The organism is Variovorax sp. GW821-FHT10C12, assembly GCF_059415405.1.
On sequence record NZ_JBWKNE010000001.1, the window covers coordinates 1,212,272 to 1,269,942 of the forward strand.

General features: G+C 71.2%; 45 protein-coding genes and 1 pseudogene (2 of these 46 running past the window's edge). 32 read left to right on the forward strand and 14 right to left on the reverse strand.

All coding sequences use genetic code 11. The annotated features are described in order from the left end of the window. Positions 1–1,488: the 3' portion of a dipeptide ABC transporter ATP-binding protein gene (locus AC07OH_RS05840; protein WP_495299909.1), read on the forward strand. The gene continues 273 nt to the left of window position 1, outside the view; the window shows 1,488 of its 1,761 coding nt (coding positions 274–1,761); its start codon lies off the left edge, out of view; its stop codon occupies positions 1,486–1,488. Positions 1,489–1,495: 7 nt separating this feature from the next. Here the strand turns inward: AC07OH_RS05840 and AC07OH_RS05845 are convergent, their stop codons facing one another. The 3 genes from AC07OH_RS05845 to AC07OH_RS05855 are packed head-to-tail and all read right to left on the reverse strand — an operon-like array spanning position 1,496 to position 7,158. Then, positions 1,496–3,394: an esterase/lipase family protein gene (locus AC07OH_RS05845; RefSeq protein WP_495299910.1), complete on the reverse strand. Its 1,899-nt coding sequence runs from the start codon at positions 3,392–3,394 to the stop codon at positions 1,496–1,498. Next, positions 3,391–4,404 (reverse strand): Lnb N-terminal periplasmic domain-containing protein, encoded by a 1,014-nt coding sequence (locus AC07OH_RS05850; protein ID WP_495299911.1) that lies wholly within the window; start codon positions 4,402–4,404, stop codon positions 3,391–3,393. The genes AC07OH_RS05845 and AC07OH_RS05850 overlap by 4 nt, the downstream gene beginning before the upstream one ends. 60 nt (positions 4,405–4,464) lie before the next feature. Next, entirely contained in the window at positions 4,465–7,158 is a 2,694-nt protein-coding gene (locus AC07OH_RS05855) for a bifunctional acetate--CoA ligase family protein/GNAT family N-acetyltransferase (RefSeq protein WP_495299912.1), read from the reverse strand. Between the two features lie 319 nt (positions 7,159–7,477). Here AC07OH_RS05855 and AC07OH_RS05860 point away from each other — a divergent pair, with 319 nt between their 5' ends. The 16 genes from AC07OH_RS05860 (at position 7,478) to AC07OH_RS05935 (ending at position 36,094) form a co-directional block, all read left to right on the forward strand. Further along, on the forward strand, positions 7,478–8,839 hold the full coding sequence (locus AC07OH_RS05860; RefSeq protein WP_495299913.1) for a homoserine dehydrogenase: 1,362 nt from the start codon (positions 7,478–7,480) through the stop codon (positions 8,837–8,839). A gap of 115 nt (positions 8,840–8,954) precedes the next feature. Then, entirely contained in the window at positions 8,955–9,386 is a 432-nt protein-coding gene (gene gspG / locus AC07OH_RS05865; RefSeq protein ID WP_489056829.1) for a type II secretion system major pseudopilin GspG, read from the forward strand. 69 nt (positions 9,387–9,455) lie between these two features. After that, entirely contained in the window at positions 9,456–10,406 is a 951-nt protein-coding gene (gene gspK, locus AC07OH_RS05870) for a type II secretion system minor pseudopilin GspK (RefSeq protein ID WP_493192368.1), read from the forward strand. After that, positions 10,403–11,599 carry a type II secretion system protein GspL gene (gspL, locus tag AC07OH_RS05875; protein ID WP_495299914.1) on the forward strand — a complete coding sequence of 399 codons (1,197 nt, stop codon included), beginning with the start codon at positions 10,403–10,405 and terminating at the stop codon, positions 11,597–11,599. Before gspK ends, gspL begins: the two co-directional genes overlap by 4 nt. Positions 11,600–11,643: 44 nt before the next feature. Continuing rightward, the gene (locus AC07OH_RS05880; protein ID WP_495299915.1) at positions 11,644–12,201 is read left to right on the forward strand and encodes a type II secretion system protein M; all 558 of its coding nucleotides are present in this window, start codon (positions 11,644–11,646) and stop codon (positions 12,199–12,201) included. Next, positions 12,198–14,795 carry a type II secretion system secretin GspD gene (gspD, locus tag AC07OH_RS05885; protein ID WP_495299916.1) on the forward strand — a complete coding sequence of 866 codons (2,598 nt, stop codon included), beginning with the start codon at positions 12,198–12,200 and terminating at the stop codon, positions 14,793–14,795. The genes AC07OH_RS05880 and gspD overlap by 4 nt, the downstream gene beginning before the upstream one ends. Beyond that, on the forward strand, positions 14,792–16,234 hold the full coding sequence (gene gspE / locus AC07OH_RS05890) for a type II secretion system ATPase GspE (protein WP_495299917.1): 1,443 nt from the start codon (positions 14,792–14,794) through the stop codon (positions 16,232–16,234). The genes gspD and gspE overlap by 4 nt, the downstream gene beginning before the upstream one ends. 6 nt (positions 16,235–16,240) lie before the next feature. Beyond that, positions 16,241–17,446, forward strand: coding sequence for a type II secretion system inner membrane protein GspF (gspF, locus tag AC07OH_RS05895; RefSeq protein ID WP_495299918.1), 1,206 nt, complete (start codon positions 16,241–16,243; stop codon positions 17,444–17,446). A gap of 164 nt (positions 17,447–17,610) precedes the next feature. Continuing rightward, a complete protein-coding gene (locus tag AC07OH_RS05900) occupies positions 17,611–18,822 on the forward strand; it encodes a substrate-binding domain-containing protein (protein ID WP_495299919.1) in 1,212 nt (403 codons plus the stop codon). Positions 18,823–19,055: 233 nt separating this feature from the next. Next, positions 19,056–19,781: a hypothetical protein gene (locus tag AC07OH_RS05905; RefSeq protein WP_495299920.1), complete on the forward strand. Its 726-nt coding sequence runs from the start codon at positions 19,056–19,058 to the stop codon at positions 19,779–19,781. After that, positions 19,778–20,326, forward strand: coding sequence for an RNA polymerase sigma factor (locus tag AC07OH_RS05910; RefSeq protein WP_495299921.1), 549 nt, complete (start codon positions 19,778–19,780; stop codon positions 20,324–20,326). Before AC07OH_RS05905 ends, AC07OH_RS05910 begins: the two co-directional genes overlap by 4 nt. A gap of 11 nt (positions 20,327–20,337) precedes the next feature. After that, entirely contained in the window at positions 20,338–21,330 is a 993-nt protein-coding gene (locus AC07OH_RS05915) for a FecR family protein (protein ID WP_495299922.1), read from the forward strand. 73 nt (positions 21,331–21,403) lie between these two features. Continuing rightward, a complete protein-coding gene (locus AC07OH_RS05920) occupies positions 21,404–21,745 on the forward strand; it encodes a FecR/PupR family sigma factor regulator (RefSeq protein WP_495299923.1) in 342 nt (113 codons plus the stop codon). Further along, entirely contained in the window at positions 21,736–34,701 is a 12,966-nt protein-coding gene (locus AC07OH_RS05925) for a filamentous hemagglutinin family protein (RefSeq protein ID WP_495299924.1), read from the forward strand. The genes AC07OH_RS05920 and AC07OH_RS05925 overlap by 10 nt, the downstream gene beginning before the upstream one ends. Before the next feature lie 125 nt (positions 34,702–34,826). Beyond that, positions 34,827–35,462: an RNA polymerase sigma factor gene (locus AC07OH_RS05930; protein ID WP_495299925.1), complete on the forward strand. Its 636-nt coding sequence runs from the start codon at positions 34,827–34,829 to the stop codon at positions 35,460–35,462. Positions 35,463–35,476: 14 nt separating this feature from the next. Beyond that, positions 35,477–36,094 carry a transposase gene (locus AC07OH_RS05935; protein WP_492683310.1) on the forward strand — a complete coding sequence of 206 codons (618 nt, stop codon included), beginning with the start codon at positions 35,477–35,479 and terminating at the stop codon, positions 36,092–36,094. A 13-nt stretch (positions 36,095–36,107) separates the two neighbouring features. On the opposite strand, the gene AC07OH_RS05940 is transcribed toward AC07OH_RS05935, so the two are convergent. Further along, positions 36,108–36,539 (reverse strand): type II secretion system protein N, encoded by a 432-nt coding sequence (locus tag AC07OH_RS05940; RefSeq protein WP_492683311.1) that lies wholly within the window; start codon positions 36,537–36,539, stop codon positions 36,108–36,110. A 159-nt stretch (positions 36,540–36,698) separates the two neighbouring features. Between AC07OH_RS05940 and AC07OH_RS05945 the strand changes: the two genes are divergently transcribed. The 3 genes from AC07OH_RS05945 to AC07OH_RS05955 are packed head-to-tail and all read left to right on the forward strand — an operon-like array spanning position 36,699 to position 38,168. Continuing rightward, positions 36,699–37,187, forward strand: a complete 489-nt coding sequence (locus AC07OH_RS05945; RefSeq protein WP_492683312.1) for a prepilin-type N-terminal cleavage/methylation domain-containing protein — start codon at positions 36,699–36,701, stop codon at positions 37,185–37,187. Beyond that, positions 37,177–37,542 (forward strand): type II secretion system minor pseudopilin GspI, encoded by a 366-nt coding sequence (gene gspI / locus AC07OH_RS05950; protein ID WP_495299926.1) that lies wholly within the window; start codon positions 37,177–37,179, stop codon positions 37,540–37,542. Before AC07OH_RS05945 ends, gspI begins: the two co-directional genes overlap by 11 nt. Continuing rightward, positions 37,539–38,168: a type II secretion system protein GspJ gene (locus tag AC07OH_RS05955; RefSeq protein ID WP_495299927.1), complete on the forward strand. Its 630-nt coding sequence runs from the start codon at positions 37,539–37,541 to the stop codon at positions 38,166–38,168. The genes gspI and AC07OH_RS05955 overlap by 4 nt, the downstream gene beginning before the upstream one ends. 6 nt (positions 38,169–38,174) lie before the next feature. On the opposite strand, the gene AC07OH_RS05960 is transcribed toward AC07OH_RS05955, so the two are convergent. The 4 genes and pseudogenes from AC07OH_RS05960 to AC07OH_RS05975 form a co-directional block, all read right to left on the reverse strand. Continuing rightward, positions 38,175–38,894: an MOSC domain-containing protein gene (locus AC07OH_RS05960; protein ID WP_495299928.1), complete on the reverse strand. Its 720-nt coding sequence runs from the start codon at positions 38,892–38,894 to the stop codon at positions 38,175–38,177. Further along, positions 38,873–39,566 (reverse strand): annotated as a pseudogene (locus tag AC07OH_RS05965) (glutamine amidotransferase). Before AC07OH_RS05965 ends, AC07OH_RS05960 begins: the two are co-directional and overlap by 22 nt. Positions 39,567–39,588: 22 nt before the next feature. Continuing rightward, positions 39,589–40,140, reverse strand: a complete 552-nt coding sequence (locus AC07OH_RS05970; RefSeq protein WP_495299929.1) for a redoxin domain-containing protein — start codon at positions 40,138–40,140, stop codon at positions 39,589–39,591. Between the two features lies 1 nt (position 40,141). Beyond that, the gene (locus AC07OH_RS05975; RefSeq protein WP_495299930.1) at positions 40,142–40,690 is read right to left on the reverse strand and encodes a carboxymuconolactone decarboxylase family protein; all 549 of its coding nucleotides are present in this window, start codon (positions 40,688–40,690) and stop codon (positions 40,142–40,144) included. A gap of 95 nt (positions 40,691–40,785) precedes the next feature. On the opposite strand from AC07OH_RS05975, the gene AC07OH_RS05980 reads away from it, so the two are divergent. Further along, a complete protein-coding gene (locus tag AC07OH_RS05980) occupies positions 40,786–41,667 on the forward strand; it encodes an AraC family transcriptional regulator (protein ID WP_495299931.1) in 882 nt (293 codons plus the stop codon). 4 nt (positions 41,668–41,671) lie between these two features. Here AC07OH_RS05980 and AC07OH_RS05985 read toward each other — a convergent pair whose 3' ends face one another. Both AC07OH_RS05985 and AC07OH_RS05990 read right to left on the reverse strand, forming a co-directional pair. Further along, a complete protein-coding gene (locus AC07OH_RS05985) occupies positions 41,672–42,859 on the reverse strand; it encodes a M20 aminoacylase family protein (RefSeq protein WP_495299932.1) in 1,188 nt (395 codons plus the stop codon). Beyond that, a complete protein-coding gene (locus tag AC07OH_RS05990) occupies positions 42,856–43,854 on the reverse strand; it encodes a tripartite tricarboxylate transporter substrate binding protein (RefSeq protein WP_495299933.1) in 999 nt (332 codons plus the stop codon). The genes AC07OH_RS05985 and AC07OH_RS05990 overlap by 4 nt, the downstream gene beginning before the upstream one ends. 131 nt (positions 43,855–43,985) lie before the next feature. Between AC07OH_RS05990 and AC07OH_RS05995 the strand changes: the two genes are divergently transcribed. Further along, on the forward strand, positions 43,986–44,873 hold the full coding sequence (locus tag AC07OH_RS05995) for a LysR family transcriptional regulator (RefSeq protein WP_493192348.1): 888 nt from the start codon (positions 43,986–43,988) through the stop codon (positions 44,871–44,873). 12 nt (positions 44,874–44,885) lie between these two features. Here AC07OH_RS05995 and AC07OH_RS06000 read toward each other — a convergent pair whose 3' ends face one another. Further along, positions 44,886–45,821: an ATP-binding response regulator gene (locus AC07OH_RS06000; protein ID WP_495300961.1), complete on the reverse strand. Its 936-nt coding sequence runs from the start codon at positions 45,819–45,821 to the stop codon at positions 44,886–44,888. Positions 45,822–45,979: 158 nt separating this feature from the next. On the opposite strand from AC07OH_RS06000, the gene AC07OH_RS06005 reads away from it, so the two are divergent. After that, positions 45,980–46,852 carry a winged helix-turn-helix transcriptional regulator gene (locus AC07OH_RS06005; protein WP_495299934.1) on the forward strand — a complete coding sequence of 291 codons (873 nt, stop codon included), beginning with the start codon at positions 45,980–45,982 and terminating at the stop codon, positions 46,850–46,852. On the opposite strand, the gene AC07OH_RS06010 is transcribed toward AC07OH_RS06005, so the two are convergent. After that, on the reverse strand, positions 46,849–47,811 hold the full coding sequence (locus AC07OH_RS06010) for a LysR family transcriptional regulator (RefSeq protein ID WP_095947651.1): 963 nt from the start codon (positions 47,809–47,811) through the stop codon (positions 46,849–46,851). The two genes, AC07OH_RS06005 and AC07OH_RS06010, sit on opposite strands and share 4 nt — an antisense overlap. Before the next feature lie 198 nt (positions 47,812–48,009). On the opposite strand from AC07OH_RS06010, the gene AC07OH_RS06015 reads away from it, so the two are divergent. From AC07OH_RS06015 to AC07OH_RS06050, 8 genes are all read left to right on the forward strand, one after another. Beyond that, positions 48,010–49,341: an MFS transporter gene (locus tag AC07OH_RS06015; RefSeq protein WP_495299935.1), complete on the forward strand. Its 1,332-nt coding sequence runs from the start codon at positions 48,010–48,012 to the stop codon at positions 49,339–49,341. Between the two features lie 50 nt (positions 49,342–49,391). Next, positions 49,392–49,946, forward strand: a complete 555-nt coding sequence (gene uraD / locus AC07OH_RS06020; RefSeq protein ID WP_495299936.1) for a 2-oxo-4-hydroxy-4-carboxy-5-ureidoimidazoline decarboxylase — start codon at positions 49,392–49,394, stop codon at positions 49,944–49,946. Next, positions 49,939–50,454 carry a hydroxyisourate hydrolase gene (locus AC07OH_RS06025; RefSeq protein WP_495299937.1) on the forward strand — a complete coding sequence of 172 codons (516 nt, stop codon included), beginning with the start codon at positions 49,939–49,941 and terminating at the stop codon, positions 50,452–50,454. Before uraD ends, AC07OH_RS06025 begins: the two co-directional genes overlap by 8 nt. Positions 50,455–50,498: 44 nt before the next feature. After that, on the forward strand, positions 50,499–50,834 hold the full coding sequence (uraH, locus tag AC07OH_RS06030; RefSeq protein WP_062472877.1) for a hydroxyisourate hydrolase: 336 nt from the start codon (positions 50,499–50,501) through the stop codon (positions 50,832–50,834). 19 nt (positions 50,835–50,853) lie between these two features. Further along, positions 50,854–51,345, forward strand: a complete 492-nt coding sequence (locus AC07OH_RS06035; RefSeq protein ID WP_492741077.1) for a nucleoside deaminase — start codon at positions 50,854–50,856, stop codon at positions 51,343–51,345. Between the two features lie 100 nt (positions 51,346–51,445). Beyond that, positions 51,446–52,057, forward strand: coding sequence for a TetR/AcrR family transcriptional regulator (locus AC07OH_RS06040; protein ID WP_495299938.1), 612 nt, complete (start codon positions 51,446–51,448; stop codon positions 52,055–52,057). 53 nt (positions 52,058–52,110) lie between these two features. Then, on the forward strand, positions 52,111–52,560 hold the full coding sequence (locus AC07OH_RS06045) for a nuclear transport factor 2 family protein (RefSeq protein WP_307638209.1): 450 nt from the start codon (positions 52,111–52,113) through the stop codon (positions 52,558–52,560). Between the two features lie 102 nt (positions 52,561–52,662). After that, entirely contained in the window at positions 52,663–54,360 is a 1,698-nt protein-coding gene (locus tag AC07OH_RS06050; RefSeq protein WP_495299939.1) for a long-chain fatty acid--CoA ligase, read from the forward strand. Here AC07OH_RS06050 and AC07OH_RS06055 read toward each other — a convergent pair. Further along, entirely contained in the window at positions 54,352–55,290 is a 939-nt protein-coding gene (locus tag AC07OH_RS06055; RefSeq protein ID WP_495299940.1) for a LysR family transcriptional regulator, read from the reverse strand. The two genes, AC07OH_RS06050 and AC07OH_RS06055, sit on opposite strands and share 9 nt — an antisense overlap. A 143-nt stretch (positions 55,291–55,433) precedes the next feature. Here AC07OH_RS06055 and AC07OH_RS06060 point away from each other — a divergent pair, with 143 nt between their 5' ends. Beyond that, positions 55,434–55,832: a RidA family protein gene (locus AC07OH_RS06060; protein ID WP_495299941.1), complete on the forward strand. Its 399-nt coding sequence runs from the start codon at positions 55,434–55,436 to the stop codon at positions 55,830–55,832. Positions 55,833–55,888: 56 nt separating this feature from the next. Here the strand turns inward: AC07OH_RS06060 and AC07OH_RS06065 are convergent, their stop codons facing one another. Beyond that, positions 55,889–57,671, reverse strand: partial view of an ATP-binding protein gene (locus tag AC07OH_RS06065; protein WP_495299942.1) — the 3' portion only. Its footprint extends 1,043 nt past the window's final position; the window shows 1,783 of its 2,826 coding nt (coding positions 1,044–2,826); its start codon lies beyond the right edge, outside the window; its stop codon occupies positions 55,889–55,891.

Below are 57,671 nucleotides of genomic sequence, written 5' to 3' on the forward strand. Positions count from 1 at the left end.
CGCGGCGAAGACATGCGCCGCGTGCGCGGGCGCCGCATCGGCAGCGTGTTCCAGGACCCGTTGACCAGCCTGAACCCGGTCTACCCGATCGGCCGCCACCTCATCGAAACCATCCGCACGCACCTGCCCGTGAGCGAGCAGGAGGCACGCCGGCGCGCGCTGGCACTGCTGGCCGATGTGGAGATTCCCGACCCCGAAAGCCGCATCGACCAGTACCCGCACCAGTTCTCGGGCGGCATGCGCCAGCGCGTGGCGATTGCGCTCGCGCTGTGCGCCGAGCCGCAACTGCTGATTGCCGACGAGCCCACCACCGCGCTCGACGTGTCGGTGCAGGCGCAGGTGATCCGGGTGTTCCGGCGCGTCTGCCGCGAGCGCGGCACGGCCGCGATGCTCATCACGCACGACATGGGCGTGATCGCCGAGGCGGCCGACCGCGTGATGGTGATGTACCAGGGCCGCGTGCTGGAGACCGGCCCGGTGCGCCAGGTGCTCGACCACCCGCGCGAGCCGTACACGCGGGCGCTGATGGCCGCGATTCCTTCGGTGCACGACAGGCTGCATCGGCTGCCTGTGCCGGAGATCGGCGCGGACATCGCCGTGGCCGCCGCGTTGCCGCCCGCGCAGGCCGAGACCGTGGCGCCGCCGGCCGACAGCCCGCCGCTGATCCGCGTGCAGGGCCTGTCGCGCGAATTCGATCTCTCGGCCGGCTGGCTCGTGCGCACGCTGGCACGCCAGCCGAAGAAGGTGCTGCACGCGGTCGACGGCGTGAACTTCGACATCGCACGCGGACGCACCTTCGGGCTGGTCGGCGAGTCGGGCTCGGGCAAGTCGACCGTGGCGCGCATGATCGCGGGCCTCACGCGGCCCACGGCCGGCACGGTGCATTTCGACGGCATCGACCGCTGGGGCGACGCCGCGCAGACGGCCGCGCTGCGCCGGCGCTTCCAGATGATCTTCCAGGACCCGCATGCCAGCCTCAACCCGCGCTGGCGCGTGGACCGGCTCATCGCCGAGCCGGTGGAGGTGCTGGGCCTGGCCGCCAGCGCCGACGAAACCGCCGAGCGCGTGGCCCAGGCGCTGCGCCGCGTGCGCATGTCGCCCGACGACGGGCGGCGTTACCCGCACCAGTTCTCCGGCGGCCAGCGCCAGCGCATCGCCATCGCACGGGCGCTGGCCAGCCAGCCCGAGTTCATCGTCTGCGACGAGCCGACCTCGTCGCTCGACGTGTCGGTGCAGGCCCAGGTGCTGAACCTCATGCGCGACCTGCAGGACGAGTTCGGCCTGACCTACCTGCTGATCAGCCACAACCTCGCGGTGATCCGCCACATGTGCGACGACGTGGGCGTGATGCAGCGCGGGCGGCTGGTGGAGCAGGGCAGCGCGGGCGAGGTGCTCGATGCGCCGAAGCACGCCTACACCCAGGCGTTGATGGCGGCGGTGCCGGACATGCGGCACGCACCGGCCGCGGCCGTGCTCGCCACGGCCTGAAGTGCCCTCAGGGCACGCGCTGCAGCTGCTCGCGCAGGATGCGCCGGATCTCCAGGATCGCCAGCGGGTTCTCCTGCACGCTGTGCGCCGAGGGAATCACCAGCTCCGACGCCGCGCCGTCGAGGTGCGCGCTGGTGTAGGGCACGATGCCGTCGCTCGACTCGGCCAGCGGCAGGCCCGGCGTGTCGTTGCCGATGATCGAGTGGTAGCGCACCTTCGAGCTCAGCGGCAGCCCCGACGACAGGCGCACGAACGCATCGCGGTCGCTGAGGTTGTCGATGCTGTTGGGAATGCGCAGCGGGCCCATGTCCTGCGAACTCGGCGCCACGCGCATCAGCTCGCGCGAGATGTCGTTGAGCTGGCCCAGCATGGCCACCGGCAGCGTGATGAGGTTGGCCACCCAGCGCGAGATGCGCTTGTTGGCGAACGAGGTGCCGCGGTGCGGCGACGCGATGAAGATGGCGTCGCTGACCTGGGGCAGCGGCTCGAAGCGCAGATAAGGCCCCAGCCCTTCCTCGATGCGACGGCGCTGGGCGGCCGGCATGGGGTAGCCCTCGCGCAGCGCGTCCCACAGCACGTCGCCCGACGACGACACCAGGAGGCGCGACAGCACGCCGCCCATGCTGTGGCCGATGAGCGTGAGGTTGCGCGAAGCCTCGGCCCGGCCCTGCGGATCGAAGTGCGCCAAGGTCTGCGTGATGGCTTCGCGGATGGCCAGGTTGTTCAGCGGCAGCGGCGCATTCGTGGGGTAGTACACCTGCCAGATCTGGTAGCGGCGGCGCAGCGTCTCGTCGCCGAGCACTTCGTTCGCCACGTTGATCCAGGCCTCGGGGCTGCTGGCCAGCCCGTGCAGCATGACGATGGTGCGGCGCTTCGGGTCGTAGGGCTGCATCAGGTAGATGTGCGGCCGGGTCAGGCCCTCGGCGCCGCCGAACAGGCTGCGCAGCGCCTGCAGCGCGAAGTCGGAGCGGGCCAGCCACAGGCCGTAGCCCGAGGTGAAGTTGGCGGCCAGCGGAATCTCTTCGCCGGCCAGCCGGATCGTGCTGGTGCGGTAGGGGTCGAACACGGCGATGCGCAGCGTGCGCGTGGCCAGCACGTCCTGCAGCGTGGCACCGTCGAACTGCAGCAGCGCGGTGAGGGCGGGGAAGGGCGTCTCACTGAAGGGCGGGGCGTCTTCGTCGGCCTGCGCCGCGGTCGGACGGTCGTCGCCCGCGGCCACCAGCTCGGCGCCGAAGCCGTCGCGGCGGTAGATGTTGCGCAGGCCCGAGAAGGTCAGCGAGGCGGCGGGAATCAGCTCTTTCGGCGGGGGCGCGTCGGGTGCGAGCTGCAGCGCCGACAGGTCGGCGTCGATGCGCCAGCCGCTCACCTGCGGAATGGCGGCCACCGATGTGTCACTCTTGCGGTAGCGGCTGAACAGGCCGGTGATGGCGCGTTGCACCGCGTAGTTGTAGTAGTCGCGCACCTGCGTCTGGCGGTCTTCGAAGGCGCGGTCGCGCGGCTTGCGCGCCGTGTGGAACAGGTAGGCGTAGGCATGGCGCGCGGTTTCCAGCCACGCCTCGATGGCCTCGGGCGCCATGGGCTGCGCAGCCGAGCCGCCGTCGCCGCCCGCCAGCGCGAGCTGCAGCCACACCTCGGACAGCGCCGACATGCGTTGCTCGTCGCTCAGGCCGGCGGAGGTGGCGAGGTTCTGGCGGCAGGCGCGGCCGTCCTGGCGGCACTGGTCGGCGTCGGAGCCGATGACACGCAGCACCTCTTGTGCGGAACTGCTGAGCTTGCCGGTGGTGAGCACGTCGCCGCGCCGCTGCGCCAGGTAGTCGGCCGGCGAGATGGTGCCGACGGTGACGCCCGCGCAGCCGGTGAGCAGCGACAGCGCCAGCAGCAGCGCTGGGAAGCCGATGCGCCTCATGGCGCCACGCCCGGCAGGCCCTGGCGGATCGCCTGCGAGAAGTTCACGCCGGGCTGCTGGTCGGTCGCGATGGCCCGGTCGGTGATGCGGCCGCCGGCGCGCAGCGCGTCCATGCTCAGGCCCGGCGTCAGGCCGCCCACGTCGTGCAGGTACTCGGGCAGGTAGCCCGAGGCCAGCAGGCGGTAGTCCATCGGCAGGCCGGGCACGACGTGCCGGGCGAGGCTGTAGACGATGGTCGTGCAGTTGGCGGTGAGCGTGTTGTAGAAGCTCGGCGCGCGCGCCAGCGCGTTGGCTTCGCCCACGTAGCCGAGGAACAGCGAACGCATCTCGGCCTGCGGCAGGCGCACGCGGTACATGTAGACGTCTTCGCCGCGCACGTTGGTGCGCACGCGCAGGATGTCGTGCTCGTCGGCGGCCACGAGGCTGTTCTCGAACTGCTTGAAGAAGCCGCCCACGGACGAAAAGCTTTCGCCGCGCTCCTTGCGGATCTCGATGGAGAAGGTCACGAACTGGCCGTCGTCGAAACCGAAGGACACCAGCGTGTGGGCGATGGCCGGGCCGGTCCAGTACGACAGCGACACGTCGACCGAGCGCAGGCGGTCCAGGTCGTAGCGGCGCGTGTCCCAGCGCACGGTGTAGTCGGTGTCGCTGCGCCAGTCGAAATTGCGCACGTTCTCCATCGTGACCACGCTGCCCTCGACGCGCGGCGTCAGGTAGCGCGCCACGTCGTCGGCCCATTCGCGGTTCTGCGAGGGCAGGATGGTGTTCCACCAGCCGAGCAGCATGGCGAAGCCGATGGCATACGACAGCAGCGGTCGGGTGGCCTTGCCGCGCCACACGAGCACGATCGCCGCCAGGCCGAAGAGGCCCCACAGCACCATCGCGCCGACCTTGAGCGGCGTCGCCACGGGCAGCTGGTACCAGAGGGCCGCGCAGGCCCAGGCGGCCGACAGCAGCAGGGCGAAGCTCACCAGCAGACGGCCGAGGGAGCGCAAGAGGATTCGGAGCATGAAAGAAGGCGCAGAGGGAAGGCGGCCGATTTTCGCCGAGTTGCGGCCTCCCTTTCTGGCCTACAGCGGGTAGGTCACGAGCTTGAAGTCCGGGTCCTCGGGGAAGGACTTCACCGTGAAGCCCAGCCGTCGCACCAGCTTGAGCATGTCGGGGTTGCCGGCCAGCACCAGCCCGTCCATTTCGGAAAGGCCGCGGTCGCGCGCCACGTCGATGATGCTTTCCATCAGGCGCGAGCCGATCCCCTTGCCGCTGAACTCGTCGGCCACCACGAGCGAGAACTCGCAGCTGGTCTGGTCGGGGTTGGTGATGTAGCGCGACACGCCCACGATGCGCTCGGTCTCGAGCACGCTGCCGTCGGGCGCGGTGCTGCGTTCCATGATGGTGGCGACCAGCGCCATCTCGCGGTCGTAGTCGATGAGCGTGAAGCGCGACAGCATCGACGGCGGCAGCTCATGGAAGCGGGAGACGAAGCGGAACCAGCGGCTCTCGGGCGACAGGCCCTGCACCAGCGCCTGCAGCATCTGCGCATCGTTCGGGTGCACCGGCCGCACGACGTACGCGCCGCCACCGGGCAGCGGCCATTCGCGCCGGTAGCGCGCGGGGTACGGCATGATGGCCAGGTGCTGGTAGCCGTTGCCCACCGGGCCCGCCACGGCCTGCGTGCTGCTGTCGACCACGATGCGCGCATCGACCGACACCGCGCCGTGCTCGTCCACGATGATGGGGTTGATGTCCATCTCGCGCAGCTCGGGCAGCTCGCACACCATTTCGGACACGCGCAGCAGCACGTCCTCGATGGCCTCCATGTTCACGGGGTTGGCACCGCGCCATTCGCCCAGCGTCTCGGCCACGCGCGAGCGCTCGATGAGGTGGCGCGCCAGGAACTGGTTCAGCGGCGGCAGCTCCATCGCGCGGTCGTTCATGAGCTCGATCATGGTGCCGCCCGCGCCGAAGACGATCACGGGGCCGAAGGGCTGGTCGGTGACCAGGCCCACGTAGATTTCGCGCCCGCGCCGCGCGCGCACCATCTTCTGCACGGTCACGCCGTTGATGCGGGCGTCGGGCGCCAGGCGCGCCACGCGCTCCATCATCTCCAGGTAGGTGTCGCGCGCGCTGGTGCCGTTCATCACGTTCAGCGCCACGCCCTCGACGTCGGACTTGTGCGAGATGTCGGGCGAGTCGATCTTCAGCGCCACCGGAAAGCCCAGCTGCGTGGCGATCATCATGGCCTCGTTGGCGCTGCGCGCGAGCAGGGTGCGCGTGATCGGGATGTGGAAGCACGACAGCAGCGACTTCGACTCCATCTCGGTCAGCACCTTGCGCCGCTCGGCCAGCACGCTCTCGATGAGCAGGCGCGCGCCGTCGATGTCGGGCTTGGCCAGCGCCGACAGCGGCGGCGGCGTCTGCTGCAGCAGCTGCTGATTCTGATAGAAGGCCGCGATGTTGCCGAAGGCGCCCACGGCCGCTTCGGGCGTGCGAAAGCTCGGGATGGTGGCCTCGGCCAGCACGGCCCGCGCATTGCCCACCGAGGCATCGCCCATCCAGCACGACAAGAGCGGCTTGGGCATCGGGCGCGGAATGTCGGCCAGCGCGCGCGCCGTGGCGGCCGCGTCGACGCCGGCCTTGGGCGAGAAGATGGCGAGCACGCCGTCGATCTGGCTGTCGGCCGAGGCGGTGTCGATGGCGGCGCGAAAGTGCGCGGGCGTGGCGTCTTCCGACAGGTCGATGAGGTCGGTGAGCGACGCGAGCGCCGGCAGCGAGGGCTGCAGCGAGCGCTGCGCGGGGGCCGAGAGGCGGCCCAGGTCCAGGCCGATCTCGTTGATCCAGTCGGCCGCGAGCACGCCGGGGCCGCCGCCATTGGTGACCACGGCCAGCCGCTTGCCCACCGGCCGGTAGCGCGAGGCCAGGCACTTGGCGGCCGAGAACAGCTCGACGAAGGAGCGCACCCGCACCGCGCCCGCGCGGCGCAGGGCGGCGTCGAACACGTCGTCGCTGCCCACGATGGCCGCGCTGTGCGTCTGCGCGGCCTCGTTGCCGGCCGGCTTGCGGCCCGCCTTGAGCACCACCACCGGCTTGGCGTGCGAGGCCGAGCGCAGCGCGCTCATGAAGCGGCGCGCATCGGCAATGCCCTCGAGGTACACGATGATGCTGTGCGTGCTCGAATCGTTGGCCAGGAAGTCGAGCACCTGCGGAATGTCGACCGAGGTGTGCGGCCCGAGCGACACCACGCTCGAGAAGCCCACGCCGTTCTGCCGCGCCCAGTCGAGCATCGACGCCGTGAGCGCGCCCGACTGCGACACCAGCGCCAGCGGCCCGGTGCGCGCGAGCGGGCCGGCCACGCTCGCGTTCAGGTGCAGCGGCGGGCGCTGGAAGCCCAGCGAATTCGGGCCCAGCAGGTGCACGCCTTCGCGGCGCGCGATCTTGCGCCACTGCGCGGCCTGCTCGGCGGCGATGCCCGTGGAGATGACCACCGCGGCCTTGCAGCCGATGCGGCCCGCGATCTCGAGGGCGGCCGCCACGTCGTGCGGCGCCAGCGCGATCAGCGCCAGGTCGGCATGCGTCTGCGCCAGCTCTTCGAGCGTGCCCTGGGTACGCACGTCGAGAAAGCGCAGCGTGCCGTCGAAGCGGTCGGCCCGGAAGGCTTCGCGCAGCGTGCGGCCCAGGGCGGTCTGGCCGCCCGGATCGCTGGGCTGGCCGACGAAGGCCACGATCGACGCCGGGGCGAACAGGGGGGTCAGGAAATGCTTGTCCATGCCCTAGTTTGCCCGGATCGGGGCGTGCCGCAAGCACCGCGTGTACACTCGCCGGCTCATGTCGTGCCTTTCACTTTCCCCCGTTGCAGCATCCAGCGCCGCCGTTGTCGGCCGCACGATGCCGTTCGCCGCCTGCGTGCGAACGAGCGACGCAGTGAATGCACGAATGATTACCACCATGACCGCCGCGGCCCCCTGAGCACGCGCAGGGTGGCCGCTCCGGCAGCCACCTGGTGTCTCTTCTCCCGAATGAACGAAACCCAGCTGGCAGCTGGGTTTTTTTGTTTTTGTCCTGTTCGTTCGTTGTTTGGAGAAGCCCATGTACCGCGATCCCGTCTCGTCCTTCCTGCCCCAGCCCAGCCATCCTGCGGCCATTCGCCCCCTGCGCGTCGGCATGATCGGCATCGGCACCGTGGGCGCGGGCACCTTCCGCGTGCTGGCCCGCAACCAGGACCTCATCGCCGCGCGCGCCGGGCGCGGCATCGAGGTGACGATGGTGGCGGCGCGCAACCTCGCGCGGGCCCAGGGCATCGTGGGCGAGGGCGTCGCGCTCACGGCCGATCCGATGCAGGTGGCCACCGACCCCGATGTCGACGTGGTGGTCGAGGTGGCCGGCGGCACCGGCCCGGCGCGCGACTGGGTACTGGCCGCCATTGCCCACGGCAAGCACGTGGTCACGGCCAACAAGGCACTGCTGGCCGTGCACGGCCCCGAAATCTTCGCCGCCGCCAGCGCGCATGGCGTGGCCGTGATGTACGAAGGCGCGGTGGCGGTGAGCATCCCCATCGTGAAAGCGCTGCGCGAGGGCCTCACGGCCAACCGCATCGAATGGGTGGCGGGCATCGTCAACGGCACCACCAACTTCATCCTGAGCAAGATGCGCGACGAGGGCCTGGACTTCGGCGACGCGCTCGCGCAGGCCCAGGCGCTGGGCTATGCCGAGGCCGATCCGGCCTTCGACATCGAGGGCGTCGACGCCGCCCACAAGACCGCGCTGCTGGCCGCCAACGCCTTCGGCATGCCGGTGCGCTTTGCCGATGCGCAGGTCGAGGGCATCACCGCGCTGCAACGTGTGGACGTGGCCTGCGCCGAGCAGCTGGGCTTTCGCGTCAAGCTGCTGGGCGTGGCGCGCCGACGCGAAGAAGGCGTGGAACTGCGCGTGCAGCCCGCGTTGGTGCCGGCGACGCACCTGCTCGCGCAGGTGAACGGCTCGATGAACGGCATCATGGTCAAGGGCGACGCGGCGGGCGTCACGATGTACTACGGCGCGGGCGCCGGCTCGGAGCAGACCGCCTCGGCCGTGATCGCCGACCTGGTCGACGTGGCGCGCCTGGACGGCACCCACGCCGGCCAGCGCGTGCCGCACACGGGCTTTCGTGCGCATGCGGTGCGCGAACTGCCGGTGCTGCCGCGCGCGGCCGTGCGCAGCGCGCACTACCTGCGCGTGCCGGTGCAGGCGGCGGCCGACATCGCGGCCGTGGCCGAGCTGCTGGGCGCGCAGCGGTTGCCGGTGCGGCAACTGGTGCTGGCGAACGGGCCGGCGGATGCGGCGCCGCAGGTGCTGGTGATCACGGAATCGGCGTTGCAAAGCGCTGTCGATCTCGCCTTGCACGCGTTGCAGACGAGCCCGGTCGTGGCCGGGCCGGTGATCGCACTGCGCGTCGAAACCCTCGACGACTGAGGGCCTGTCACCGAACTCCCGAGGATTTTCAATCGGACTGACATGCGCCGCTGCGAGGATGGCCCGCAGTGCTCGTCGTTGTCCTTGTGAAGTCTTTTCCCGGGAGTTGTGGAACATGGCCGCCCGTTCAATCCGTCGCCGTGCCGAGCGGGCCTTCACCCTCATCGAACTGATGGTGGTGCTGGTCATCATCGGCGTGCTCGCCGCGCTCATCGTGCCGAGCCTGATGGACCGCCCCGACCAGGCCCGCGCCACCGCGGCCCGGCAGGACGTGGCCGCGATCATGCAGGGGCTGAAGCTCTACCGCCTGGACAACGGCGCCTACCCCAGCGCCACGCAGGGCCTGCGCGCGCTCGTCGAGAAGCCGGCCACGGGCAAGGTGCCGACGAACTGGCGCACGTACCTCGAACGCCTGCCCCAGGACCCGTGGGGCAACGCCTACCAGTACCTGAACCCCGGCACGCACGGCGAGGTCGACGTGTTCTCGCTGGGCGCCGACGGCGAGCCCGACGGAGAAAAAGCCAACGCGGACATCGGCTCCTGGTAGCGCGGGAACGGCACCGTGGGCGCGATGGCAGGGATCGGAACAGGCCGCCGGCAACGGCGCATGCGCGGCATGGCGGTGATCAGCGCCTTGCTGATCGTCGCGGTGATCGCCGCGCTGGCTGCGGCGCTGCTCGGGCGGCAGTCGGCCTTCATCCGCACCACGCAGGGCGAACAGTCGCGGGTGCAGGCGCGCTGGCTGCTGCGCGGGGAACTGGGCGCGGCGCAGCGGCTGCTGCGCGCCGAGGCCGTGCGCGAGCCGACCACGCGCCTGGACGGCCTGTGGACCCGGCCGTTCGCCGGGCCCGTGGCAGGGCAGGTGGCCGCCGAGGGCGCGCGGTTGCTCAGCGAGATCAGCGACGAGCAAAGCAAGTTCAACCTGCGCAACCTCGTGGACCGGGGCCGCATCGATCCGGCCGAAGCGGCCGTGTTCCAACGGCTCTGCACCATGACGGGCGTCTCGCAGGCCCAGGCGCAGGCGCTCATGCGGCGCGTGGTCGGCAGCATCGCCGACCCCGAAGGCGAAGCCGCGCAGACGATGCCCGATGCGGCGGCCGACACCATGGCCGCGACGCTGGGCCTGCCGCCCGAACTGCCGCGCGCCCCGCAGGCTCCGCGCCCGCGCGTGCTCGAAGACCTGCTGGCCGTGCCCGGCGTCGACGCCGGCGTGATCGCGCGACTCGCGCCTTTCGTCACGCTGCTGCCGGCGCGCACCTGGATCAACGCGAACACGGCCAGCGCCGAACTGCTCGCGGCGGGCGTGCCCGGGCTGGCGCTGGACAAGGCGCGCGCGCTGCTCGCCGCGCGCGACCGCGGCCAGTGGTTCATCAACCGCGGCGACTTTGCGAACCGGCTCCAGATGCCCGCGCTCGACGAGCGGGACGTGCGCATCGGCATCGACAGCAACTGGTTCCGCGTGGCCAGCGTGCTCGACACGCCGCGCACGAAGTTCGTGCAGGTCGCGCTGCTGCAGGACGACAAGACCAGCGTGCCGCGCGTGGTCTGGCTGCGGGAGGGCGTGTGAGCGCGCTGAAGGTCGATCGCCTGCGCCTGCAATTGCCGCCCTGGCCGGGCGAGGGCGAAGCCGATCCCGTGGACGTCGAGGTGCACTGCGGCTGGCGCACCGCCGATGGCCGCTGGCACGACGGCGGCGCGCTCGCGCTGGCGGCCGTGGTCGGGCGCTTCGAGGCGCGCCATCTCGAGGTCGCGCTGGCGCCGGGCGAGGTGGCGCTGGCGAGCTTCGCGCTGCCGCCGTTGACGGGGCGGCACCTGCATGCGGCGGTGCTCGGGGCCATCGAGCCCTGTGCGCTGCAACCGATCGACGCGTTGGCGGTCGGCATCGGCCCGCGCGGGGGCGATGGCACGGTGCCGGCCGCCTGGATCGCGCGCGACGCGATGGCGCGCTGGCTGGTGCTGCTGCGGCGGCACGGCATGGCGCCGCGTGCGCTGTGCCTGCCGACCGCCTTCCTGCCGATGCCCACCGAGGGCTGGACAGGCCTGCAACTGGACCGCTGGCTCGTGGTGCGCACCGGCGCCGGCGCGGGCTTCATGCAGGCGCTGCCGCACGGCGCGGACCGCGACGCCGCGCTCGCGGCGCACGTGGCGAGCGGCGAGGCGACGTCGCCCGCCGTGCACTGGACGGCGCAGGAAGAGGGCGACCCGGCGCGCTGGTCGGGCGAGGGCTGGCGCTGGGCGCTGTCCGCGAGCGACCCCGCGCAGGCGCACGCGGGCGTGGCGGCGCTGCTGCGGCCGGCGGCCTTGTGGGGCTGCATGGCCGCGCTGGTGTGGACGGCCGGCCTCCAGGTGCATGCCCACCGGCTGGCGACGCAGGGCCAGGCCCTGAAGCGGGAGATGGCCGCACGCGTCAAGGCCGCGTTTCCCGAGCTGCCCGTGGTCGTCAACCCGGTGCAGCAGGCGCGCCAGCAGAAGGAGGCGCGGGCGGGCCAGGCACCGCAGGCCGCGGTCGGCGGCGACTACGCGGCGCTGTCGCGCGCGGCGGTGGGCTTGCTCGCGCAGCTGCCGGCCGGGCAGGTCCAGGCGCTGCACTACACGGCGGGCGAGCTGCGCATCCGCTGGCGCGAGGGCGCAGCGCCGAACACCGAGGCGCTGCGCGGGCTGCAGGCGCAGGCGCGCGAGCGAAGCCTGTCCGTCGACCCGGAGGCCGGCGCGCTGCGCATCACGCCGGCCACGGCCCGCGCAGAGAAGGACACCCCGTGAACCTGTCCCGAAGGGGCGCTGTCTTCCTCGACCCCGCGCGGCGAATGGCACGCGAAGCGGTCGGGCGCTGGCGCGGGCTTCCCGCACGCGACCGCCTCGGCGCGGGCGTTGCACTGTTGATCGTGGTGCTGGCGATCCTGTGGCTGGGCCTGGCCCGCCCCGCGCTCGACACCGCCGCCCGCTGGCAGCGCGACCTGCCGAAGCTGCGCGCCCAGTCCGCCGAACTCGACACGCTGCTGGCCGACGTGCCCGGCGCACCCACCACGCCCGATGCGGCACAGGGCGGCATCGACGCCGCCCTCGACCGCGCAGGCCTGCGCGGCCGCTACCGCCTGCACGGCGCCGTGGCCGACGGGCCGCCGGCGGCCGGGAGCCCGGCGCAGCCCACCCGCGCATGGCGCGTCGAATTCCCGGAGCCCGTACCGGCCGCGCAGGTGTTCGCCTGGCTCGTGGCGGTCTCGGCGCGCCGTGAGCTCGAGATCACAAGGGCGCAGCTGGCGCGCATCGACAGTTCCGACGACGACAGCGAGGGCACGCCGCAGGGCCGCGTGCGCGGCGCGGTGGCGCTGCAGTCCACACAACTCACCAAGGATGGCCAGTGACACGAGATCGAAACGGCGCGGCCCTGCGCCGATGGACGGCGGCATGCTGCCTGGGTGTGTTCGCGATCGCCGCCAGCGCCGCGACCCCATCGCCGCCCGCCAAAACCGTGCCGCGTGCCGGTGCCGAAGAACGCGTGGTGCTGAACTTCGTCGATGCCGACATCACCTCGGTGGTCTCGGCGCTCGCGCGATTCCTGGGGCGCAACTTCCTGTTCGATCCGCGCGTGAAGGGGCAGATCACGCTGGTCTCCGAAGGCGAGGTGCCGGCCGCCACCGCCTACGGCATGCTGGCCTCGGCGCTGCGCATGCGCGGCTTCGCGATCGTCGACGTGGGCGAGGTGAGCCGCGTCGTGCCCGTGGCCGACGCCAAGCAGCAGGGCGGCGCGGTCAACGCGCGCAGCCCCGGCGGCGGGCTCGCGACGCGCACCTTCCGGCTCAACTACGAGAACGCCGAGGCGATGGTGCCAGTGCTCAAGCCGTTGGTCGCGGCCGAGAACAGCATCGCGGCCTACGCCGCCAACAACACGCTGGTCGTCACCGACTACATCGACAACCTCGAGCGGCTGGCACGCATCATCGAGAGCATCGACACGCCGACCGCACTCGACGCCCAGCTGGTCAAGCTGCGCCACGGCATCGCGACCGACATCGCCGCGCTGGCCACCGAGCTGCTCGAAGGCAGCGGTGAGAAAGGCCGGCGCGACATCGTGGTGCTGGCCGACCCGCGCTCCAACAGCATCGTGATCCGCTCCAGCAGCCCGGGCCGCACGGCGCTGGCGCGCGAACTCATCGGCAAGCTCGAGAGCGCGCAGGGCGACCCGGGCAACCTGCACGTGGTCTACCTGCGCAACGCGCAGGCGGTGCACCTGGCGAACGTGTTGCGCGGGCTGCTCACCGGCGAATCGGGCGACCAGAGCGCCACGGGCGGCGGCGGCAGCTCGGTGCGCGCCGCGCTGGGCGCGGGCGGCATGCTCGGCGGGGCGGGGGCGGCGAATGGCGGCGCGGCGAACGGCACGTCGGCCACTGGCACTCAGCCCACGTCCGGCGGCGCCACGGGAAGCACCGCGGGAAAATTCGGCGGCCTGCGCGGCACGGCCGGCGGTGCCAACGGCCAGGCGCAGGGTGCGGCAGGCGGCACCGGCAGTGCGTCCACCGCGTTCTCCAGCGGCGGCGTCACGGTGCAGGCCGACGCCACCACCAACACGCTCATCATCGCGGCGCCTGACCCGATGTACCGCAGCCTGCGCAGCGTGATCGACCTGCTCGACCAGCGGCGCGCGCAGGTGCTGGTCGAAAGCCTGATCGTCGAGGTCACCGAGCGCGACGCGGCCGAGCTGGGCATCCAGTGGATGGCCGGCGGCAACAACGGCCGCGTGCGCGGCGGCACCAACTTCGGCGGCGCGGGCCTCAACGCCAATGCGCGCACCACCATCGACGCCATGCCGCGCGGCCTGAACATCGGCGTGGTCGACGGCACCATCAACCTGCCCGGCGTGGGCGAGGTGCTCAACCTGAAGGTGCTGGCGCGCGCGCTGCAGGTCAAGGACGGCGCCAACATCCTCTCGACGCCGAACATCCTCACGCTGGACAACGAGCCGGCCTCGATCATGGTCGGCAAGACCGTGCCCTTCGTGAGCGGCCAGTACATCACCAACGGCAACAGCAGCACCAACCCGTTCCAGACCATCCAGCGCGAGGACATCGGCCTGAAGCTCAACATCCGGCCGCAGATTTCCGAGGGCGGCACGGTCAAGCTCGACATCTACCAGGAGGTGTCCAGCATCGACGAGCAGACCTCGGGCGCGGCCGGCATCGTCACCAACAAGCGCGCGCTGGACACGAGCATCCTCGTGGACGACGGCCAGATCATGGTGCTGGGCGGGCTGATGGAAGACAGCGTCGCCAACGGCACCGAGGCCGTGCCGGGGCTGGGCTCGCTGCCGGTGCTGGGCAACCTGTTTCGCTACGACAAGCGCCAACGCGTCAAGACCAACCTCATGGTGTTCCTGCGGCCCTACGTGATCCGCGACGCCAACGCCAGCCGCGGCCTCACGCTCGACCGCTACAACTTCATGCGCCTGCAGCAGGGCCGCGCGCGCCCGATGGCGCATGGCTTGCTGCCCGACAGCGGCGCGCCCGTGCTGCCGCCGGCCGACCTGCCCAGCTTGCGTCAGGCGCCCGAGGTCGACCTGCGCCCCCAGAGCTGGGAGCACACGCGCGACCAGCCACCGCCGGCCACCGCCATGGCCAGCGCGGTGCGCCAGGCACCGGCCGCTGCACCGCCGCCACCACCGACGCAGCGCTCGCGGCTGCCGACAGGCGTGACGGTCGAGTCCGACCCCGCCGCGCTGTACGGCGGCGCCAACGACAAGGTCACCGTGGTGCAGTTCGCCGACACCAAGACTGAGCAGGAGGCGCTGCGCATCGTGCAGCGCGTGCGCGTGAGCGGCATCGGCGCCTACATCGTGGGCGGCCCGGGCGGGGAGGGCGCGATGGTGCGCGTGGACGTGCCGCGCGAGCCGCAGGCCGTGGACAACGCGGTCGCCGTACTGCGCGAGCTGGGCTACCGGCCCGAACGGGTGGTGACGCCATGAACACGGCCCGCGCCGACACCGCCTTGCCCCAGGCCTGGGCTCGCAGCCAGCGCGTCGCGGTGCAGCGCGACGGCGAGGCGGCCTTCCTGGCGGTCAGCCCGCGCACGCCCGGCTGGGCCGTGGTCGAGGCGCGCCGCCTGCTGGGCGCGCTGCCGCTGCGGCAGGTGGGCGACGACGACATGGAGCGCCTGCTCGCCGAGCGCCAGGCCGAATCCGGCGACGCCGCCTCGGTGGTGGGCGCGGTGGAGCAGCAGGTCGACCTGGCGCGGCTGATGCAGGACATCCCGGCCGTCACCGATCTGCTCGACGCGCAGGACGACGCGCCCGTCATCCGCATGATCAACGCGCTGCTCACGCAGGCCGCGCGCGACGGCGCGAGCGACGTGCACCTCGAATCCTTCGAGACCCATTCGGTGGTGCGCTTCCGTGTCGACGGCACGCTGCGCGACGTGGTGACGCCGCGCCGGGCGCTGCATGCGGCGCTGATCTCGCGCATCAAGATCATGTCGCAGCTCGACATCGCCGAAAAACGCCTGCCGCAGGACGGGCGCATCACGCTGCGCGTGGGCGGGCGACCGATCGACGTGCGTGTGTCGACCGTGCCCACGGCGCACGGCGAGCGCGCCGTGCTGCGGCTGCTCGAGAAAGACGCCGGCCGGCTGCGGCTCGAACGGCTGGGCATGGCGCCCGACACGCTGGCCGAGCTCACGCGGCTGGTGCGCCAGCCGCACGGCATCGTGCTGGTCACCGGCCCCACGGGCAGTGGCAAGACCACCACGCTGTACGCCGCGCTGGGCCAGCTCGACCTGGGCACCAGCAACATCCTCACCGTGGAAGATCCGGTGGAGTACGACCTGCCCGGCATCGGCCAGATTCCGGTGCACGCCAAGATCGGAATGACCTTCGGCGCGGCCCTGCGCGCCGCGCTGCGGCAGGACCCCGACAACCTCATGATCGGCGAGATCCGCGACCTGGAAACCGCGCAGATCGCCGTGCAGTCCTCGCTCACGGGCCACGGCGTGCTGGCCTCGCTGCATACCAACGACGCGGTGTCGGCCGTCACGCGCATGGCCGACATGGGCATCGAGCCGTTCCTGCTCTCGTCTTCGCTGCTGGGCGTGCTGGCGCAACGGCTGGTGCGCTGCCTGTGCCCGGCCTGCAAGGCGCCGCGCGTGCAGGACGACGGCCGCACAGTCTACGTGCCCGTGGGCTGCGCGGCCTGCGGCCACTCGGGCTTCAAGGGGCGTACCGGCATCCATGAACTCTTCGTGGTGCACGACGACATCCGGCGCCTGATCCACGAAGGCGGCGACGAACAGGCCATGCGCGCCGCCGCCGTGCGCCACGGCATGCGCTCGATGCGCGAGGACGGCCAGCGCTGGGTGCGCGAGGGCGTGACCACCGCCGAGGAAATCCTGCGCGTCACGCGCGACAGCTGATCTGCCATGGCACGGTTCCAGTACGAAGCGGCGAACGCGGCCGGCGAGGTGCAGCGCGGCGGCGCCGAAGGCGAATCCGCGCGCGCCGTGCGCGCCCAGCTGCGCGAACGCGGCCTGACGCCGCTCGGCATCCGCGAGCAGGCGGCCAGTGGCGGTGCGCTGGCCTGGCTGCAGTCGAGGCTCGGCGCGGCCGACCTGTGCTGGGCCACGCGCGAGCTCGCGAGTTTGCTGGGCGCGCGCCTCACGCTCGAAGCCGCGCTGGTCGCCACCATCGAACAGGCCGAGCGCCGCCACGTCGCCGAAGCATTGGGCGCGGTCTGCGACGGCGTGCGCGCCGGCCTGCGGCTGGCCGACGCGCTGGGGGAACGGCCGCGCGACTTTCCGCCGATCTACCGCGCGCTCGTCAGCGCGGGCGAAGACTCGGGCGACCTCGCGCGCGTGATGGAGCGGCTGGCCGACTACCTCGAGAACCGCGACACCCTGCGCGGCAAGGTGCTCACCGCCTTCATCTATCCGGCCATCGTCGGTTTCGTGTCGCTGTGCATCGTGGTCTTCCTGCTGGGCTACGTCGTGCCGCAGGTCATCGGCGCGTTCGCGCAGGCGCGCCAGGAGCTGCCGGCCATCACCCGCGTCATGCTGGCCGCGAGCGCCTTCGTACGCGAATGGGGCTGGCTCACAGCGGGCGTGTGCGCGGGCGCCGGGTTGCTCGCCCGCGCCGCGCTGCGCGATGCGGGACGGCGCCTGCGCTGGCATGCGCTCGTGCTGCGCCTGCCGCTGGTGGGGCGCTATGCGCTCGGTGTGGACACGGCGCGCTTCGCGTCGACGCTGGCGATCCTCATGGACGCGGGCGTGCCGCTGCTGCGCGGGCTCGAGGCCGCGCGCCAGACCCTGGGCAACGACTGGCTGCGCCGCTGCGTGCTCGAGGCCACGGGCCGCGTGAAGGAGGGCGCACCGCTCGCGGCGGCGCTGAAGGCACAGAAGATTTTTCCGTCGAACCTCGTGCACCTGGTGGCCAGCGGCGAGAAGACGGGAGCGTTGGCGGCCATGTTCGAGCGCGCGGCGCAGAACCTCTCCCGAGATCTGGAGCGCCGCGCGATACGCCTGACCACGCTGCTGGAGCCGCTGATGATCCTGGCCATGGGGGGCGTGGTCATGGCCATCGTGCTCGCGGTGCTCATGCCGATCATGGAAATCAACCAGATGGTGCGCTGAATGTTCGGGAGCTTGGCGCACGCCGGCGCCCCGTTTCGCACGCATTCACGGGTGCGTGTTCCCGAGCTTTTTTCGGGTGGCTGTCACCTCGCGAACGCACCATCGATCCTGTCGCTGCACAGGCGACACGAGTCAAATTTTCTGGTCCCTTCAAAGGAGTTTCCATGCGTGCAAAGTTCAAGTCGGTCGCCCTGTCGGCCGTGATGATGGCGGCCCTCGCGGCCGCCGGCGCCGCTTCCGCCCAGATCGCCGTCGGCGGCGGTGCGACCCTGCCCGAATTGCTCTATGACGATCTGCTGCCCAGCGGCATCGGCAAGACGGACTTCAGCTACACCGGCACCGGCAGCGGCGCTGGCAAGACGGGCTTCATCAGCAACAACGCCACCGCCTTCAAGAACGAATCGGTGACCGGCACCCCCAACTGGCCTGCCACGCAGTCGGTGCATTTCGCCGGCAGCGATTCCGCGCTGACCTCGACGGAGTTCTCGACCTACACGACCAACGCCGCCGGTGCCACCGGCTGGGGCCCGATGATCCAGGTGCCCGCCGTGGCCACCTCGGTGCTCATCCCCTACAAGCGCGCCGGCATCGCCGACCTGAACCTGACCGACGCCAAGATGTGCGCCGTCTTCAGCAACAAGACCGGCGGCCAGACCTGGGGTCAGGTGCGCGGCACGGCCGACACGACGACCGTGAACGTGGTCTACCGCACCGACACCAGCGGCACCAACGAGCTGCTGAGCCGCTACCTCGTGGCCGCCTGCCCGGGCGCCGGCTTCACGGTGTCGAACAGCTTCGCCACGATGGTCGGCGGTGCGCTCTCGCCGGCGAACGTCATTCCTTCGCACTGGGTTGCCGCCACCGGCAGCAGCGGCGTGAAGGCCGCTCTGACCACCGACGCACGCGTGAGCTACCTGAGCCCCGAAACGGGCTACACCGGCTCCGACAACACCGTCGTCGCGAAGATCAACGGCGTGCTGCCGGTCGCCAGCGCGATCCGTGAAGCTCTCGCCAAGCAGGTGCTCCCGAACGGCCCGGCGGCCAACCCGCTGAGCTGGGTGCCCGCCTACGTGATGCCGGCCGCCGGCACCGGCTACCCGATCTTCGGCACCACCAACCTGCTGCTGAACCAGTGCTACAAGGACGCCTCGATCCAGACCAAGATCAAGAACCTGCTGACGGGTCTGACCGGCACGACCTACGACGCCAAGATCGCGACCCACAACTTCGTGGTGCTCCCGAACGGCACGTCGCCGGGCACGCCGCCGGCCGCCAACAACAACTGGAAGACCGTCATCGCCGCCAACTTCCTGAACGCTTCCAGCTCGCTGAGCATCGGCTACGCCAGCGTCTGCAACGGCAAGGGCCGCCCGTAAGTTGCTGATCGGTCCGGCCTGAGCGGGCCTTGCCCGTTCGCCGACCGGAGGCCCCGTGGAGAGGCTGCGCTTCGGCGTGGCCGATTCCCGGGGCCTCTTCGCTGTTCGCGGCGGAACAGAAGGAATGAATGTCATGCGTGCGTCACCGTCGATCACTACCGTGACCACGGCCTTCCGCAGTCCCGAGGGCGCGGAAGAACGAAGTCACCCAGGAGCCTGTGCGTCCCACCGGTATGAGAGCGAACGCGGCATCGGTCCGTGCCCTGGCACTGATCGGGTGCCTGGCCTGGGGCGTGGGCGTGCAGGCGCAGCAGCCACCCGAGCCGGCAGCCAAGGCGGCATCGGCGGCGCGCCGGGTGTTCGACATCGCACCGCAGCGGCTGGGCGATGCACTCGATGTCTACAGCCGGATGACCGGCCTGGACATCCTGATCGACGGCGAGCACGCGCAGCGGCGGTCGGGCGCGGTGCGCGGCACGCTGAGCGCGGCCGAGGCGCTCGAAGCCATGCTGGCCGGCACGGGCATGGAGGCGCGCCATGCGAACGCGGGCTCGGTGGTGATCCGCGAGGCCGCCGCGGGGCCGAAGGAGGCGGGCCTGTCGCCGGAAGCGGCGGGCCTGGAGGGGTCGGGTTTCAACGAAGGGGATGTCTTGCATCAAGCCTATGCCGCACAGGTCCAGCACGCCTTGCGTGGTGCCCTGTGCGATACCACGCAGACGCGGCCGGGCAGCTACCGCCTCGCGCTGCAGCTGCACCTGGACGCGCGCGGTGCGGTGGACCGCTTTCGCCTGCTGAGCACCACCGGCGAACCCGACCGCGATGCCGCGGTGCGGCTCAAGGTGCAGCGGCTGTCGGTCGGCGCACCGCCGCCGCCGTCATTGCCGCAACCGCTCGTGGTGCTGCTGTTGCCGGAAGGGCCGGGCGCGCGCACCGACTGCACGCCGCCGGTGGCGCCATGAGCGTGAGCCTGGCCTCCACGCTGCGCGCGCGCATGGTCGCGCGCTATGTCGAGCTGCGCGGCAAGCTCGAACGCATCGTCGGTTCGCGCGACGACGCGGCCGACGCCATGCAGGAAACCTGGCTGCGGCTCGCGGCCATGGGCGACGCGGGCACGGTGCACAACGCCGACGCCTACCTGCTGCGCATGGCCGCCAACATCGCGACCGACGGCTACCGCCGGGACAGCGTGCTGCTGGTGCGCGGCGAGATCGATGCGCTGGTGCACCTGGTGGACGAGGCGGGCGACCCCGAGCGCATTGCCAGCGCGCGCAGCGACGTGCAGGCGCTGAGCGACGTGCTGGCGCGCATGCCGGCGCGGCGCCGCGAGATCCTCGTGGCCGCGCGGGTCGAGGGGCTGCTCAACAGCGAGATCGCGCTGCGCTTCGAGGTGTCGCTGAGCACCGTCGAGAAAGAACTGCGCGCGGCGCTGGACTATTGCAAGAAGCATTTGCCGGACGTGGACGCGGTGCAGCGCGGCCACTTTGCCGGGCCGAGACACAACTGATGATGAGCGCCATGTCTTCCCTCGATACCGAAACGAGCATGCTGGAGCGCCAGGCGCGGGCCTGGTGGGCGCGCCTGCATTCGGGCCAGGCCACGCGCGCGGATGCCGATGCGTTCAAGCAGTGGGCGGCGCTGAGTGCCGCGCATGCACAGGCCTGGCGCGAGCTGATGCGCGTGTGGTCCGCGCTCGATCCGCTGCTGGCCGAAGAAGCAGCACGACAGGCCGAAGCGGCACGTTCGCGGACGCGGGGCCACCGCTTCTGGCCGGCGCTGTCGAACGCGCTGCATTCGCCGGGGCGCCGTGCCTTTCTCGGCGGCGCGGTCGCGGCCTCGGTGACCGCGGGCGTGCTCGCGGTCGATCCGCCGCTGGGCCTGTGGCCGTCGGTCGGCGAGCTGACGGCCGACTACAGCACCGCGACCGGCGAGCAGCGGCAGGTGGCGCTGGGCGAGGGCCTCAGTGTGCGCATGAACACGCAGACGCAGATCAACCGCCTGCAGGGCGCGCGCGGACTGGCGCTGGTCGCCGGCGAAGCCGAGATCGCGACGGCCGGCGAGGCCGAGCTGTTCGTCGAAGCCGGCGGTGGCCGGCTGCAGGCGCGCGGGGCGCGCTTCAACATCCGCCACACCGGCCCCGAAGTCTGCGTGACCTGCCTCGACGGCCGCGTGCTGGTGTCGGTGAACGGGCAGCAGCGTTCGGTCGAGGCGGGCCGGCAGGTGGTGTACGACCCCAGCGGGCTGCACGAGGTGGTGCGCGCCGACCTGGCGAACGTGAGCACCTGGGGCACGGGCGTGCTGTCGTTCGACGGCACGCCGCTGGCCGAGGTCATCGCGGAGATCAACCGCTACCGGCCGGGCCGGATCATCCTGCGCAACGAGGCGTTGGGCCGCGTGGCGGTGCGCATGCAGTTGTCGCTGCGCAGCATCGACAACGCGCTGGCGATGATCCGCGAGCTGTACGGCGCGAAGCTGCGCAGCCTGCCGGGCGGCATCGTGCTGCTGAGCTGAATTCCCTACGCATCGCATCGCGAGCAGCCTGAAAAAAGTTTACGGGTTGCATCGCGCTGGCTCGTCATGGGGTATGCAACCGACGCCTCATGACACCCGCCTGAGCGACGAAGCGCTGGCCTGGGTCGTGCGCCTGAACCGCCTGCATGGCAGCGAGGTCGAGGCGCAGGCGCTTGAGGGCTGGTGTGCACGCAGCGCGGCGCATGCGCGGGCCTGGCGCGAGGCCTTCGCGCTGTGGCAGTTGCTGTTGCCCGCGGCCTGCCAGACGCGGCCGTTGCCTGCCCCTCGATTTCCGTCGATCGCCCGCGCGGCGAACGACATCCATGTGTCCGCGCGTCGTCCGGGTTCCCGGGCGGCGTTCGATCCCGCCGTTTCTCCCTTCGCGCCGTTCCGCTCCCGCTCATCATGGTCCTGAATCCGCACGCCCATTCTTCGCGCCGACGCGCCGTTTCGACCGAGGGCGAGCTGCGCCTCACGCCGCTGGCGCGTGCGCTGGCCGTGGCACTGGCCACCGCGGGTGCGCTGGGCGTAGCCCAGGCGCGGCAGGCCTTCAGCCCCGCCTGGTTCGCCGACAAGGGCGCGGCGCAGGCCGGCGCGGTCCAGAGCGGGCGCCTGCCGAACGGCATGCCGGCGTCGAGCCTCACGAACCCGGGGCTGCAACAGCAGCAGGCGAATGCACAGCTGCAGCGTTCGATCAGCAACCTGAACCTCGCGGCACAGGCCATCGCGGCGCAGCAGGCGGCCCAGGCGGCGGCGCGCGAAGCTGCACGCAACACGCCGTCGTCGGTGCCCGACGGTCTCACCGAAGGCGGGCTTGCGGTCGATACGAACAGCCTCACGGCCGGCTGGCACAACGCCAACAGGCCCGAGCAGACGCCGTCGGCCGACGGCCGCACGCACGTGGCGATCCAGCAGGCCGGCGACCGCGCGGTGCTGAACTGGGAGACCTTCAACGTCGGTCGCAACACCACGGTCGATTTCAAGCAACAGGCCGACTGGGCCGTGCTCAACCGCGTGAACGACCCGAAGGCGCGGCCCTCGCAGATCCAGGGCCAGATCAAGGCCGACGGCACGGTGCTCATCGCCAACCGCAACGGCATCGTGTTCAGCGGCACCAGCCAGACCGACACGCGCAACCTCGTGACCGCCGCCGCGCACATCAGCGACGACCAGTTCAAGGCGCGCGGCATCCACAGCGCCCGCGCGGGCGAAGGCTATGCACCGAGCTTCACCGATGCACAGGGCGCGGTGAAGGTCGAGGCGGGCGCGCAGCTCACCACGCGCACGCCGGCCTCGGTGACGCAGGGCGGCGGCTACGTGCTGCTGATGGGCAAGGAGGTGCACAACGCCGGCACCGTCACCACGCCGCGCGGGCAGGCGCAGCTTGCGGCGGGCGACTTCTTCATCGTGCGCCCCGGGCAGGGCACGGCCGAGAACACCTTCTCGACCACGCGCGGCAACGAGGTGGCGCCGCAGTTCCTGCCCGACAGCACGGCGGGGCAGGTGAGCAACACCGGCCTGCTGCGCGCGCCCGAGGGCGACATCACGCTGGCCGGGCGCAAGGTGGTGCAGGACGGCGTGGCGCTCGCCACGACCACGGTCGACACGCGCGGCACGATCCATCTGCTGGCATCGGCCGCCGATGCGAAGAGCAGCGTCACCGTCACCGGGCGCGCGCTCAACGCGGTGCTGCTCGACACGCAGGACGGCCGCACGGCGCTCGACAGCCAGCGCAGCGCACTCATCAACGAGTCGGCCAGGCAGGACGTGCTGCGCCGGGGTGCTGCATTGGGCGCGTTCGACAACCCCTCGCAGCTCAACGACCGGCGCGACCTGTCGCGCATCGAGATCGTCTCGGGCGGCGGCGTGCTGTTCGAAGGCGCGTCGACCACGCTCGCCACCGGTGGCCAGATCGCGGTGAGCGCGGGCCGCCAGGGCGGGCGCAGCACCGTGGCCGACGGCGCGCGGCTCGATGTGTCGGGCGCCGTCGGCGTGCGGGTGGCCATGGCCTCGAACAACGTCGAGATCAACATCCAGGGCAACGAGCAGCGCGACGCGCCGGTCAACCGCGACACCACGATGCTCAACAACAGCAACGTGTGGATCGACCGGCGCAAGCTCACGCGCGTGGCCGCGGGCACCGGCGGCTACGACGGCGAGCGCTGGTACACGGCGGGCGGCCTGCTCGAGGTCGGCGGCTACCTGGGCCTGCAGGGTCACGGCATCGGCGAATGGGCGGCGCAGGGCGGCCACGTGGTCTTCACGGGCGCCGAGGTGGTGACGCAGGCAGGATCGAACATCAACCTCTCGGGCGGCACGCTGGACGTGCAGACCGGTGTCATCCGCCAGAGCTGGCTCAAGGGCCGCGACGGGCGGCTGTACGAGGCGTCGAGCGCGCCGGCCGACATCGTCTACACCGGCGTCTACAAGGGCTTCGAGGACGAACACAAGCGCTGGGGCGACAAGACCACGGGCTACTTCTACAACCCGCTGATCGGCCCGCAGCAACGGCTCGAGAACGGCTACACGGTGGGCCGCGACGCGGGCCGCCTCGAAGTGGCGACGGGCGCGGCGGTGCTGCGCGGCGACATCACGGCCACCGCCTACCAGGGGCCGGGGCAGGGCACGAAGAGCGACGCCGCACTCGACGGCTACGCGCAGTCGCACGCTGCGGCGGCCCGCGCGGGCCAACTCACGCTCGGCAACGACCAGGTCGTCGGCTTCAACGACGACCCCACGAAGGGCGCGGTGGGCATCTTCCGCCAGCTGGTGCCGACGCTCGATCGCATCGTGTTCGCGGACGGCGGGGCGGGCGCCGACACGGCCAGGCTCGGGGCCGGCGACCCGCTGCCCGCCGCCGACAAGGAGGCGCTGCGCCTGGACAGCCGGCAGCTCAGCGGCTTCGGCCTGGGTGCGCTCGTGGCCGTGGCCGGCAAGGAGGTCGCGGTGGACGGCGCGCTGGGTGTGGCACCGGGCGGGCGCATCGCGCTGCACGCGACGACGGTGGCGGTGCGCGGCGACCTGACGGCGCGCGGCGGCCAGATCATGCTGGGCAACGTGGTGCGCAGCGCCACCAACGTCGGGGGACCGGGCGATGTCAACCTGCCGCTGGCCGAGGGCACGCTGCCCGAGGCCATCGGCGTGCGCGTCGCGCCCGGCGTGATGCTCGATGCGCGCGGGCTGTGGAGCAACCTGCAGATGGACCCGTCGGGCAGCAGCGGCCTGCCGTACCTCGACGGCGGTGCGGTGCGCATCCGCACCACCGGAGCGATCGACCTGGCTGCGGGTTCGCTGATCGATGTGTCGTCGGGCGGCGCGGTGCTGGCCAACGGCAAGACGCGCGGCGGGCGCGGCGGCGATGTGGACCTGCTGGCGGACAGCAACACCTCGGTGGCGACCCACGGCCTGCTGCATGCAGATGGCGACATCCGGGGCTACGGCGTGAGCGGTGGCGGCACCTTGTGGATGGCGTCGGGCACGGGGGTGGTGATCGGCGGCGAGGCGCTCGGCGAGCGCGCGGCCACCGACCTGATCCTGCTGGAGGACTACAAGGTGGTCGCGGGCAGCATCCTGCCGGTCGACTACCAGTACGAGCGCACTCGCGCGCGCCCCGGGGAGGCGATGGGGTCGGCGCCGTTCTTTCTCGACAACGACACGAACGCCGTCACCATCGCCGCGGCCTGGGTGCTGCCTCGCAGTGCGGGCTCCATCGCATTCAACGTCGAAGCGATCGTGAACGGTTCGGTGGAGCGCTTCAGCTCTTACTCCGCGGGCGACGCCCGGCAACCCCAGACGGTGCCCGCAGGGGCGAAGCTCATCGGCATCAGCAGCCCTGAGGGCTTTCCGATCGACTACGTTGTTTCGGCTGCGATCTTTCCGAACGGGCTGAGCGTGCAAGGGCGCATGGTCACCGTCCCCACGGGCCAGGTCGCGCCCGCCGACTTCACCATTGCGAGCGGCACCCGGGTGGCGGCCGGCACGGTGTTCAACCGGCCCGTCACGGCCCTCGCGCAGATCGGCATCGACAGTGGCATCTTCCAGTCGGGCTTCTCACGCTACGACGTCAACGGACACCTCGGCCTTGTCGTGGCCGACGGTGCGAAGCTCGACGTGCGCATGCCGGTCTACCGCTTCGCACCCGACGCGAAGACCGTTGCAGGCGGCAGCGCGCCCGATCGCGCGCTGGCACTGTGGATGCCGCCGCTGTGGACCGAAGACCCGGTGCGCGGCGTGCTCACGCAGCGCGGCGGCGCCAGCCTGCAGTTGCAGGCGCTCGTGGACAACGGCGTGGCCACGGTGTCGCGGGCGCCGGTCGATGTGCGGCCGGGCGCGGAAATCACGGTCGATGCGGGCCAGTCCATCGGCCTGCGCGGCCGCGAGATCACGGTCGACGGCCTGCTGCGCGCGCCGGGCGGCACGATCAGCGTGGAGGGCAGCGGGTTGCCCGGCAGTGGACAGACGGGCAGTCCGGGCCAGCCCGGGCTGGTGTGGATCGGCGAGCGCGCCGTGCTCGACACCTCGGCGCGGGCCGCGGTGGCGCACGACAACTTCGGCCGGGCCTACGGCCAGGTGCCCGATGGCGGCACGATCCGCATCGGTGGCGCATTCGATTGGGAGCAGGGCAGCAGGACCCGGGCGCCCGAAGCCTTCGTCGTGGTTCGACCGGGCGCGCTGCTCGATGCGTCGGGCACGCGCGCGGACCTCGATCCCGGCGCGGGCGGGCCGCGCGGCATGACCTCGCCGGTGCCGGTGGCGAGCAATGGCGGCACCATCGTCCTCTCGTCGAGCCAGGGCCTCTACCTGGACGGCACGCTGCGTGCGGCGGCGGGCGGCGCGGGCGCTGCAGGTGGCACGCTGGCCGTTGCGCTCGAATCGGCGGTCTATCCGGGCGCGCTCACCACGGGCGAACTGCTGCGGCACCGCGAGATGGTGCTGGCCCAGACGCAAGGCGACAGCCCGCTCGCGACGGCGACCTCGCGGTTCGACGCACGACAACTTCTGCGCACAGGCACGGGCCGGATCGGCGTGGATCGCATCGAGGCCGGGGGCTTCGACAACCTGTCGCTGCTGGTTCACGGACCGTTGAGCTTCGACGGCAGCGTCACGCTGAACCTGGGACAAAGCCTGCGCTTCTACGCGGCGTCCTATGTCCACAGCGAGACGGCCGCAGCGGGTACATCGGTGTCGCTGAGCGCACCGTATGTACGGCTTGCGGGTGTGCGCAGACCCCCCGCCCCCATCGAGATGCCGGAGGGCTCGGTCATGCCCGAAGCCGGCTGGGCACAAGGCCCCTCCACCCAGGCGGGCGATGGCACCTTCGCCGTCTCTGCCGACCTGATCGACGTGCGCGACCGGGTCGGCTTCGGCGCTCACGCCGACGTCAACCTGGGCACGGCACGCTACACGGTGGATCGGCGCGGCTTCGGCGACGTCGAGATCAGCAGCCGGGGCGACATCCGCCTGCTGGGCGGCGGCCAGAGCGAGGGGCTCTCGAGCGAGTCCACCACCGAGTTGTCGACCAGCGGCCGGATGACGCTGACTGCCGCGCAGGTTTATCCGGCGACAGGTGTGGGGGCCCAGATCCTGGCCGGCGTGATGCCGCGAGACCCCGCCTCCGGCGAGGCGCCGCGCTATGCCGAGGGCAGCGTGCTGGCGATCCGCCGCCAGGGCGATGGCGAGGTCGCGATGCCTTACGCGGCGTTCGGCAGCCTGAGGCTCGGCGCCGAGACCATCGAGCAGGGCGGCATTGTGCGCGCGCCGCTGGGGCGCCTGCTGCTGGGCTCCAACACCAACAGTGGTGAAGTGGCCGAGCGGGTGACGCTGCTCGCAGGCAGCGAAACCTCGGTGAGCGGTGCAGGCCTGCAGATGCCCTATGGCGGCACGGTCGACGGCCTGATCTATCGCTACGGCGGGCTGGCCGTGACACAGGATGGAGCGGGCGGCATGGTCGGTGCAGCCATCGTCGGGCGCGGCATCGGCTTCAATGCCCGCCATGTCGACGCGCAGGCCGGCTCGCTGCTCGACCTGTCGGGCGGCGGCACGCTGTCGGGCGCCGGCTTCACCACCGGCCGGGGCGGCTCGGTCGACGTGCTGGCCACGCCGCTCGCGAACGCGAACCCCTTCAACGCCTACAGCGACCGCCGCAGCGGCGTGTACGCCATCGTGCCCGGCAGCGCGGCCCGCTATGCGCCGGTGGCGCCCGAGGCGGGCTTCGGCGCACCGGCGGTGGGGCAGCAGGTCACCCTTCCGGCCGGCGTACCGGGCCTGCCGGCCGGCACCTACACGCTGATGCCCTCGACCTATGCGTTGCTGCCCGGTGCCTTCCGCGTGGAGATCGGCGCGGGCGACCGCATCGGCCTGTCGGGCGTGACCGGCGTGGGCAACGGCTCGTATGTCGCGCCCGGCTACCTGGGCGTGGCCCACACCGCGATCCGCGAGACGCTGCCGAACCGACTGGTGCTCACGCCGGGCACGCAGGTGCGTGCGCATTCAAGCTACCGCGAGACCGACTACAACACGTTCATGCGCGCGGACGCGGCGCGCCAGGGTTTTGCGCGCGGCATGCTCACGGTCGACGCGAAGACGCTGGACGTCTTCCTGGCCAAGCCCACCGACAGCGACGCGAACCGCCTGGGCTTCACCTTCGACGGCCAGGTGCGCCTGGATGCGGCGCCCGGCACCGACGGCTTCGGCGGCACCGTGAACGTGCGCGGCCTGGGCGAGGTGCTGGCGGTGGGGCAGACGGCCGCCACCGACCTGGCCGGTTCGTCGGTGCGGGCCGACGAACTCAGCAAGCTGCATGCACCACGGTTGGTGCTCAATGGCGGCATCTTCGTCGAGTACGGCCAGAAAGGACGACTGGCCACGATCGGCGGCGACGGCAGCCTGGTGGTGCGCAGCGGCGCGCGCCTGTCGGCGGGCGACATCGTGCTGGCGAGCAGTCCCGGCTTCGTGGGTGAGCAGCAGATCGTCATCGAGGAAGGCGCCTCGCTCAGCACCCTGGGCCAGAAGGCCTCGGGTTTCGACTCGAGCGCGGGCTATGTGTTCACGGGCATGTCGGTGCTGGCGCTGTCGAACGGCTGGTTGAACCTGCAATTGGGTACGCCGCCGGCCGATGTGCCGTATTCCGTCGGCCTCCATGTCGGCCAGTGCGTGACGGCCTCGTGCAGCGGCACCACGCAGCTGGTGTCCGAGGGCACGCTGGCCATCGCCACGAACGGTGCGCTGACGCTGGCCGACAACGTGTCCTACGGCACGCGCAACCTGTCGCTCGCAGTCGCGGCGGTCAACCTCGGCGAGGACACGGCCATTGCCACCGCAGGCGCCAACGGCCGCCTGCCGCTGGGCCTGGCGCTGAACCAGGCGCGGCTGGACCGCCTGCTGGCGGGCAACACGGCCATCGGCGCGCCGGCGCTGGAGACCTTGATCCTCAACGCGCGCGACGCCGTGAACATCTTCGGCGCCGTAAAGCTCGACGCCAGCGGCCTCGACCGGCTGGTGTTCGGCACGCCGACGATCCACGGCTATGGCACGGCGGGCGACGTGGCCGCGATCCGTGCGGGTGAATTCGTCTGGTCCGGCTCCGACGCCGTGCCCGGCGCGGCCATGGCCGACATGCTGGGCGCGGGCACGCTCGACATCGGCGCCCGCACCATCGTGCTCGGCCACGGCCCGTATGCACAGCCCAGCGGCCAGGCCACCGATGCGCGCCTGGCGCTGGGCTTTGCCGACGTGAAGCTGAACGCCAGCGAACGCGTCACGGCCAGCGGTCGCGGCACGCTCGCGGTGCACCAGCGGCAGGGCGCGTACACGCCGGGCGAGGGCTATGCCTACGAAGGCGGCAACCTCGCGGTGGTGGCGCCGGTGCTCACGGGGCAGGCGGCCTCGACGATGCGGATCACCGCGGGCGGCGACATCACCGTGGCCGTGCCCGAAGGCGTGGCACCGGGCACGAGCGACGCGCTGGGCGCGACACTGGAACTCAGGGGGAAGCGCGTCGGGCTGGAGGGCAGCATCGTGCTGCCCTCCGGCCGGCTGGTGCTGGCGGCGACCGACAACGTCACGCTCGGCGCGGCCTCGCGCATCGACCTGTCGGGTCGCACCGTGACGCTGTTCGACGTGGTGAAGGACAGCGCCGGCGGCGAGCTGCTGATGACCAGCGCGGCCGGCCACATCACGCAGGCGGCGGGCGGCCTCATCGATGTGTCGGCGCGTCGCCAGCGCGGCGGCACGATCGAGGCCGTGGCGCTGGGCGAGGGTGCCGGCCATGTCGCGCTGGACGGCGCGCTGCGCGGCGCCACCAGCGGCAGCTACGACGCCGGCGGCACCCTGGTGCCCTACGACGCAGGCGAGCTGACCGTGCGCGCCCGGACCCTGGCCGACTTCGCGGGCCTGAACCAGCGGCTCAACGACGGCGGCGTGTTCGGCGCGCGGCGCTTCCAGATCAAGCAGGGCGACCTCGTGGTGGGCGACGGCGTGAAGGCGCGCGAGGTGTCCATCGCGCTGGACGGCGGCAGCCTGCGCGTGGACGGGCGCATCGACGCGAGCGGCGTGCAGGTCGGCACCATCCGGCTGGCCGCGGCAGGCGACCTGCGCGTGAACGGCACGCTCGACGCGCACGGCACCGGCCTGCGCGTGGACAGCGCGGGCCGCATCATCGACAGCCCGAACCGCGCCGTGGTCGACCTCACGAGCCGCGACGGCACGCTCACGCTGGGCAGCGGCGCACGCATCGACCTGCGCGCCGGCACCGACGTGCCGGTGGGCGCCCGCGCCGGACAGAACGACGGCCGCGCGCGCGGCACGCTCGACCTCAATGCGCCGCGCCTCGGCGCGGACGACGTGGCCGTGGCGGTCGAGGGCACGCCCGCCATCGTGGGCGCGAAGACCATCGCGGTGAATGCCTTCCGCACCTACGACGACGCGCCGCTGGCTTCCACGCCCGACGTGACGGGCCACAGGCCGCAACTGATCACGCAGAAATTCCTCGACGAGATCGACGGCCACAGCATCGCCTTCATCGACAAGGCGCTGGTCAATGCCTCGCTGTCGGCACGTCTCGCAGGCCTGGGCAGCTACCACCTGCGCCCGGGCGTGGAGATCGTGAGCGACCGGCTGAACAACCCGAACGGCGACCTCACGGTGGACGGCGACCTCGACCTCTCGGGCTACCGCTACGGCCCCGCGGCCCACCGCGGCGATCCGGCGCGGCGCGGCTTCGGCGAGCCCGGCAAGCTGGTGATCCGCGCGGCCGGCGCACTCAACGTGCACGGCAGCATCAACGACGGCTTCGCGCCGCCGCCGGCCACGCCGGACGACGTGGGCTGGATGCTCGGCGAAGGGCGCTACGCCGGTGGCGCCGTCGTCGTGCCCATCGACGGCGTGACGCTCGACATCGGCACCCGCTTTCCCGCGGGCGCCACCCTCAACTACAGCGTGGCCGTGAACCCCACCACGCTGCCCGCCGGCACCGTGCTGCCCGTGGACGCGGTGCTGCAAGCGCCGTGGAGCCTGCCGGCCGGCACCGTGATCGCGGCCAACATCTACCGCCCCGACGGTTCGCTGGCCCATGCCGCCGGCTCGGTGCTGGCCACGGCCGTGACGCTGCCGCCCGAGACGCGGCTGGGCGCCGGCACCGCGCTGCGCTCGCCGGCCTCGGTGGGCGCGCTGACCTGGCCCAAGGGCGTGGAGCTGCCCGTGGAGATGACCATGGCCGGCCCGCTGCAGCTCGCGCGCGGCGCGCTGATTCCGTCGAACACCTTGCTGGAACTGCCCGGCAACACGCCGGTGCAGCTGCGGCCCACGGTCGATGGCGTGCAGGGGCGCAACTGGGCGATCGCTCCGATGCTCGGTGAAGGCGCCACCTCGTGGGACCTGCAACTGGTGGCGGGTGCCGACCTCGGTGCGGCCGACCGCCGGGCCGTGCGGCCGGATTCGCGCGCGGCGCTGCAGCTGGCCGATGCGCACAGCGTGCTGAAGTTCACGATCGAAATGGGGCCCGGCAACGGTCCGCCGGTGTGGGCGCCGGGCAACTGGCTGGGTCGCCCGCCCGGCACACCGGTCGAGCCGGACGACCTGTGGTGGTGCGACATCGGCGCCGGCCTCTGCGTGCCCGGCGGTGGCCAGGAACGGGCTGTCGGCGCGCCGAACACGCCCGCCTTCAGCGTGCTGCGCACCGGCACCGGCGACCTCGAGCTGCTGGCGGCAGGCGACCTGCGGGTGCGTTCGCCCTTCGGCGTGTACACGGCCGGCACGGCCACCGCGACCGAGGCGGGCCACAACCGCCCGCGCGGCACCAACGCCGACGGCCTGCTGGGGCCGCAGTCGCCGCTGACCGACTACAACGGCGCGCTCTCGGCCTACCGTGCGTGGTACCCCGACCAGGGCGGCAACCTGCTGATCGCGGCGGGCGGCGACCTTGTGGGTCACATCGTCTCCGATGAACGCTCGAGCGTGCTGGCCGGCAACTGGCTCTGGCGGCAAGGCTCGGGCACGGCGGGCATCGACAGCCCGATCCCGAGCGCATGGTGGATCAACTTCGGCGCCTACGTCGGCGGCATCCCGGTGCCCGGCACGTTCACCCCGCCGACGCTGGCCGGCTTCACAGGTTTCGGCACGCTGGGCGGCGGCAACCTGAGCGTGCGCGTGGGCGGTGATGCGGGGGCCATTGCACCGCGCACGCCGCAGCCACTGGTGAACTCGCAGGACAGACCCAGCAGCGGCGGGCTCGTGCTCGCCGTGGCGAGCACCGGCCGCGTCGGCGCGGATGGTGCCCAGACCCTCACGGGCGGCGGCGACATCGACATGCGCGTGGCCGGCGCCCTGAACCCGCACCGCGCGCTCAACGGGGCCGCGGAGAACCTCGTGCTGACCGGCGCCATCGCCAACCTGCGCGGCAGCACCGACGTGCGCGCGGCGTCGATCGGCAGCCTGGGCCTGCAGTACCTGTCGAGCAATTTCAACCTGAGCGACCCGATCGACACGCGCGCCATCGATCCCTTCAACCCGACCTTTGCCGATGCGCGCGGCGGCATCAACCTGCTGCCGGGTGACGCGACGATGCGCCTGAGCACGCGCGGCGACCTGGTGCTCGGCGCCGCGGCCGACCCCGGACGCGTTCCGACGCCGAACACCTCGGCCTTCAGCGTCGGCGGCACCGGCTACGACGGGGGCGGGCAGGGCTGGTTCAGCCTGTGGAGCGACCGCAGCGCGATCGACCTGCTGTCGGCGGGCGGGCACCTCACGCCCGTGATGGCACGCAGGGACAGCGCCGACTCGACACTGAAGACCACCTCGCCGGATGCATGGATCGTCTATCCGGGCATCTTTCACGCCGCCGCGTTGACGGGGAACATCTACGCCGGCTACGCGGCGCTGCCGCAAGCACGGTACTACCCCGTGGCACTGAGCTACGGGCTGACCCTGGCGCCTTCCGCACGCGCCGAATTCGAGATGCTGTCGGGCGGGTCGATCTACGCGGGCCAACTCGGCATGGGCATGTCGGGCACCGGCACGCCGCTGCCGACGCCGTTCAATCCGGCGTTTTTTGCCGAGTTCGACGCGCAGGGGGTGAAGCAGTTCGTCACCAACGCCTCGCCCACGGGGACGGCCATTTCCGGCTCCCAGTTCTTCGGGCCTTCGCTGTTCGCTTTCGGCCCGAACACGGCAGCGCAGCCGCTGGCCCGTGACGCCGCTGCGCCGCCCGTTCGCTTCTATGCGGCCAGCGGCGACATCGTCGGCCTGCGCACCGGCGAGACCCTGACGCTGCCCGACGACAGCGCGACCTGGTACAACGCCGCCGGCCCGGTCTGGATCAAGGCCGGCCGGGACATCGTCAACACCGGCGATGCGCCGGGCGCGTTCTGGTTCGCACCGTTCGAACTGCAGAGCATGCGCTCACGCGGCGACCTCATCGTCCACCAGCAGCCCACCGACGTCTCGGTGATCTCCGCCGGCCGCGACATCCTCTACGCCAACGTCGACATCGCCGGCCCCGGCACGCTCGAAGTCTCGGCGGGCCGCCACCTACGGCAGGAAGACCGGGGCGGCATCACCTCGATCGGCCCCATCGTGCCCGGCGACACGCGGCCCGGCGCCTCGGTGGCGCTCATGGCCGGCGTGGGCGCGCAGGCGGCGACGCAGGGGCTGGACATGGCGCCGGTCCGCGCACGCTACCTCGACCCGTCGAACCGCGCCGAAACCGGCACGCCGCTGGCGCAGCAGCCGGGCAAGGCCGCGAAGACCTACGAGGCCGAACTCGCCGCGTGGCTGAAGGCGCGCTACGGCTTCGACGCCGGCACCACCGCGCAGGCGCTCGCGTACTTCGATGCACTGGCCCCGGCGCAGCAGCGCATCTTTTTGCGCGAGGTGTACTACGCCGAGCTGCGCGAAGGCGGGCGCGAGTACAACGACGCGGGCGGTCCGCGCCAGGGCAGCTACCTGCGCGGGCGCGAAATGATCGCCACGCTGTTCCCCATGCGCGCGGCGCTCGACGGCGACATCACCATGTTCGGCGGCTCGGGCGTGCGCACGCAGTTCGGCGGCGACATCGACATGCTCGCGCCGAGCGGCAGCATCATCCTGGGCGTGCAGGGCGCGGTGCCGCCGGCCACCTCGGGCGTGCTGACGCAGGGGCAGGGCAACATCCGCTTCTTCAGCGAGGGCAGCCTGCTGCTCGGGCTGTCGCGCATCATGACCACCTTCGGCGGCGACATCCTCGCGTGGTCGGAGAAGGGCGACATCAACGCCGGGCGCGGCGCCAAGACCACGGTGGTGTTCACGCCGCCCAAGCGCGTGTACGACAACGTCGGCAACGTCGAGGTGTCGCCGCAGGCCCCGAGCTCCGGCGCGGGCATCGCGACGCTGGCGCCCATCGCCGAAGTGCCGCCGGGCGACGTCGACCTGATCGCGCCGCTGGGCACCATCGACGCGGGCGAGGCGGGCATCCGCGTGTCGGGCAACGTCAACGTGGCCGCGCTGCAGGTGGTGAACGCCGCCAACATCCAGGTCAAGGGCGAATCGGCCGGCCTGCCGGTGCTGGCCTCGGTGAACGTGGGCGCGCTGACCAATGCCAGTGCCGCCGCCTCGCAGGCCAGCATGGCGGCGCAGGACGTGATGCAGCGCGAACGCGCGGCGGCGCGCCAGGCGCTGCCGTCGGTGTTCACGGTGCGCGTGCTGGGCTTCGGCAACGAGCCCGCAAGCGGGGGTGCCGGCAACGGCGCACAGGCGCCAGCCGACAGCGCCAAGGCGACCACCACCGCCGCCAGCTACAACCCGCGCAGCGTGATCCGCGTGCTCGGCGGCGGCGGCAGCCTGCCGCCGGCGATGAGCCGGCAACTGACGGACGAGGAGCGCGCCAACCTGCAACGCTGAACGCCCCGTCGAGCCCGCGCCCCGGCCGACGGGCGCCCGTGTTCCTTCCCTTGTTGTCCCAGGCCTGGCCGCTGCCGCCACCGGAGAGTCCGGGGCGGCGCGACGGGCGCTCAGCGAAACCGACCATGACTCCCCATCCTCACGCCTTGCGACGCGCCCCGGACCGGTTCTCCTCGATGCGGCCTTCGGTCTGGCGCCTGATCGACGACCGGGTCGCGCTGCCCGCGCTGCGCCCGGCCCCACGGCCGGTGGCGGCGCCGACGCCGGGCGTGCAGCTGCAGCAGCACCTCGCGGCGCAGTACGCGCCGCTGCAACGGCGCCTCGAACGGCAGCTCGGCTGCGCGGACCTGACCAGCGAATGCCTGCACGAGGCCTGGCTGCGGCTGGGCGAATGCACGCTGCAGGAGGTGCCCGCAAACCCCGACGCCTACGTGTACCGCGTGGCGTCCAACCTCGCGATGGACCGCATCCGCGCGCGCAAGCGCTGGCAAGGCGTGAGCGCGGAAGGCGCCGACCTCGAGGCGATGGCCGACCCGCGCCCCGGTCCGGCGCAGATCGCGCAGGCGCGCTCGGACGTCGCCGCCGTCGACCGCGCCATGGCGCGCCTGCCGCAGCGCCATCGTTCGGTGCTGCTGGCGCTGCGCTGGCACGAGATGTCGCGTCAGGACGTGGCCCGGCGCCAGGGCACGACGGCGCGGCGGGTCGACACCACGCTGCGGCAGGCGCTGGCCGAATTGCGCCGCGACGGCGCGGCAACGTGAAGGGAGCGAACAAGATGAAGTGGATGTCGCCGTTGCGGGTCACCATGCAGGAGCTCGATGCCCGGCTCTCGAAGATCGTCGAGCGCGCGCGCGAAGGCCCGGTGGCGGTCAACCGCTACGGCTCGCCCTGGGTCTGGATCGTGAGCCACCAGGCCTGGGTGCAGGCCGACAACCTGCGCGCCCTGGTGCCGCAGAGCCATCCGCTGGTGGCGCTGCGCGACCAGGTGGAAGACACGCTGCGCCACGAGCGCACGCTGCTGGCCGAGCTGGAGCGCCAGCATGGCGGCACGGTCGATGCGGCGACGCTGTTCAAGAGCCTGATGCTGCAGATCATCTATTCGCTCGAAGACGCGCAGAAGGTGCACGAGAGCCTGGCCTACAACATGCTCTTTCGCTGGTTCGTGGGCTTCGAGCGCTTTGCCGACGAGCTGCCCGCGCGCGCGGCCTTTGCGCGCGAACTCGAAGCCTTCGGCGGCGATCCGCGTGCGGTGCGTGTCGTGACGCGGGCGCTGTCGGGCGCCTTCCTGCCGGAGTCGGGCGACGGCGATTTCCGCGTCAACCGCGGGCTGCTGCATGCGCTGTCGAACTGGGCCTCGGCGCCGGATGCGCGCCCGCGCGAAACGGCGCCCTGAGCGCCGCGAAGGTTCAGGGCGCGGCGCGCACGATGCCGGGCGCCGTGGGCAGCACCGGCGCGGCGATGCGCAGCGAGGTGCCGGCCTTGTCGACCGTCACGGCGTCGGCCTCGATGCCCGCGAGCGTGAGCGCGCGGCCCAGCGCATCGCCGACCCGGTAGGACTGCGGCGCGCCGTCGTTCACCGACAGCACGGCCACGCCGGCCTGGCCCGTGCCCTTGATCAAGCCCTTGACCGCGATGTTCGCGCGGACCTCGCCGGGCCCGAACCAGGCCGCGAGCGCATCGGCCGTGGGATCGGCGACGACGGCCTGCGCGGGCGCGGTTCGCACTTGCGGGGCAGAAGGCGTGAGCAGCCGGCCCCAGGTCACGACACCGGCCACGACCAGCGACAGGCCCGCGGCATGAACGAGAAGGCGGGCGGAGGGGGGCGTGAAAGGGCGCATGGTGAAGGGCGGTCAGCGGGCCGCGAGGGCGGCGGGCACCCCCTGTGTCTATCACGTGGGCGTTGGGGTTTCGTGTCAGCGCCGCGTTTCATCGCGGCATCACGCAGCCTGCCTAGCATCGGCCGCATGGCGTGTTTCCACGACGGGATGACGAGCGGCATGCGATGGCCAAGGCGCGGGGAGGGCGGCTTCTCGCTGATCGAACTCATGATCGTGCTGGTCATCGTCGGCATCGCCACCGCCGCGATCAGCCTGGGCATTGCGCCCGACCCCGCGCAGGAACTGCGGCGCGACGCGCGCGAGCTGGCGCGGCACCTGGCCGTGGCGCAGAACGAGGTGCGCGTGGACGGCCGCACGATCGCGTGGCAGGCCGATGCCGAGGGCTACCGCTTTGCGCGCGGCACCTGGGTGCAGCGCGGCGGCAGCGCGATCCCGCAGGTGACGACACTCGGCGCGCTCGACACCTTCGCCGCGGACGACGAACTGCGTCCGCGCGGCTGGCGCGTGGGGCCGGTCGAGGTCGTGCCGGCCAGGCCGGTCGTGCTCACGTCGGAGCCCGTGGGCGCCAGCTGGCAGCGCGAACTGCGGCATGGCGCGACCACGGTGACGGTGACGCGGGATGCGTCCGGGGCGTTTCATGTGCGCTAAGAACCGCGGCTTCACGCTGATCGAGATCCTCATCGCGCTGACCATCGTGAGCATCGCGCTGGCCGCGATCGTGCGCGCCTCGAGCCTCACCATCGGCAACCTCGGCCTGCTGGAGCGGCAGTCGCTGGCGATGCTGTCGGCGGGCAACCAGCTGGCGGAACTGCAGCTGGGCGGCGCGCCCCCCACGCCGGGCGTGTCGCGCAGCGAGTGTCCGCAGGGCGGCATCCGCTTCGTCTGCCGGCTGGAGGTCGGGACCGTGGTCGATGGCTTGCGGCCGGTGCGCGTGCAGGTCTACGCGGCCGACGACGAAGACCGGCTGCTGGCCACGCTGCACACGCGCAGCGCGCCACCATGAAGCGCATGCAGCGCGGCTTCACGCTGGTCGAAGTGATGATCGCCATCGCGCTCATGGCCGTGCTCGCCGTGATGGCCTGGCGCGGCCTGGACAGCGTGAGCCGCGCGAACGACCAGCTCGAAGACCGCACCGAGCGCGTGGCCCGGCTGCTGCGCGCGCTGGACCAGTTCGAGCGCGACGTGGCCTTGCGCGCGACCACCGAGCTGCCGGCGCCGGCGGCTGCATCGGCGAATCCTTCGGCCGCCGCGCCGCTGCTGCCGGTGGCGATGCAGGCGCGTCAGCTGAACGGCGCGCCGTTCGTGATCGAGATCGTGCGCACCGCGCCGGCCGCGCCCGGGCAGTGGCAGCGCGTGCAATGGTGGGTGCGCGGCGATGTGCTCTACCGCGCGGCGGGGCCCGTGTCGGCCGTGTTTCCGCTGCAGGCGCCACAGCCTGCAGACCGGGTGGCGGTGCTCGACGGTGTCGCCACCTTCCAGCTGCGCGCCTGGGAACCCGGCCTGGGCTGGCGCCGCCTGCCGGGCGTGGCGCCGGCGCGCGCACCGGCCACTGGGGTGGAGTTGCTGCTGGCGGTGTCCTCGGGCAACGACTCGGCGCCGTGGGCGTTCCGGCGTGTGCTGGCGTTCTGAGCTGCGTCAGGCCTGCGGTGCGCGCAGGCGCGGTTCCCAGTCTTCGACGCGCCCCGCATCCACCCGCTTGCGAAAGGTGGCGCGCCAGCGTTCGGCCAAGGCGGGCAGGGCGGCGGCCTGCTCCCATTCGGGGGCGAAGCGCGCGTCGCGCGAGAACAGCAGCGCGATGAGGCGCGACAGCGGCCAGTCCGGGTGCGGACGTTCCACGCGCGTGGCCATCGCGCCGGCCCGCACCCAGCCGGGCTCGAGCACGCGGTAGTACCAGCCCGTGCAGCCGCGCGCCTGCATCTCGCGCGCCATGCCGGGCCTGCCGAAGTGGGCGTCGAGCTTCCAGCACGGCTGCCGGCCCTGCGACACCTGCACGAGTGCATCGCCGAGCTGGATCACGTCGCCGATGCACACGGTCGATTCGTCCCAGCCCGTGGTCGAGATGTTTTCGCCGAAGGCGCCCGCGTGCGCCAGCAGTTCGGAGCGCTGGCCGCCCGCCGCCCAGCCCGCGTAGTGCTCGCGCGGGTAGTGGTGCACGGCCTTCTCGATGCCGCCGTGGATGCGCAGGTCGGCCTGCGCGTCGCCCTGCAGGCCGGTGGGCGACAGCCACAGCGCATCGGCCGTGGGCGTCTTGCGGATGCCGCTGCGTGTGCGGCCGTCGGGCAGCAGGGCCACAGGGCCGACCAGCAGGGCGTCGATGGTCAGGGCGGGTTGCGTCATGCGAGCTGCTCCAGCCATGCCGTCAGCATGCGCGTCGCAGCATCGGAGCGCAGGTCGGCCAGCTCGGCGCTGCGGGCACGCAGCGCGGGAATGTCGATGCCGGCCGTGGCCAGTTCGTGGTGGTGCCCGATGAGCCAGGGCTCGATGCGTGCGGGGTCCGCCTCGGCGGTGGAACTGCAGCGCGAGCGCATGGCGGCCGTGGCTGAAGGCCTGGTGCGGCGTGCGCGCGGTGCTCGCCAGCAGTTCGGCACCGGGCGGCAGGTCGAAGGTGTCGCCGTGCCAGTGCAGCACGGGTTCGCCGTCCAGCGCCGCGAGGCACGAGGCCCGGCCCGCCGCGCTCAGGTCGACCGGCGCCCAGCCGATCTCCGTGTGCCCCGACGGGTACACGCGCGCGCCGAGCGCACGGGCCATGAGCTGCGCGCCCAGGCACAGGCCCAGCGTCGGGCGCTGCAGCGCCAGCCGTTCGCGCAGGCCGGCGATCTCCTCGGCAAGCCACGGGTAGGTCGCCGTGTCGTAGGCCCCGATGGGGCCGCCGAGCACCACGACAAGGTCGGCGTGGCGCCACTCGTCGGCGCTGAGCGCGGACGGGCCCGCCTGTCGGTAGTCGATGGCGTGGCCGGCCTGGGTCAGCACGTTGGCGAAGCGCCCGAGGTCTTCGAAGGCGAGGTGTTGCAGGGCGATGCATGGCATGCGGCGAGTGTCCTTTCTTCTTTCAGGCGCGGCAGGCGGTGTCATCGCAGGGGCCGTCGGGCGATGCATCGTCTGAAGGTTGTGCAATGAGGTGCGCGTGTGCCTCTTCGGCCGCGAGCTGCCCGATGGCGGCGCCCAAGGCCATGTCGTCGATCAACCCGAAGTGGCTCATGCGCAGGCGCCCCTGCCGGTCGATCAGCACCGTGCTCGGCGTGCCCTGCCACTGGTAGTCGCGCATCGTGGCGGGGATGCCGCCGGTGGGCGAGGGCTGGTCGATGCCGATGGGAAAGCCCAGGCGGTACTCGCGCACGAAGGCGTCGAGCGCGGCCGGCGTCATGACCTCGTGGTGCTCGAACACCGAGTGCAGGCCGATCACCGCCACGTCTTTCGCGGCGAAGAGCTTCTGCGTCTTCGTCGCCTGCGGCAGCCCGTGCGACACGCAGGCCGGGCACAGCATCTGGAACGCGTGCAACACCACGACCCGGCCGCGCAGCGACGCGAGCGTGACGGGCGCGTCGGTGTTGAGCCACTGCGCGACCTGCAGCTCAGGCGCCTCGGGGCGCGGCCAGGCCATGTCAGGCCGCCTCGGTGCGCAGCTTCACCTGCGGGAAATCCACCGGCACTTGGAACGCCACGTTGACGTAGTTGGTGAACAGGTTGAGCGCGACGTGGGCCAGGATCTCGACGATGTGCCGGTCATCGAAGCCCACGGCGCGCAAGGCCTGCACGTCGGCGTCGTTGACCTGGCCGCGCGCATCGACGAGCTTGAGCGCAAAGCGCAGCGCCGCCGCGGTGCGCGGGTCGGCCGATTCGCCGGCCTGCGCGGCCGCCATGTCGCCGGCCGACACGCCCGCCTTGCGCCCCAGCGCGGTGTGCGCCGCGAGGCAGTAGTGGCAGGCGTTGCGGTCGGCGACGGCCACGGCGATCTGCTCGCCGAGCTGCGCCGGAATGACGCCGCCGCCGAGCGCGCCGAACGATCCCCACAGGCTGCGCAGCGCCGCGGGCGAGTTGGCGACGGCGCGGAACATGTTCGGCGTGGCGCCGAAGGCTCCGTGGATTTGAGAGAGCAGGGCTTGAGCGTCGCCGGTGGCGGCGGTGTCGGTGACGAGGTTGACGCGGGGCATGAAGACTTCCTTTCGGTGATGACGATGGATGCAGTGTCTTCCCGGAATCCGTATGATTTGAACGCTTTCATCCATTCAACATACCTTTTCGTCCAATGCCGAGCGCAACACCGCCGCCCATCGACAGGCTCTCGTCCCTGCTCGAACGCTTCCGTGTCCGGGCCCACCTGTTCCACACGGGGCCGCTGTGCGGCGTGACGCACTTCGCGGCGAAGGAAGGGCGCAGCTTCCTGCATGTGATGCGGCGCGGCGAGATGGTGGTCACGCATTCGGCGCCGTCGGTGCGCGCGGCCGGTGTGCCGCGCAAGCTGGTCGTGAAGGAACCCAGCCTGCTGTTCTACCCACGCCCGCTGGCGCACGACTTCCACAACGCGCCCACCGAAGGCTCGGATTTCGTCTGCGCCACGGTCGACTTCGACGGCGGCGACGCGCACCCGCTGGTGCGCGCCTTGCCGCCGCTGGTGCGGCTGCCGCTGCATGCGGTCGACGGCCTCGAAGCTTCGCTGGCGCTGCTGTTCGCGGAAACCGGGCGCGTGCTGTGCGGCCATCGCCTGCTGGCCGACCGGCTGTTCGAGGTGGTGCTGATCCAGCTGCTGCGCTGGCTGCTCGACCATCCGCAGGAGAGCGGCGTGCCCGCCGGCCTGCTGACGGGCCTGGGCGATCCGCAACTGGCGCGCGTGCTGGTCGCGCTGCACGAACGGCCGGGCGAGCCGTGGCCGCTCGAACAGATGGCCACCGAGGCCGGCATGTCGCGCAGTGCGTTCGCGGCGCGCTTCAAGGCGGTGGTGGGCGCGACGCCCGCCGACTACCTCGCACAGTGGCGCCTGACGATCGCGCAGGCCGAGCTGCGCACGGGCGCGTCGGTCAAGACGATTGCCGACAGCCTCGGCTACGCGAACGCTTCGGCGCTGTCGCGCCTGTTCGCGCAGAAGGTGGGCGTGTCGCCGCGCGAATGGCTCGCACGGCAGTCTTCTTGAACGTTCAGCTCGCCGCGCGCAGGAAGCGCTCGGTCAGCAGCACCCAGTAGGCGCCACCCACGGCAACGTTGCTGTCGTTGAAGTCGTAGCCGGGGTTGTGGACCATGCAGGCGCCGTGCGCGTCGCCGTCGCCATTGCCGATGAGCAGGTAGCAGCCGGGCACGCGCTCCAGCATGAAGGCGAAGTCTTCGCTGCCCGGCAGCGGCGGCGTCTGCCAGGTGACCTGCGCCGGGCCCACGAGCTCTTCGGCCACGGTGCGCGCGAAGGCGGTTTCTTCAGGTGTGTTGACCAGCACCGCGTAGCCGGGCCGCCAGTCGATCTGCGCCTGCACGCCGAAGCTCTCGGCCTGCGCGGCCACCAGCGCCTTGATGCGGGTTTCGATCTTCTTGCGCACCTCGCGGTCGAGGGCGCGCACGCTCACCTCGAGCACGGCGCCTTGCGGGATCACGTTGTTGGCCTTGCCCGCGTGGATGGCGCCCACCGTGACCACCGCCATCTGCAGCGGGTCGATGTTGCGCGAGACCACGCTCTGCAGTGCCATCACGATGCTGGCCGCGGCCACGATGGGGTCGGCCGCGCGGTGCGGCATGGCGCCGTGGCCGCCCACGCCGGTGAGGGTGATGGTGGCGTAGTCGGACGAGGCCATGGCCGGGCCTTCGCGCATCGCCAGCCGGCCCTGCGCCATGCCGGGCATGTTGTGCATCGCGAAGATGGCGTCGCAGGGGTAGCGCTCGAACAGGCCGTCGTCGATCATGCGCACCGCGCCGCCGCCGCCTTCCTCGGCGGGCTGGAAGATCAGGTTCAGCGTGCCGTCGAAGCGCCCGCGTTCGGCCAGGTGCTGCGCCGCCGCCAGCAGCATCGCCGTGTGGCCGTCGTGGCCGCAGGCGTGCATCACGCCCGTGTGTTCGCTGGCGTAGGCCAGGCCCGTGGCCTCGTCGATGGGCAGGGCGTCCATGTCGGCGCGCAGGCCGAGGCGGCGCGTGCCGTTGCCGCGCACCAGCCGGCCCACCACGCCGGTGCCGCCGATGTGGCGCTCGACGGTGTAGCCCCAGGCCTGGAGCTTGTCGGCCACCAGCGCCGAGGTGCGGTGCTCGTCGAAGCCGAGTTCGGGGTGTTGGTGGATGTCGCGGCGGATGCCGATGAAGGTGTCGGCGCTGGCGTGCAGGTCGTTCAGGAGGGCGGTGGTGCTCATTGGGGTTCCAGGCGGATGGACTTGGCGATGTCGCGGTAGCGCGCGGTCTCGGCTTCGTAGAACTTCGCCGATTCGGCCAGCGTCGTCTGCGGCGAGGCCAGCTGCGTCTGGGCCGCGAGCTTCTCGCGCACGCTCGTTTCCTTCAGCGCCGCGCCGACGGCCTGGTGCAGCTTCTGCACCACGTCCTCGGGCGTGTTCTTGCGCACGAAGAAGCCGCTCCAGGTCTTGTAGTTGAAGTTCTTCAGCTCCTTGCCTTCGCTGGCGGTGGGCACGTTCTTCAGCAGCTCGGAGCGCTGCCCGCCGAGCTGGCCGAGGATCTTCAGCCGGCCCTGGTCGGCCAGCGCGCCCATGGCGGCGCTGTAGACCAGCACGGCAAAGTCGACCTGGCCGCCGCCGATGTCCTGCAGCAGCGGTGCGTTGCCCTTGTAGGGCGCGTGCATGAGCTTCACGCCGGTGTCCAGCTGCACCTTCTCGAGGATCAGGTGGTAGAGCGAGCCGATGCCCACGCTGCCGTACGACAGCGGCTTGTCGGGCGACTTGCGCGCCAGGGCAATGAGCTCGTCGACGCTGTTGGCCGGCAGGTCCTTGCGGGCGACGAAGACCATCACGGCCTCGGCCACCGGGTGCACCATGCGGAAGTCTTCGGCCTTGAGCTTCACAGCCGCATTGGCCAGCGGCGCAAGAATGATCTCGTTGGGCGAACCCTGGAAGAGGTAGTAGCCGTCGGCCGGCGCGGCCAGCACCTTCTGCGCGGCCATGGCGCCGCTCACGCCGCCCAGGTTCTCCACGACCACCTGCTGGCCCAGCGCCTTGCCCAGCGGCACGGTGAAGATGCGCGCGGTGGCGTCCGAGGGGCCGCCGGCCGGATAGGGGACCATCAGGTTCACGGGCTTGGCGGGAAAGCCGTCGGCGCGGGCGGGGCCCGCGGCCGCCAGCATCAGCCCGCAGCCGAGCAGCAGCGCGGATCGGAAGAGCGAAGTCGTCGTCAAAGTCATGTCTCCTGGGGTGGTGCCGGCTCGTGGGGCCGGATGCAGGGGAATGCTAGAAGCGGCCCAACGCAACGTCCAATGCATTGTTGGCTGCATTAGCATGAGTCCAATGCATTCCTGAAAACGAGGTTTTCGCCATGACGCTGGTTCAACTGAGGCACCTGATTTCGCTGGCCCACACGGGCTCGTTCAGCCAGTCGGCGCAGGCGCTGCACCTGACGCAGCCCGCGCTCAGCCGCAGCGTGCGCGCGCTCGAAGACGAGCTGGGCATGCCGCTGTTCGACCGCATCGGCCGGCGCAACGAGCTCACGGTCTTCGGGCGCGAGGTGCTGGAGCGCGCGCGGCTTTTGGTGTCGGAGGCCGAGGCGCTGCGCGACCGCGGCCGGCAGATGCGCGAAGGCGAGGGCGGCACGGTGCGCATCGGGCTGGGCTCGGGGCCGGGTGCGCTGCTGATGACGCCCTTTTTGCTGCACATGGCGACGCACCACCCGGCCGTGCGCACCGTGATCGCGCGCGGCAGCACCGACCTGCTGGCGCAGGCGCTGCGCGAGCGCAGCCTGGACGCGCTGGTGGTCGATGCGCGCGCGCTCAAGCCCGCGCCCGACCTGGTGCTGACCCACGTGTACGAGCTGCGTGGCGCCTTCCTGTGCCGCCGCGGCCATCCGCTCACACGGCTGCGCAAGGGCGTGAGTTTCGAGGCGGTGCAGCGCTACCCCATCGCCTCCACGCCGCTGAGCGACGAGGTGGCCCGCACGCTGGTCGAGACCTACGGCCCGCAGGCACATCCGGCCAACTGCGTGACCCTGCAGTGCGAGGAGCTGCCCAGCATCGCCGACGTGGTGCGCCAGAGCGACACGGTGCTGCTCGCGGTGCACGAGTCGGCACCCGACCTGGTCGAGTTGCGGATGGAGCCACCGATGCGCGGCACGGCGCGCTTCGGGCTGGTGACCTTGCGCCAGCGCACCGAGGCGCCGGCGCTGGCGATTCTTCGCCGGCTGATGAAGGAACGGATGGCGGGGGCGTAGGGCGCCGTCTGCTCAGGACGCCGCCTGCGCCGACAGCGCAAGCTGGAGTTCGTCCAGCAGGTCCGCCACGCGCATGTGATCCGAAGCGGTTTTGCCGCGGGCGATTTCTTCCAACGCCTCGGCGGGCGCTGCCACGGCCGCGGCGTCGACCATCAAGGCCGCGCCCCTGATGCGGTGCGCATGGTGCGCCGCACTCGCGGTGTCGCCCGCAGCGAACGCCCGGCGCAGCGCCGCAAGGTCTTCCGCCATGGCCTCGTGAAACTGCGGCGGCAAGGCCGTGTCGGGGCGTTGCGGCGACGACGGCGCTCCGCCCAGCCAGAGCTGCAGCATGCTCGACAGCTCGTCCAGCCGCAGCGGCTTCTTGAGCACGCCGTCCATCCCGCTTTCCATGCATTCGTCGAGGTGCGCCGAGTCGGTCGCGGCCGAGATCGCGATCACGGGCAGATGGCTGGCGCTGGCCTCGCGTTCGCGCTCCCGGAGGCGTCGCGTCGCTTCGTAGCCGCTCATCCCGGGCATGTGGCAGTCCATGAGCACGAGCGCAAAAGGATGCGGTGGCGCGAGCGCCGCCAGTGCCGCCGCGCCGTCGGCTTCGATCCGGGCGTCGTAGCCCAGCATGCGCAACTGCTCGGCGATGATGAACTGGTTGCCCGGATGGTCCTCCACGACCAGCACGGTGGCCGCAGGACCGGAGGGCGGTTTGCCATGCGCCGCAGCGGCATCCTTGGACAGTTCTTGTGGGGGCGACACAAGCCGCGCCGGCAGGGCGAACTCGACCGAGGTGCCCGCACCGAGGCGGCTGGTCAACCGGATCTCGCCGCCCATCAATTCGACCAGCTCCTTGCAGATGGTCAACCCCAGCCCGGTGCCGCCGAAGCGCCGGGTCGTGGAGCTGTCGGCCTGCGAATAGGCATCGAAGAGGGTGGCCTGCTGCGAGGGCGCGATGCCGATGCCGCACCTTCAGCGCACGTAAGAGGTTGAGCCCGTCGATGTCCGAGGGGCCGAGCGAGAAATCCACGAGCACGACATCCGGCCGCGCAGGCCACCCCGTCGACTCGCCCACAAGGCGATTCGACATCCGATCCATCCATCCACCTCTGGAGCGATCCTTGAAGCAGAGTCATTGCACAGACCACACCGCCATTCCCTCCACGCTGCGGCTGCCCATCCTGTGGGATGAGCCCGTGTGCGCCACCATTGCGGTGATCGACCCGGAACTCCGGACCCGACGGCAGATGGGGCGAGCCATCCGCAGGCTCGGCCATTGGCCGCTGGTCTTCACCAGCGCACTGGAGTTGATGCAGGCGTGCCGCTACCTCCAGCTTCGTTTCGACGCCGTGGTCGTGACCTGCCCGGTGGACGCCGGCGCCGCAGGCGCACTGATCGCCCAGGTGCGGGAGCAGGTGGGCCCAGAGTGCCCCTTGGTCCTGAGCGGTGGCAAGCGCGGCCTGCGTGAACTGGCGGTCCTGCATGCGCGCGAATCCGACCACGTGGAGGTGGCGCCGTCTTCGTTCGAAGAAGCGTACCTCCTGATGCGGTGCTTCCTGCAGTGGCGCCGGGCACAGGTGGCGGGCCAGTTCGTCGAATGGGGCGCGTTCCGCTTCGACCTGTCCGCGGACAGCGCGCAGGTGGCCGGCATCCGGGTCGAGCTGACGCCCAATGAATTCGACCTGGCCATCGTGCTGTTCAGGAACGTCGATCAGGTCCTGACCCACCACGCGCTGCGCGCGCTGGTCTGGGAAAGCGGCCATCGCTGCGGCTCCGGGGTGCTCTCCACCAACGTGTGCGGCCTGCGTCGCAAGCTCGGCCTGGGCTCAGGGCGCCATGGGTTGGAACTGCAGGCCGTCCCGGGGCAGGGCTATCGGTTGAGCACCACGGCCAGCGCGCCGGAAGAGAACAAGCGCCGGCAGCGGGAACCCGTCCGAAGGGCAGGGGAACGCGCGTGGGGGAGCGCAGCCGCTGCGCCGGGTTCGGCCGCCTAGGCGCTTGCCGATGCGGCTTCTGCCGCCGCATCGGGCCGCGCCAGCCCCGACGCCACCGCCGCCAGGATGCCGCGCAGCCAGCGGTGTGCCGGCTCGTGCTGCGAGCGGTCGTGCCACAGCTGGTAGAAGCGCATGCGCGGAAAGCCCTGCGGCGCGGGCACCGCCACCAGCGGCAGCGTGTGCACGAACTGCATCGCGAAATGGCGCGCGGTGGTGAAGACCAGGTCGGTGCCCACCAGCAGGTGCGGCGCCACGGTGAAGTAGGGCACGGCAATGCAGGCCTCGCGCGTCTGGCGCAAGGTGGCCAGGTGCGTCTCGACCACGCCGCGCTGCGACGCCGCATACGGCGTGGGCACCACATGGCGCGCCGCGATGTAGCGCTCCATCGTCATGGCGCCCTTGGCGGCCAGCGGGTTGTTCTTGCCCATGAGGCACATCAGGTCGTCTTCGAGCAGCAGCGACAGGTGCAGCCTGTCGGGCGGCTGCGGCCAGTTGCCGATGACGATGTCGAGCTCGCCCTGGGCCAGCGCGCGCTCGTAGTCGTAGGTGACGCTCAGCGGGTGCACCACCAGCCGCGCATGCGGCGCCTCGGCGCGGAACCGCGTCGTCACGTCGGCCAGGAAGCTCATCGCCAGGTAGTCGGGCAGCGCGAGGTGGAAGGTCATCGCGCTCGAAGCGGGCTCGAACTGCTCGGGGCCCGAGAGCATGCGGTCGATTTCGAGCAGCGCGCCGCGCGCGCGGTCGCGCAGCTGCAGCGCCCGCTCGGTGGGCACCATGCCGCTGCGCTCGCGCACCAGGATGGGGTCGGCGAACACCTCGCGCAGCCGGCGCAGGGCGGTGCTGATGGCGGGCTGGGTCTGGTTCATGCGCACGGCCACCCGGGAGACGCTGCGTTCGGCCACCAGGGCGACCAGCACGCGCAGCAGGTAGGTGTCGACGGGGGCGTGGGAGCGTGACATGGCGGCTGGGCGGAGAAAAGAGGCGTTGCCGACGGCAGGACCATCATGGCAAACCGTTATGCCGCACATTCTAGAGAGCGTGATCCGGGGCCGCGATATCTGCCTACAGTTCGCCACCAGCGGGAACGGCAGCCGCAAGCGGACCCACAGAAGGTCCCAGGCGGCGCGTCCCGTCCACACCTAGAAATGGAGACAACCATGAGCATGGACGCCACGATGGCGCCGGTCCGGGAACACACCGCCACGGCGGAACTGGACGGCATCTACCGCAAGATCATCTTCCGCCTGATTCCCTTCCTGATGCTGCTGTGGGTGCTGGCCTGGATCGACCGGGTCAACATCGGCTTCATCAAGCTGACGATGCTGGACGACCTGAAGTGGAGCGAGGCGTCCTACGGGCTGGGCGCGGGGATCTTCTTCCTGGGCTACTTCTTCTTCGAAGTGCCCAGCAACCTGCTGCTGCAGAAGATCGGCGCCAAGAAGACCATCATGCGCATCACGATCGGATGGGGCCTGACCTCGATCGCCACGATGTTCGTGAAGAGCACCGAGGTGTTCTACCTGCTGCGCTTCCTGCTGGGCGTGTTCGAGGCGGGTTTCTACCCCGGCATCATCCTGTACCTGACCTACTGGTTCCCGGACAGCCGGCGCGCCAAGGCCTTCGGCATGTTCATGTCGGCCTCGGCCTTCGCGGGCGTGATCGGCGGGCCGCTGGCCGGCACCATCATGAACAACATGCATGGCGTGAACGGCTGGGCCGGCTGGCAGTGGGTGCTGCTGCTCGAGGGCATTCCCTCGGTGCTGGCGGGCATCGCCACCTACTTCTACCTGACCGACCGCCCCGAGCAGGCCCACTGGCTCACGGCGCGTGAGCGCCAGCTGGTGCACGACGACCTGGAACGCGACCGCAAGGCATTGGGCCACCGCGAGCACAGCATGCTGGCCTCGCTGAAGAACGGCAAGTTCTGGCTGCTGATCCTGATCTTCTTCTGCATCATCGCGGCGAACTCGTCGCTGACCTTCTACGGCCCGACGCTGGTCAAGGAGATCGGTTTCACCAACCCGCTGACCATCGGCTGGATCATGGCCGGCGCCTACCTGTGCGGCGCGGCCGGGATGATCTGGAACGGCTTCCACTCCGACCGCCACCAGGAAGCGCGCTACCACTGCGCGCTGGCCGCGGCGCTGGGTTCGGGTGCCTTGCTGGTGGTGGCGCTGTTCCTGCGCCAGAGCCCGGCCCTGGTGCTGGCGGGTCTCACGCTCGCCGTCGTCGGCACCATGAGCGCGATCCCCGTGTTCTGGCAGATGCCCAACCGCTTCCTGGCCGGGACCGCAGCCGCCGGCGGCGTGGCGCTGATCAACTCGATCGCCAACCTCGCGGGCTTCGGTGCGCCGTGGATGCTGGGCCTCATCAAGACCGCCACCGGCAGCCTCGCGCCGGGACTGTATGTGGTCGCGGCGGTGGAAGTCTGCGCCGCCGTGCTGATCCTGCTGTTCGTGCCGCGCCTGCATAAGACGCCTGCGCGCTGATTCCTTCCACCCCTTCGTCCGACTGTCTGAATACAAAGGAGATGCGCTCCATGCCTTCCCACGCCCATCGTTTCGATCTCCAGGCGCTCAACGCCATGGACTGCGACGCGTTCGTCGCCGCACTCGGGCCGACTTTCGAGAATTCGCCCTGGGTCGCACGCTCGGCCTGGTCGCTGCGGCCTTTCGCCACCATCGACGCGCTGCACGAAGCCATGCTCGACGTGGTGCGCCGCGCACCCGACGCCCAGCAGCTGGCGTTCCTCTGCGGCCACCCCGAGCTGGCGGGCCGCGAAGCCCAGTCCGGCACGATGACTGCCGAGTCGGTCGGCGAGCAGGGCAGTGCGGGCCTGAACGCCCTGAGCCGCGAAGAGATGGCCGAGATCCAGCGGCTGAACCGCGTGTACCGCGAGCGGCACGGCTTTCCTTTCATCATCGCGGTGCGCCGCAGCACCAAGGGCCAGATCTTCGAGGCGCTGCGCAGCCGCGCCGCCGAGTCCACCGAAGCCGAGCGCCGCGCGGCGCTGACGCAGATCGGCCTCATCACCCGCGGGCGCATCGACACGCTGCTGGGTGCTTCGATTCCTCAAGGAGCCGTCCATGCCTGAGAAAGAAATTTCCCTGCCCGCACGCCGTCGCTTCGCGCTGTCGGGCCTCGCGCTCGGCGCCGCGGCCCTGGCGCCCCACGGTGCTGTTGCGCAAACAACGGCCGCACCCGCCGGTCCGGCCCAGGCCAGCGGCCCCATCGTGCTGCACGGCGTGAGCCCGCGCCTGACCGTGCACGCGCTCGACACCTTCCACGGCGCCGCGGCGACCGGCCTGCGCATCGATTTCTCGGTGCGCGAGGGCGACGGCTTCAAGCTGCTGCGCACCGTGACCATGAACGGCAACGGCCGCTCCGACGAGCCGCTGCTCATCGGCGACAGCTACCGAGCAGGCGACTACGAGCTGCTGCTGCACGTGGACGAGTACTTTGCGCGCAAGCCCTCGCGCCTGCCCACGCCACCGTTCCTGTCGAAGCTGCCGGTGCGCATCCGCGTGGCCAACGTGGCCGAGCGCATCCACCTGCCGATCCAGTTCGGCCCGTGGAGCTACACCTACTCGCGAGGCAGCTGACGTAGCGCCCTTCGTTCCCATCGTCTGCAAGGAGTTTTGTTCTCATGACCGGCATCACGACCCATGTGCTCGACATCACCACCGGCCGCCCGCTCGTCGGGCTGAAGGTCGACCTCTACGACGTGGCGACCACGCCGCCGACACGCCTGAACAGCACGCGCACCAACGCCGACGGCCGCACCGACGCGCCCATGCTGGCCGCCGCTTCGGCGCGCACCGGGCAGTTCGAGCTGCAGTTCCACGTCGGGGACCACTTCAAGGCGGCCGATGCGCTGTCCGACGTGGTGCCCGTGCGCTTTGCCATCGCCGACGCCGCGCAGCACTACCACGTGCCGATGCTGTGCGCCCCCTGGTTTTTTTCCACCTATCGCGGCAGCTGACCGCGGGAGCTTTTCCTGAATGACAACATCCCATGACCCCCACGCAGGCGCGTACCTGCTCGACTCCATCCGCCTCGCCATGGGCAACATCCGCGAGCGCAAGACCTGGCCTTTCGGCGCCGTGATCGCGCGCGACGGCAAGGTGATTGCCACCGCCGTCAACGAAGTGGACGCCCTGTGCGACCCCTCGGCCCACGCCGAGATGCAGGCCGTGCGCGCCGCCGCGAAGGCCCTGAAGAGCACCGACCTGTCGGGCTGCACCGTGTACGCCAGCGGCTACCCGTGCTCGATGTGCCTGACGGCGATGTACCTGTCGGGTGTGAAGGAGGTCTTCTACGCCTACTCGAACGAAGACGGCGAACCCTTCGACCTGTCGGCCGCACGTGGCTACGTCGAGATCGCCCGGCCGCTGGAGCAGCGTGAGATGAAGCTGCATTCGCTGCCGGTGCGCGATGAGGCCGATGAGGACTTGTACGAGGCTTGGAGCAAGGTGGCGCAGCCGGCGGGTTGACCCGGAGACGGCGCTGCACCCGAGCCTGCCGGGCCGATGCTGCGTGCCATACTGCCCGCGTGTTCACGTGGCGCAGCAGCCATCGAGGAGAAAGACGCACATGGTCCAGCAGGCCAAGCGCAGCGCAACCACCGTCGGGGCCATCCTCGCCTCGGCGCGACAGCTGTTCATCGAGCGGGGGTTCGCGGCGGTCAGCATCGACGACATCGCGGCCGGCGCGGGGATCGCCAAGGGCGGCCTGTATCACCACTTCCGCGCCAAGCACGACGTCTTCGAGGCCGTGCTCGATGCGGTGCAGGCCGAGCTCGCGGCGGAACTCGGCACACGCATCCAGCGCATCGAAGGGCACCGCTCGCCCCACACCATCGCGACCAACCTGCGCATCTACCTCGAAGCGGCCACGCAGGAAGGCCTGCGCCAGCTGATCCTGGTCGACGGGCCCGTGGTGCTCGGCTGGGAGCGCTGGCGCGGCATCGACGACCGCCACTTCATGGACTCGATCCGCACCGGGCTCGTGGCCATCATGCCGGCGGGCACGCCGCCCGAAGAGATCGAGGCCGCCACGCGGCTCATCGCTGGCGCGGTGGCCGAAGCGGCGCTGGCCTGCGGGGCGGCGCAAGACCCGATGGCCGCCGTGCAGCTGCACTGCCGGTTGCTCGAAACCATGCTGTGCGGGCTGCAGCAACACGGGTCGAATCCGCACCCGGATTGACAAACCGACTTTGAGTCGGTAAATTTTCTCCATCGCATCCGATGGAGACAGACATGGCGTTTCCTGGCAAGACCGATCCCGCCGACCCCGCCCTGGGAACCGAAGCGTTGTTCGCGCGGTACCACGTCGGATGGGAAACACGCGACCCCGACCGCATCGCGTCGCTCCATTCCGAAGACACGACCTACTGGCTGCACGACGGCTCCGCGCCGGTGCGCGGGCGCGAGGCGCTGCGCCAGTACTGCGTCGGCGTGTTCGCCCGTTATCCCTTCAGCTTCGAACTGCGGCGCAGCCTGTTCGGCGCGCGGCACTGGGTGCTGGAGTGGGTGATGGTGCTGCCGCTGAAGGACACGGCAGGGCAGCCCTTCACCGCGCGCGTCGAGATGCTCGACGTGGTCGACGTCAACGACGCCGGCGAGGTGACGCGCAAGGACGTCTACATGAACGGCGCCCAGTCGCAGGCCGCCTTTGCGCGCGCGGGCATCGCGCCCGGCCAGCCGTAGCCGTCTCGTTCTCGAACATCGCTCCCGCCTCCGGCACGCCGGAAGCGGGCAGGGCGCAGCCACGCCCAACGACCGACGCTCACCACCCACCAGGAGCACGCCATGCACACCCGCCCGCATCACACGTTCTGGCCCCGACGCCTGCCTCGCGCCTTGCACGCGGCGCGCACGCCGCTGTGGGACAACCTCGCGGTCAATGCCCGCCGCTTTCCTGACAAGGCGGCGCTCATCTTCATGGGCTGCACGCTGAGCTACGCGCACCTGTGGGCCGCCGTCGAGCGCCTGTCGGCCGGCCTGCATGCGCTGGGCGTGCGCCCCGGCGACCGCGTGCTGCTGGCGATGCAGAACTGCCCGCAGCTGGTGATCGCGCATTTCGCGATCCTGCGGGCCGATGCCGTGGTGGTGCCGGTCAACCCGATGAACCGTGCCGAGGAGCTGAAGCATTTCATCGTCGATCCCGATGCGCAGGTGGCGATCGCAACGGCGGACCTCGCGGTCGAGCTCGCGAAAGCCAGCGATGCCTTGCCGCAGGCGCAGCAGCTGCGCCACCTCGTCGTGACCCAGTTCACCGATGCCTTCGACCCGGCCGCGCTGTCGGAACAGGACATGCCGGCAGCCTGGGCGCCGTGGCTGCTGCCGCGAAGCGAACTGCCGACGCTGGCCAGTGGCGCAGTGCACGCCTGGACCGACTGCCTGGCCTGCGAAGCCGCACCGCCCGTGGCCGGCGCCGATGCGGACGCACTGGCCCTGTTGCCCTACACCAGCGGCACGACCGGCCTGCCCAAGGGCTGCATGCTCAGCCACGCGAACGCGATGCACAACGCGATGGCCATCAATGCCTGGGGCAACGTGACGCCGCAGAGCATTCACCTCGTGGCCGTGCCGATGTTCCACATCACCGGCATGGTGGGCGTCATGCATGCGGCGATGCAGGTGGGCGCCACGGCCGTGCTGATGCCGCGCTGGGACCGCGAACTGGCGGGCCAGCTGATCGCCACGCACCAGGTCACGCACTGGGCCAACATCCCGACCATGGTCATCGACCTCTTGGCCAGCCCGAACGTGGCGCGCTTCGACCTGTCGAGCCTGGTCGCCATCGGTGGCGGCGGCGCGGCGATGCCGCAGGCGGTGGCGCAGCGGCTGTTCGAGCAGTACGGTCTGCGCTACGTCGAGGCCTACGGCCTCACCGAGACCGCCGCGCCCTCGCACTACAACCCGCCCGACGCGCCCAAGCTGCAGTGCTTGGGCATCCCGTTCATGAGCACCGACGCGCGCGTGATCGACCCCGACACGGGCCGCGAGGTCGCGCCGGGAACGCAGGGCGAGATCGTGATCCACGGGCCGCAGGTCTTCGCGGGCTACTGGAAGCGCCCGGCGGACACCGAGGCCGCCTTCGTCGAGATCGACGGCAAGCGCTTCTTCCGCTCCGGCGACATGGGGCATGTGGACGCGGAGGGCTACTTCTTCGTCACCGACCGGCTCAAGCGGATGATCAACGCGAGCGGCTTCAAGGTCTGGCCGGCCGAGGTGGAAGCGCTGATGTTCCGCCACCCGGCCATCCAGGAGGCCTGCGTGATCGCGACCCGGGACGCCTACCGCGGCGAATCGGTCAAGGCGCTGGTGGTGCTCAAGCCTGCGCAGCCGCCGGTGAGCGCGCAGGACATCATCGACTGGTGCGCCGCGAACATGGCGGCGTACAAGGCGCCGCGCGTGGTGCAGTTCGTCGACGCGCTGCCCAAGAGCGGCAGTGGCAAGGTGATGTGGCGCGCGCTGCAGGAAGCCGAGGCCGCGTCAACGTGAATCCGACGGGCCCGGGCGAACGATGACCGGCGCATGCTGCGCCATGAGCCCGGCGACCCACTCGATGAACGCGCGCAGCTTGGCGCTCACATGCCGGTTCGGCGCGAACGCCACGTACAGCGGCATCGGATCGAGCTGCCAGTCTTCGAACAGCGGCACCAGTTCGCCGCGCGCCCGGTGCGGCGCGGCCATGTAGTCCGGCAGCCAGAGGATGCCCAGGCCCGCCAGCCCGGCCGCGAGGTAGGCATTGCCGTCGTCGACCGAGAGCACGTAGCGGCCCTGCACGTCGACGCGCTCGCCGCCCCGGCGCATGGCGTACGGAAAGGTCTTGCTGTGGCGCGACCACAGGAAGCCGACGATGCGGTGGTGCGTGTCTTCCAGCTCGCGCGGGTGCATCGGCGTGCCGGCCAGTTCGAGATACCCCGGCGCCGCATAGATCCCGAGCCGCAGGTCGCCCACGCGGCGGGCCATGAGCGAGGGGTCGGTGAGCTCGCCGCCGCGCACGACGCAGTCGACGTTCTCGCCGATCACATCGACCATGCGGTCGCTCACGCCCATGTCGAGCTGGATGTCGGGGTAGCGCGCATGGAAGGCCGGCAGCGCGGGCACCAGGATCATGCGGGCCAGCGGGCTGGGCACGTCGACCCGCAGGCGTCCCCGGGGCAGGGCGGCGGCGCTCGACAGGCTGGTCTCGGCATCGTCCAGGTCGGCCAGCAGCCGCACCGCACGCTCGTAGTACGCCGCGCCGTCGGCCGTGACGTTCACCTTGCGCGTCGTGCGATGGAGCAGCTTCACGCGCAGCCGCGCTTCCAGCTGTTGCACGAGCTGCGTCACACTGGTCTTGCTCATGTGCAGCGTGTCGGCGGCCTTGGTGAAGCTGCCGGCTTCCACCACGCGGGTGAAGGCCTGCATTGCATCGAAACGGTCCATGGGAGGGCTCCTGCGGGGCGTGTGCCGTGATTGATTGTTTGGGATCTGCAAACAGTGATTGTTGGCTTTGCCGGTTTATCGATGGCGCGTGGCTTCCTAAAGTCCCTGCATCGTCCTCACTCACCGCAGAAAGAAAACACCCCATGGCCTCCTCACGCGACGTCGTTTTTCCACCTGGGCGCCAGGCGCTCTACGAACGCAACCGCTATTCGCCGGCCGTTCGCTCCAACGGCTTCCTGTTCGTGTCGGGGCAGGTCGGCAGCCGCGAAGACGGCTCGCCGGAACCGGAGCTGGAGGCCCAGGTGCGGCGCGCCTTCGACAACCTGAACGCCATCCTGAAGGCCGCGGGCTGCAGCTTCGACGACGTGGTCGACGTGACGGTCTTCATCGTCGATCCGGAATCGAACTTCGAAACGATCTGGAAGCTGGTGCCCGAATACTGGGGCGAAGCGCCGCACCCGACGTTGACCGGCATCGGCGTGACGTGGCTGTATGGATTCCAGTTCGAGATCAAGGTGATTGCGAAGCTGCCGCAGACCTGATTCGGGAACGCTTCGCGGTGGCCTGAAACGAAGTCCTGGCCCGCCCGCCGGGCCGCTCAACGCAACAGACTTCGCGCCACGACCAGGTCTGCCGAAGTCTCGTCGCCCGCCGCGATGACATGCGGACGCAACAGCGGGTCGGCCTCCTCGGCGTGGCCCATGCGGACCAGCAACTGCGCCAGTGCCACGGCCGCGCGCACCTGCAAAGGCTTCACGCCCTGCGACCGGGCCACGGCGATGGCCGACAGGTAGCTCTCGCGGGCTTCCTCGGGCCGTCCCGCGGTCACCAGCACGCGCCCGCGGGTCGTGAGCAGTTCGGACAGGCGCAGGCGGTCGCCGCCCGTCTCGATGCGCTGCGCGATGTCGTCGCACAGCGTGAGGCTCGCGGCGTGCAGCGACAGGTCGGACAGGCCGCGCGCCATGGTGGTCAGGAACACGGTGGTGACCATTTCGTAGCGGCTGACCCGCAGCGTCTCGACCGCGCGGCGGATGAGTTCCACGCCTTCGGCCGGGCGCCCCTCGATCACCAGGATCTGCCCGCGCGTGGCACTCGCGATGCCGAGGTAGGGCGTGAGCGAATGGCGCCGGGCCACGGCCTCGACGGTGTCGGCCAATTCGCGGATCTTCGCGACGTTGCCCAGGTGGACATGCACGGAGCCGGCCCAGATGAGGGCGATGCAGTACGTGACCGCATGGCCGCAGTCGCGTGCCCTGGCGATCGTCTCGTCCGCCACCGCGACGGCCTCGGCATAGTTCCCCGTGAGCCACAGGCTGCGTGCCACGCCGCACATGGCACGAATGTAGTAATCGAAGCCCAGCCGCGAGGTGGTGTCGGTCGACGCGCCCGCACCGTGGCTCGCCACCCGCTGCCAGTGGCCCATGGCTTCCTGCACATGGCCGACGAGGTGCAGCGCGACGCCCATCAGTGAATCGACGATGGCCCGGCATTCCGGGTCGTCCAGCGCGGGCAGGAGCGCCTGGGCCTTGCGCGCGGTCGCGAGCGCCTCGGTGAAGCGTCCGTCGCGGTGCAGCAGCAGGGCGTGGCCGTTGAGCAGGTGCAATGTGGAGCGCGGGTCGCCCAGGTCTTCCGACACCTGGATGCCGCGGCGAAAGGCGGTGTCGGCCTCGTCGCCGTCGCCGCCGATGAACATGAGCGATTGCCCCAGCGCACCGCGCAGGCGAACCTCGGCGTGAGAGCCGACGCACTCGGGTGGCATGCGGTCGAGCGCGGCCTGCGCCCAGCGCGCGCACTCCTTCAGCAGCGACAGCTGCAGCAGCAATGGGCAGAACGAGGCCGCCAGCTCGACCGCCGCGGCCGGGTGCGCGTCGCCCCGAAAGTGGAACGCCATGGCGGCGCCCAGGTTCGGCAGCTCCAGCCGGACCGTGTCGAGCGCTTCCTTGCCCAGCGGATGCGCGGCCTGCCGCGTGGCCCATTGCCCGTAGAAGTGCGAGAAGCGTTCGGCCAGGGCCGGGGCTTCGCCGCTGAGCTCAAGCCGCTTGCCGCCGTACGACTTCGTCGTGTCCAGCAGGCCATAGCGCAGCGCGGCGCCGCCCGCATCGACGTTGACGAGCGACTTCGAGACCAGCCCGGCCAGCAGTTCGACGCCTTCCGAGGGATCGCTGTCGAAGCAGCACACGTCCAGCGCCGCATCGAGCGCGAAGCTGCCGGCGAACACCGAAAGGCGGCGCAGCAGGCGTTTCTCGCTGTCGGTGAGCAGCTGAAAGCTCCAGCCGAGCGTGGCGCCGAGCGTCTGGTGGCGTGGCACGGCCGTGCGCCGCCCGTGCCACATGAGCCTGGCACTCGCATCGAAATGCGAGGTGATGGCCTGAAGGCCCAGG

Bases quoted from the DNA above. Each gene is read 5' to 3' on its own strand.
- AC07OH_RS05845 (WP_495299910.1), bottom strand. From the start codon at position 3,394: ATGAGGCGCATCGGCTTCCCAGCGCTGCTGCTGGCGCTGTCGCTGCTC.
- AC07OH_RS05850 (WP_495299911.1), bottom strand. From the start codon at position 4,404: ATGCTCCGAATCCTCTTGCGCTCCCTCGGCCGTCTGCTGGTGAGCTTC.
- AC07OH_RS05855 (WP_495299912.1), bottom strand. From the start codon at position 7,158: ATGGACAAGCATTTCCTGACCCCCCTGTTCGCCCCGGCGTCGATCGTG.
- AC07OH_RS05860 (WP_495299913.1), top strand. From the start codon at position 7,478: ATGTACCGCGATCCCGTCTCGTCCTTCCTGCCCCAGCCCAGCCATCCT.
- gspG (WP_489056829.1), top strand. From the start codon at position 8,955: ATGGCCGCCCGTTCAATCCGTCGCCGTGCCGAGCGGGCCTTCACCCTC.
- gspK (WP_493192368.1), top strand. From the start codon at position 9,456: ATGGCGGTGATCAGCGCCTTGCTGATCGTCGCGGTGATCGCCGCGCTG.
- AC07OH_RS05880 (WP_495299915.1), top strand. From the start codon at position 11,644: ATGGCACGCGAAGCGGTCGGGCGCTGGCGCGGGCTTCCCGCACGCGAC.
- gspE (WP_495299917.1), top strand. From the start codon at position 14,792: ATGAACACGGCCCGCGCCGACACCGCCTTGCCCCAGGCCTGGGCTCGC.
- gspF (WP_495299918.1), top strand. From the start codon at position 16,241: ATGGCACGGTTCCAGTACGAAGCGGCGAACGCGGCCGGCGAGGTGCAG.
- AC07OH_RS05900 (WP_495299919.1), top strand. From the start codon at position 17,611: ATGCGTGCAAAGTTCAAGTCGGTCGCCCTGTCGGCCGTGATGATGGCG.
- AC07OH_RS05905 (WP_495299920.1), top strand. From the start codon at position 19,056: ATGAGAGCGAACGCGGCATCGGTCCGTGCCCTGGCACTGATCGGGTGC.
- AC07OH_RS05910 (WP_495299921.1), top strand. From the start codon at position 19,778: ATGAGCGTGAGCCTGGCCTCCACGCTGCGCGCGCGCATGGTCGCGCGC.
- AC07OH_RS05915 (WP_495299922.1), top strand. From the start codon at position 20,338: ATGTCTTCCCTCGATACCGAAACGAGCATGCTGGAGCGCCAGGCGCGG.
- AC07OH_RS05920 (WP_495299923.1), top strand. From the start codon at position 21,404: ATGCAACCGACGCCTCATGACACCCGCCTGAGCGACGAAGCGCTGGCC.
- AC07OH_RS05925 (WP_495299924.1), top strand. From the start codon at position 21,736: ATGGTCCTGAATCCGCACGCCCATTCTTCGCGCCGACGCGCCGTTTCG.
- AC07OH_RS05930 (WP_495299925.1), top strand. From the start codon at position 34,827: ATGACTCCCCATCCTCACGCCTTGCGACGCGCCCCGGACCGGTTCTCC.
- AC07OH_RS05935 (WP_492683310.1), top strand. From the start codon at position 35,477: ATGAAGTGGATGTCGCCGTTGCGGGTCACCATGCAGGAGCTCGATGCC.
- AC07OH_RS05940 (WP_492683311.1), bottom strand. From the start codon at position 36,539: ATGCGCCCTTTCACGCCCCCCTCCGCCCGCCTTCTCGTTCATGCCGCG.
- AC07OH_RS05945 (WP_492683312.1), top strand. From the start codon at position 36,699: ATGCGATGGCCAAGGCGCGGGGAGGGCGGCTTCTCGCTGATCGAACTC.
- gspI (WP_495299926.1), top strand. From the start codon at position 37,177: ATGTGCGCTAAGAACCGCGGCTTCACGCTGATCGAGATCCTCATCGCG.
- AC07OH_RS05955 (WP_495299927.1), top strand. From the start codon at position 37,539: ATGAAGCGCATGCAGCGCGGCTTCACGCTGGTCGAAGTGATGATCGCC.
- AC07OH_RS05960 (WP_495299928.1), bottom strand. From the start codon at position 38,894: ATGGCTGGAGCAGCTCGCATGACGCAACCCGCCCTGACCATCGACGCC.
- AC07OH_RS05970 (WP_495299929.1), bottom strand. From the start codon at position 40,140: ATGGCCTGGCCGCGCCCCGAGGCGCCTGAGCTGCAGGTCGCGCAGTGG.
- AC07OH_RS05975 (WP_495299930.1), bottom strand. From the start codon at position 40,690: ATGCCCCGCGTCAACCTCGTCACCGACACCGCCGCCACCGGCGACGCT.
- AC07OH_RS05980 (WP_495299931.1), top strand. From the start codon at position 40,786: ATGCCGAGCGCAACACCGCCGCCCATCGACAGGCTCTCGTCCCTGCTC.
- AC07OH_RS05985 (WP_495299932.1), bottom strand. From the start codon at position 42,859: ATGAGCACCACCGCCCTCCTGAACGACCTGCACGCCAGCGCCGACACC.
- AC07OH_RS05990 (WP_495299933.1), bottom strand. From the start codon at position 43,854: ATGACTTTGACGACGACTTCGCTCTTCCGATCCGCGCTGCTGCTCGGC.
- AC07OH_RS05995 (WP_493192348.1), top strand. From the start codon at position 43,986: ATGACGCTGGTTCAACTGAGGCACCTGATTTCGCTGGCCCACACGGGC.
- AC07OH_RS06010 (WP_095947651.1), bottom strand. From the start codon at position 47,811: ATGTCACGCTCCCACGCCCCCGTCGACACCTACCTGCTGCGCGTGCTG.
- AC07OH_RS06015 (WP_495299935.1), top strand. From the start codon at position 48,010: ATGAGCATGGACGCCACGATGGCGCCGGTCCGGGAACACACCGCCACG.
- uraD (WP_495299936.1), top strand. From the start codon at position 49,392: ATGCCTTCCCACGCCCATCGTTTCGATCTCCAGGCGCTCAACGCCATG.
- AC07OH_RS06025 (WP_495299937.1), top strand. From the start codon at position 49,939: ATGCCTGAGAAAGAAATTTCCCTGCCCGCACGCCGTCGCTTCGCGCTG.
- uraH (WP_062472877.1), top strand. From the start codon at position 50,499: ATGACCGGCATCACGACCCATGTGCTCGACATCACCACCGGCCGCCCG.
- AC07OH_RS06035 (WP_492741077.1), top strand. From the start codon at position 50,854: ATGACAACATCCCATGACCCCCACGCAGGCGCGTACCTGCTCGACTCC.
- AC07OH_RS06040 (WP_495299938.1), top strand. From the start codon at position 51,446: ATGGTCCAGCAGGCCAAGCGCAGCGCAACCACCGTCGGGGCCATCCTC.
- AC07OH_RS06045 (WP_307638209.1), top strand. From the start codon at position 52,111: ATGGCGTTTCCTGGCAAGACCGATCCCGCCGACCCCGCCCTGGGAACC.
- AC07OH_RS06050 (WP_495299939.1), top strand. From the start codon at position 52,663: ATGCACACCCGCCCGCATCACACGTTCTGGCCCCGACGCCTGCCTCGC.
- AC07OH_RS06055 (WP_495299940.1), bottom strand. From the start codon at position 55,290: ATGGACCGTTTCGATGCAATGCAGGCCTTCACCCGCGTGGTGGAAGCC.
- AC07OH_RS06060 (WP_495299941.1), top strand. From the start codon at position 55,434: ATGGCCTCCTCACGCGACGTCGTTTTTCCACCTGGGCGCCAGGCGCTC.